Origin of the sequence: Acinetobacter sp. MYb10, assembly GCF_002980175.2 — a bacterium.
Lineage (GTDB): Bacteria > Pseudomonadota > Gammaproteobacteria > Pseudomonadales > Moraxellaceae > Acinetobacter > Acinetobacter guillouiae.
On the sequence record NZ_CP058272.1, the window covers coordinates 2,248,215 to 2,305,885 of the forward strand.

Sequence of the window (57,671 nt, forward strand, 5' to 3'; positions counted from 1 at the left end):
CAGGTAATTCAGCATCTTCAGTAAAAGCTTCACCTTTAAAAATATTAACCACTTCAATTTTCCCTATAATTTGCTGATTAAACTCGTCTAGTCGCTCAGCTGGAATCCATAACTCCTGACAAAAATCATCACCAACCGTATGTATTTCAAACTGAGCCAGATACTCATCATTCAGTTCAAACCGTGTGACATAGCCAATATAACCACTTGCTTGATCTTTGGTATTCCAATCTAAAGCAATTTTTCAGCATACTTCTGATTTAAAACAGGATAGAAAATAGGTTGCCAATACAATCTTGGTGGGAAATTTTTAAAGCCACTCTTTGCAATCAATTGATATTCAAAAAGCCCAATTGGTCGGTACAAATACATTGTTATTCCTTTAATTGTATTGAAAATAATCTATCTATAGACTAATCAGATGAAATGATCAATTTCTTAATGAAATAGTTGTTATTTATTCGCCATAAACATTTCACTTCGCTTTTCATGTGCATGAAATTTGCATAGTGTTTAATCATAAATAGTACGCACAAATGGAGGATGTTATGAATAAAGATCCACGTATAGAAAAAATAGAAAACCTCCTCGATAAATTGGGCAATATTGCAGTAGAAGCATTTCATTATATTGCGCTGTTTATCATTGGCTGTATGATCGCTTGGTCAGCGGTACATACAATTATTGAAATTTTAACCGTGAAACAATATGCCAGTATTGACGATATTTTATTGTTATTCATCTATTTGGAATTAGGTGCAATGGTAGGGATTTATTTTAAGACCAACCACATGCCTGTACGTTTCTTAATTTATATCGCAATCACCGCACTCACGCGATTACTAATTTCAGATATTCAGCATGACCATAAAGCAGATATGGATTTAGTGATTATTACGGGATCGGTTTTAATTTTAGCCATTGCAATTTTGATCGTGAGATATGCATCTTGGACATATCCTTCTGTCATTCGTGATAAACATACTGAAAAATCATTACCTCATGGCAAAAACACCACGACCAGAAGATGATGAACTAGCTTAGTCTCTTGTCTTGACTCATACGCTTGCCCTTCTCCCTAAGCAAAATCAAAGTAATACTATATTAAAGTGTAAGACAAAGTGGAGAAGGGACTTTTTTATTGTGTTGAAAATTTAATACATTGCTATTGATCATGATGCTGCTTTTAAATCACATTCAGCGCTCATTGGGCACTTGTAAATAACGACCATTCTGGAAAATCCAATGCATACCAACCTGTGGGTCAGGTAATCCATAACGTCGCCAATCACTAATTAAGGTATATTGTGAGCTTTCTATATGACCACCCTCACCATTTACATAACCATAACTGCTACCTGAATATTCCGTCCGTGTTGGAAACTGATGATTATAAATAATCGTCACACCATTTTGTGGTGGGTAACTTGGGTATGGGCCATTTGGATGCGGATAGGGGCGACTTGGATAGCTTGGGTATGTCGGATAAGGATGCTGGTATTGAGGTCGAACAGGAATCTCCTGTGACATTTGGCGGCCATATTGATCTGTATACTTATAGGTCGTTGTCGGATATTTCTTTTGAGGCCGCTCAACACTGCGATAATTCGCCCAATCTTTAGCATCTGCCCATGTCATTGTTGAAGTCACTGAAAGCATCAACATCAAGACACTTAAACTGAGTATCTGTTTCATTTCAACCTCCAAACTTGAACGTATACACAACAGCTTAATCCATCATTCAAGATAAATAATGGATGAATTACAGTCGAAATTTAATCTTCTTTATTGTTTATACATCAACTTGGGTAAATTCTGACATCAATCTGATAAAATATAATTTTAATCTGATGAGTGCTGTATTGTGGCTGAACTGAGCTTTGACCGTTTACATCAATTTTTTTGCAAAATCCCAAGTGTGCAAGAGGCATTTATTGATAGCTATGGTTCAGACGGCAAACAAGCATGGTGGTTTAAATTTCAAATCAATATTGACCACCCTTTAGCATGGCAAACTGTGCAAGAACTGGGTCACGTTCTAAATTATATTTCTAAAAATGAACGTCTTCCGACTCAGTTTTTACCTGTTTCTCCTCCTCCTTATATGAATGGTGAAGCGAAACAATTTTTAGCTTGGGTGATTCAATGTAACCATGCAGATTTTTCACCCGATGTGGTGTGTGACTGGTTAGAGGCACGTTTACCAAAACCTGTAGATGATGAAAGCAAATGGAAAATCAAAACTGATTTACATGAGTTAGATCATATTTCAAATAAAGATTTGGATGAGTTAGTGCCACCAAATCCAAAAAACTAAATAGAAAGCGACAGCTAAGCACACATTTCAATTCGTTAACCTCCCCCTTCGCAGCGACAAGCATAGCTTACTTTGAAGGGGGAGGTTTTAAAAATGCTTAACTGATCAACACTAAGGTTGAAGAACTGAGTTTATCTTTTTCGGTTCTTAGATTCAGTTTCAGTACGCTCAGCATCATTATTGATGCTTTCAATCAAGCCACCTAAATTATTGTTGAACTGGGTTCGCATTTGAATATATGTTTTTAGATTTCTCGCTTTGATCGGATCTTTAGTTGTGCCCTTGCCTGTTTGATACGCTTCTAGGGCTTTACTTTGCGTATCTTCTTCAGATGATCCATTTTCATAAGCCAAAACAGCCCAACGATAATCTTCTGGTTCATCTTCGATGCGTGCCAAATTATCCATTGCATTGACAGACCCTAGTTGAGCAGCTTGTTTAAAATATTTTTGCGCAAGTGCTTCATCATAGCCTTCATTTTCTTCGTTATAGTACCAAACACCGAGATAATTTATTGCATCAGGATCATTTTGAGCCGCAGCTTTTTTTAAATAAATTAGACCTTTATTAATATCTATTTGTTTTTCTTCATCTGACCATAAATAGTCAGATCCAAGTTCTGTTAATGCCACATGATTATTTAATTGTGTAGCTTTTAGATACAAATTCTGCTTATCTTTATCCGCATCTTTTTTTAATGCAAGCATCAAATACGCATCACTCGCACCTTGAGATGCTTGTTTTTGATAATGCGTTAAAACCTCATTTTCGAGCTGTTTAATATCCTTTTCTGACAAGTATGAGTCAGCAGCATAATCTTCAAGTAATTTTATTTTTGCTCCAATATCACCTTGATTCGAACGTTGCTGAAGCATTTGAAAATGAGCTAAATCACTATCTTTATGATCTTTTTCATAAGCAGCTTTCGTCTTGGCACCCAGTTTTTTTAGAATGTTTTCTGGACAATTCTGGATACTAGATCCCGCCCACAATAAATCCCCTTGCTGTACCGCTTTATATAACCATTGACACTGTTCATCACTATAATTCTCGGTCCCTTGGTCTAATGCAAGCACGAATGTACGTATAGCTTCAACATCACCATGTTCAGCAAGTTTTAAAATTTGTGGACGAATTTTTGTTAGTTTTTGTCTGATATCATTAGAAATACCAAAACTTTCAGCGATACCCGCTTCTAAATCCAATGATAAATATGCGTCAAAATTACCACGTTGAGCCGCTTCCAAACGCAGCTTTTTATATAAATGACTATTTTCAGGTAAAAAACGATAATCTGCTGAATTAGAATAATATTTTGAAAGTAGAAAATAAGCCTCTGCATCACCTTGCTCTGCAGCTTGTCTGAATAATTGAATGGCTTTGTCAATATTGATTGAGACAGTGGGACTACCTGTTTGCAATGTTTTTGCTTGAACTACTAAAGCATTTTCTGCAAAACTAAGTGGTGAAATAAACAGACTCAGTGTAAGTAATGATTTTAAAAATGATGTTTGTAATGTTTTCATTTAAAGCTCAGCTTTGTTATTAAAAAATCTACCAAGCTTTAAATTATGTACCGAAATCTCTTCATTTCGATACATATTTTTTTGAATAAATCAAAACGTCGACAAACCACTCCATTCCATAAAACGGTAAACCCCGTATTTAAGTTTTGATTCATCAGCATATTTACTGTAATCCACACTCATTTGTCGACCATTTAAGTTTGACCAAGCCGTATTAAAGTACTGTTCAGCATCGATAAAGACTTGTTGTTGTGGATTGCCAACCACGCGTAAATCAGTTTCCAAATTATAATTTTTTAAATTACGTGCGGTAAAGTTGGCAGAACCTAAAATCATTTCCGCAGATTGCGCATTATGCTTTACGATCATCTTACTATGGCACTGCTCACCTTGGGTATTACACCAACGTACATCAATCCCTGCGTCATTTAACTCTGAAGCCACTTGACGGTTTGGGATACCATTTTTTTGACGACCAAATGCATCTTTATTCGGATCAAGCAAAATACGTAATTTCACTCCACGTTGCTTGGCAGCAACTAAACTTTTAACAATTTGGCGCTCTGACAAATAGAACATGGCTAAATCAATTTGATCATTGGCTTTTGCTGATGCCAACATGTTTAAGACCGCATCATAAATTGCTTTTTCAGTCAGTACTTGAACCTGAGGATCATTTGGATTTTCAGGTAGTTTGCCAAATGCAACAAAAGGCGTATCACCTCCCGACATATGTGCGACGGTTTGCTCAGTATTTAAAATATCTGTCGCAGTTGCACCATCAACCATTAATGCAATATTGGAGTGACGTGAGCTTCCATCATGAGGATTGGCAGATGTGACGATGGTCTTCCAACCTTCTGCAGTATCAACCACGATGGTTTTACGATGATTGGCTTTAAAATTAAATAAATTTAAATAACTGCGGACTGTAATTTTTTCTTCGCCAAATGGATTATTCAGCCAGCCTTTATTTGGGTTATTGCCAATATCCTGACAGCATAAATACCATATCCCAGACCAAGTAGGATTAGATGCACGGAGTGGTGTTAAATTCGTTTCAATCACATCAATGCCGCCTAAACGTAATTGACGATATTGTTCAGGCTGAATTCCACCATAAACAGAATTGATTGGATCGGTAATAAACTTAATTTCTAAGCTTGGGTTTACAATTTTTTCATTAATCAAGGCTTGGGTTAATTGCTTGGTTAATTCTCGTTGCTGAACTTTAGAATCGCCGACTTCACTGTTAAATAGAAACATATCGATCACAATGGTGGTCTTGGCTTGCTTAATCAGCTGTAACACCTGATCAAAGATATGTTGATCAAGTTGCTGCTTCCCTTGCGCATCAATATAGGTTTCATCGGCAATAAATTTTACATTGGCGTGACGCAATGGTCCGGTAAAATTTAGCCCTTTAGGAAGCGGTTTATAAACATGATAAATCGCAGATGAGAGATATCCTAAGGCCAATATGCCGATAATAATGCCGAAATAGCGACGTTTTGACCAATTCAGTTTGTTTTGAATTTTATTGAAGATACGCATAAGAAAAGACCTAGACCAATTTAGGGTCTGTCAACATTTCATATATAACTTGCGTTGTCGGCTAAAATTGAGCAAACGAGGCATGAAATGAAGAGAATAGCGAGACTATTTTCAAGTTTCATAACGATGTTTGAGATAATTTTAACCACAACCCTGAGCAAAAAACAAAGCACTGCTTTGTTTGCAGCGCAAGGCGCAGCAGAAACGACTAGAGTGTTTTTGATGCTACATCGTTATGACCTACTCATTTAGATCACTAAATTTCATAGTTCATGCCTTGTACCTTCTAAAACACTCGTTGTCGCAAATACAGATGAAGTATTGGCAGACCCTTAGAGCCTAGGTCGAATTCCTTTATTTTTCAATAACGATTTGGTGAATGATTGCAAATAATTAGAACTTATAGTCCATACCTATGACAAAGTTACGTCCAATTTGCGGAATATTCGATAAGAAAGAAGTGTGTTCATAAATCTTCTCGTCCAACAGGTTGTTGGCTTTAAAGAATACTTTCGCTTCTTGTTTGTTGGCCAAAGGATACTGATAAGCAACGCCTAGGTTCACCATGTTATAACCTTTGGTTTCTTGTTCATAAGACGCAAATTTATCTTGATTAAACACATGTGAATATTCTGCTGAACCAGACCAACGCTCATCAAACTCAGCATTTACACGAGCACCTAAACGACCAGCAGGAACACGCGGTGCATTTTCATCTTCAATTTTACCGCGTACATAGTCGCCAAACAGACTGGTTTTATACACATCATTCCACTGATAAGCGACTTCACCTTCTGTCCCATAGAACTTGGCTTTATCTTGACTATATTTGATCAGACGGAAGTTTTCGTATTGATCCAAAGTTTTGGCATAAATGTAGTTATCAAACCAATTTTGATAGACATGTACATGATAGCTCAACTTGTCATTATCATAATGCAGGCCTAATTCCACATTATTTGACTTCTCTTTATTTAAATCTTGATTGCCCAACTCATAAGTGTTGGTCGCATAATGCTTTCCATCAGCATAAAGTTCTTGTGCTAAAGGCAATCGTTCTTGATGAGAACCCGTTAAAGAGAGCGTGTAATTTGGTGCAAATGCCCAATTCACAGCACCAGAATATGAGAATGCATTGCCATCAAAGTCTTTTTGATCTGAGTCGACATCCACTGTTTGATGATCAAAACGAGTCCCTAATTCCACATGAAAATCACCAAATTGGCGATGCTCTAAGCCAAATACACTATATTTTTGGGTTTTATTTGGTGCAAGAACCGCTTCTTCACCTGTGATATCTAATTTTTGCTGGCTGGCTTGGACACCCCACACGCCTTCCCAAGCAGCAATCGGATTGTGTAACAACTCAACACGACCTTCATAACCTTTGCTCTTGAAGGTTGTCATTGCTGTACTTCCTTCAATTTCATCATGTTGATAGTCGGTATAACTTGCTTGTGCACGAAGTTTTTTAAAGCCTGCAAAAGGTTCATTGAGCTCAGAACGGAAATCATAACGTTCTGTTTTCATATCAATCCATGGCCCAGCTTCAGCGTGATCATGGTCTTCTTCACCATGATCATGGTCATGACCCGCATGGTCGTCATCATCGTGCCCACCACAATGAAGTGATAAGCCATGTAAATGGCATGACTCATATTCATGGCTATGCCCAGGTAAACCGTATTGATCTTGGCGATTGCTATAAGACACGCCAGCAAAACCACGCTCGCCGATCCAAGATAAGCCAACATTTACATTTTCAGACTCTGAAAATGTATTGCCAACTCGACGCTCTTTCGTACTATGAGCATGATCACCATGCTCTTCTGTTACGATATAGTTCGGGGTAATGTAATCATTGGCGTCACGTTTTAAGCCTTCTACACGTAATGCAACATTTGAACCTAATCCAACAGTCACCCCAGCATGTGCCATTTTTTCGTCGTTGCCTGTGTTATAACGCAGACCAACATTGCCTTCATAACCATTTTCAGGCATTGCTGTCGGAATCTTACTGTCAACCACATTGACTAAACCACCCACAGACCCAGCCCCATATAATAATGTTGATGGTCCACGAATGACCTCAATTTTTTGTGCCAGCTGCGGATCTACAGTGACGGCATGATCGGGTGATAAGCTTGAAACATCCATTGTCTCTGTTGCATTCTGAGTCACTTTAACCCGTGCACCCTCTTGCCCACGAATTACAGGGCGACTAGAACCCGCCCCAAAGGTATTGGAATAGACCCCTAATTCATCTTTGAGTGCTTCACCTAAAGTCGTGCCAGCCTGTTGTAGTTTTTCACGTGAAACAGTTTCATCTGCAACACCAAAATCTTGACTTGAACGGACCAAGGGATGTCCAACAACGGTAATGGTTTCTAATTGTTGTGGATTTTTTTCAGTATTGGTTTGATTTTCCGCCCAAATAGAAGTTGAAATAACTGCAGAAATGGAAAGTGTTAGGGCACTTTTGGTAAAGGACATGCGATTGCTCTCAAAGCTCAATATTCTTGAATTATGTTATATTATAACATTTCAATATTTTTGCAATAAAAAACATTCGTTCTTTGGCTTTTTATATAGAATCAGATCAAAACCATTGCTTAACTTTTTAATATTCTAATGCCCTTTACACTTTCACATGCTGTTTTAGCGCCACCTTTGTCCAAACTTTCAGGAAATCGCTTGCCGATTGCAGCACTTGCGATTGGCACAATGACACCAGATTTGTATAGAGTGTTGGTTAAAACTGAAATTTATTTAAATCATCAATTTAAAGGAATTATCTATCCAGATTTATTGGTGGGATTACTGTTCTGCTTACTTTGGTATAGCTTATATCGCCCATTATTATTTAAGTTTTTAGGCATTCAAAAACCATTAAATATTGCTTCTATTTCAACTTTTTTTCAATTTCTAATTTGGATGGTATTGGCGATTATCTTAGGTACAGCAACCCATATTATTTGGGATGGTTTAACCCATTTAGATTTTCGAACTTTCGCTTTTAAAGAATTTTTAGCGCAACCCGTCAGTATGTTTGATCGTATTTACCCGATGCATAAAGTCCTACAAATCGGCTGTTCTGCTGCGGCTTTACCGTTTTTAATGTGGATGGGTTTGCATTACTTTTTTAAATATAGCGTCAGTCAAATACGCAATCCTAAAGTAAATTTTTTCTGTATAAGTTTATTTGTAACTGCGTTTTTTAGTGGTTGCTTGTATTATGTTTATATTGCCAAAAGTACAGGCTTCATTCCACAGGATACTGATTTATATGTACTGATTGGCTTTTTTATGAAAGCCTTTACCCAAGGTTCAATCCTTTGTTTCACTTTAGGTTGTCTTTTGTTTCATTATTTAAATTATAAAAAATATTTTCAATGATGCTCTATTTGCCGTTTCAGTCACTGAAACTTTCTCGAAATCAGCTTAAATTTATTCGGCAACATGTTAGTTTTTGCCCCAAGTCCTTGTGACTCACCGCTCAAAGAGGCATAATCTCACATTACATTTTTAGGCGATGCGCTGTTTACGTACTCGCTTCCTTAACCCATATAGTTGGATTTTTAACGCTATGATGCGAACTCATTATTGCGGTTCTTTAACCGAAGCTCAAATTGACCAGACTGTAACACTTTGCGGCTGGGTACATCGTCGCCGTGACCACGGTGGGGTGATTTTCCTTGATATGCGTGATCGTGATGGTCTCGTTCAAGTCGTCATCGATCCAGATACCCCAGAAGCATTTGCAACTGCAGATAAAGCACGTTCAGAATATGTATTAAAAATTGTAGGACGTGTACGTCGTCGCTATGAAGGCACCGAAAATGCCAATATGGTGAGTGGTCAAATCGAAGTTTTAGGTAAAGAAATCGAAGTTCTTGCTGCATCTGAAACTCCACCATTCCCATTGAATGATGAAAATGCCAATATTTCTGAAGAAATCCGTCTGAAATATCGTTTCCTCGATATTCGTCGTCCAGAAATGATTGATCGTTTACGTTTCCGCTCTAAAGTGACCACGTTAATTCGTAACTACTTAGATGAAAACGGCTTCTTGGATGTTGAAACACCAATTTTGACACGTGCAACACCTGAAGGTGCGCGTGACTATTTAGTGCCTAGCCGTGTTTCAAATGGTAGCTTTTATGCGCTTCCACAATCACCACAATTGTTTAAACAATTGTTGATGGTTGGTGGTGTAGACCGTTATTACCAAATCGCAAAATGTTTCCGTGACGAAGATTTACGTGCAGATCGTCAACCTGAATTTACTCAAATCGACATCGAAACATCGTTCTTAAACGATGATGATATTATGGATTTGATGGAAGGCATGACCGTTAAGATGTTCAATGAACTTCTTGGTGTGAAATTCGACAAATTCCAACGCATGACTTATGCAGATGCTATGCGAGATTATGCATCTGACAAACCAGACTTACGTATTCCTTTGAAACTTGTAGACGTTGCTGACATGATGCAGGACGTTGAGTTCAAAGTATTTGCAGGCCCAGCAAAAGATCCTAAAGGCCGTATTGTTGCACTTCGTGTACCAGGAGCTGGTTCACTGCCACGTAGCCAAATTGATGAATACACTAAATTCGTTGGAATTTATGGTGCGAAAGGCTTGGCTTATATTAAAGTCAATGAACTTGAAAAAGGTATCGAAGGTCTTCAATCCCCAATCGTTAAATTCATCGAACCAATCGTGCTTGATTTGTTAAAGCGTGTTGGTGCTGAAAACGGTGACATCGTATTCTTTGGTGCAGATAAAGCCAAAGTTGTAAATGATGCAATGGGTGCTTTACGTATCAAGATCGGTCATGACATGAACATGTCAACAACCGAGTGGGCACCACTTTGGGTGGTTGACTTCCCAATGTTCGAAGAAACTGATGATGGTAAATGGACGTCTGTTCACCACCCATTCACACTTCCAAAATCAAGTGTTGAAGAAGTGAAAAGTAATCCTGGTGCAGCACTTTCTGTTGCTTACGATATGGTATTGAATGGTACTGAAATCGGTGGTGGTTCATTGCGTATCTACACTTTAGAAATGCAAAAAGCCATTTTTGAAGCTTTAGGTATTGGCGAAGAAGAAGCTGAAGAAAAATTCAGTTTCTTATTAAATGCTTTAAAATTCGGTGCACCTCCTCATGGTGGTTTAGCATTCGGTCTAGACCGTTTAGTGATGTTGATGACAGGTTCATCGTCTATCCGTGACGTGATTGCTTTCCCGAAAACTAAAACTGCTGAGTGTCCATTAACTCAAGCACCAGCACCAGTTGAACCAAATCAATTGCGTGACTTGGGTATTCGTTTACGCGAAAAACCGAAAGCTGAAGAAGCTAAATAATTTTTAGCTGTTTCATCGAAAACCCTGCGCTATGCAGGGTTTTCTCTTTTTTCATATGCATTTTTTTAGATAGGTTCTAATTGAGATAAGTTCTCATAAATGGCATACTATCGCTGTTAACTTTTGAGGTGAAAACCTATGGCTATGCGACCTAATGTACTTCGTCATACAATTATTATCATTGTATTTTCAGTGGTTCAATGGGGATTTATGCGTTATATCCTAAGCCATCAGTTGTTTAATTTAGATACTTATCAACGTATTCTATATTTCAGCATGAGCAGTTTTATTGCTGGTTTCTTTATTATTTCAGCACTAATTTATTTGGTGTTGAAAGGCAATGCTGATCGCGACTAATAATAATTAAATGTATAAGCTACTTAAAACTTTCTCTCAATTACCTCTAGGGATGATACAAAGTATTGCTAGAGGTGTCGGGAATTTATTGTTTATCAGTAATTCTTCAGCAAAACGCACCACTGAATTGAATTTAACAGCAGCGTATCCCGAGCTTGATGAACAACAACGTAATCAACTGATTAAAGCCAGTTTAAAAAGTCAATGTATGACTTATGCAGAGTCAATTAAAATTTGGGGATCTTCTCCAGAATTCGCCTTAGCACAAATTAAACAGGTCTATAATGCTGAGATTTTTCTCAATGCCTTAAAGAACCCCAATGGCTGTATTGGTGTGGTACCCCATTTTGGGGCATGGGAGCTCATGAATGCGTGGATCAACCAACATACTCATCCCGTTATCATGTACAAGCCAAGCAGAAATAAAGACTTAGATCGGTTTATGTTAGAGTCACGCCAACGCTTAAATGCAACACTAGTACCCACTGATGATACTGGTGTACGTGCATTATTTAAACATTTAAAACAAGGTGGGTTTACAGCCATCCTTCCCGACCATATTCCTAAAGAGTCTGGGGGTATTTATTCTGACTTTTATGGGCAAAAAGCATTTTCTTCAACTTTGCTTTCAAAGCTTGCTGCAAAAACCCAATGTTCAGTTGTAGGTTTAACCTGTGTTCGCCGCCCTGATTTCTCAGGTTTTGATTTACATTTTACTGCACTATCTCAAGATATTAATTCTAAAGATTTACAGCTTTCTGTCGATACCTTGAACAAAGAAATGGAGCGAATGATTAATATCGCTCCTGAACAGTATTTATGGGGCTATAAACGATTTAGGAAGTTAGAAGGAGGCAGGAATTTGTATAAATAAGTTGAGCATTGAGCCATATTTACTCAATGCTTTGCACTTCCGTTAAGATCATTTTTCTTAGGTCTTCTCTGAACTTTTCAACATTATGCCTATCTTTAATATACTGGATTGCTTGTGTTCCAAGTGTATTACGCATCTCATCATCTGACATGAGTTTCTGAATCGCCTTAACAAATAGATCAATCTTATCAAATCCATCGCCTAAAACATCTCCGACATGAATACCAAATTTTTCAGTTAAATCCTCAGGATTTCGATTACTCACAAGTAGAGTACCAAAAGATAAAGCCTCTAAAAATGAAATCGGCAAAGCTTCATGAATAGAAGTGTTTACCAGTATTTTAGCATCTCTTAAATACTCTTCTTTTTTATCACCATCAACATGACCAGCAAAATGTAAATTTTCGATTGCATAATAATCCTTCATAATCTCAGAGTTTTTATCATCCTCTCTAAATGTTTGCCCTAATATATAGAACTCATATTGCGGCAATTTTTTTGCAATCTCACAAAAAAGCCATCCACGTTTAACAGATTCAATTCGTCCTAAAAAAATAATCATTTGTTTTTTTTGATAAGTCTCAAAATTAAACTCATGTGAAATATCAATTGGGTTCGGTAAATATTGAATTGAAACATCATCATTTAAAGCATATAAATCCTTTGCTTTTTGATTTAAAAAGTAACCTTGTGAAGCAAATTTTACCCGCCCTGCTTTATACCAATCATGTACAAGATCATAAATTTTTTGGTTATAATAATTAGTTTCTGGAAAAAGCTTTACTGTATTAATTTCGTCCCATTCATAATGTGGTCTTGGATCTTGAATCCATAGAATCATTTTTTTATTTTTATTCCGTTCATTTTCTAAAATATAGCTATATGTTAACTCAATACTTAAATAGATGTCGTAGTTTTGTTTTGCTAACCAATGTCTAGCAAACCATTTTCTTCTCGGTAAACGATAAACGTTACTATCATCTACTTGATATGATTCAGCAAAAAAATCTCGCTTACCTCGACCAAGTAATACGTCCACTTGAAAATCTTCATTAGGAATATATTTAGCAATATGTCTTCTCGCTAAAAATCCATAACCACCATAAGCTGTACCAACCGCCCCAAAAAACTCATCTATAATTAGACCGATTTTAATTTTTTTCTTTACTGAATGCATTTTATAACTTCACTCTATCTTTAAATTTCATTTTTAAACATTCTTGCTAAAATACAATTTTCATCAATTTTATCTATGTCAATTGCTCTCAATATCTCATTATATAAATGTACACAACTTGTTCTTGAACTTGTAACATCCTCTATATTTAATAGCGGATCAGTCAGTAAATTAATGCAATCATAATGAACAGGATAAAAGATATCGATCGGTTGTACTTGATTTAATAAGTTTAATTCTTTCACAAAATAAGTAATAGCATCTGGACCAATTACCCCCCATGGCATATCTGCAATGTTTTGTCCTATACCGAAAGTTTTCTTAAGTTTTAATCTTCTTTGTCTCGATTTTTTATACCATGGTGGTACAAAAAATGGATTATATGCAGCATTCAATAAAGATGTTAATAATTGACTTTCATGAGGTAATGCTAAAACCGCCCCATTTATTTTATTATTACTTTCAAAACCCAATAAATAATTTGATGGTGGAATTATTACAGGTTTTAAGCAATAGACATCACAATCAACATAAACACCTGAAACTTGTTTTAGTAATTCATATCGAAAAACATCGGAAAAAAGTGCATAACTTCCTGTCCGATTATGTTTAAAAATTTTATTTTTTGGAATTACTGCATTTGCATCAACACACTGAACCCCTTCAGGTAAGTCTAAAATCTCACCATATGTATGTAATAAAACCTTGTGCCCCCTCAACACAAATGATCTAAGACAAGAACTTGATATTTTTCCAAGTCTATCTCCGATCCATAAAGCATGAATTATTGGAAGTTCCATGGGTATCTCACTTATCAAATATATAAATAACTCTAAACTAAACGCCTTGCATTAGTCAAAATTCAAGCAATGTTTATAAAAGTTTTATTTCGTACAGAGTGCAAAAAATTGTACTTTCAAAAAGAACTATTATTTAAACAGTATTTTTACCTTTAAAGGGAGCCTATATACCTGCAATAAAAACCTTACCAACTCTCGATTAATTTTTTTTATAATATTCTGTTCTTTATTTTTACTACAATCTCTCCACATTAAACTAGATTTAAAAGTAATATTATCTGGGTACAAAAGATATTCTTGAATACATAACGCCGGATTAATTTGATAAATAGAAAATTCGCCTTTGCTTAAGTATTTTTTAAACATAATCTGATCTATATGATCAATTAAAACTTCATTTTGAATAAATCTTAAAAGGCTATGTGCCCCTTTATTTGATAAGATATATCCTGCCGTACCAAAATTAGCATTTAATAGTTTTGAAATTACTCTATTATCACTTAAAACATGTTTATCTATTAAAGACAAATAGTTGAATTTAGAGTTTTTTTCAACCTTAATAATATTCCAATTATCTTTTATCCACTCTTCGTTACAAATAAATTTTTCAACACCGTCCCCTAAATAAATATCATCTTCAAAAATGCCTATATATTCTATATTTTCATCAATTACTTTTTGCCAAAGTGTCACATGGCTTAATAAACACCCTATTTCACCATGACTTAAAGAACTACCAGAAATTTGAATAGATAAATTTATCGCAGTTTTTTCAACTTGATTCGGTTCAATAGCATCAAAAAAAGAAAAGGGAATGCCTCTCTCTTCAAATTGCTCGAGAATATGTGCTCTACGGTCTTCTGCTGATTTTAAACTAATAACAAAATTTTCCATAAATTACTCTATTTAAAACCTACCGACTTAAAAAACAAGATACTTTTTAGCTGATGCAATATACGATAGAGTTCTAAAAAAACTTTATCTATTCCCTTCTTTTTATTGTACTTTCTTCTCGTTAAACGCTCTTTATATAAATGACTGGCAAACTTAACACTATCTTTGCATGAGTACAATGTTACATCTTGAATACATAAAGCAGGTTTCATTTGATAAACAGAAAAAATATTCTCCGTGATCACAGATTCAAACATTAAGTGATCTAATGCAATTAACTTATCTAATGTCTGAATGTAGCCCAGCAATGTCTTTGCTCCATCTAAAGACAATATATAGCCAGCAGTGCCTAGATTTTTACTCTTTAGTTGAAAAATCGCTCTATTATTATGATCATTAAAAGCCTTAACTTTTTTACCTAATGCAATTCTATGTGTGAATTCCTCTAATTTAATAAGATGCCAGCTTGGATCTATCCATTGGTTATCAGTAAGAAATTCTTTTACATCCTCACCCAAATAAATATCGTCTTCAAATATCGCCATATATGGGGTATTGTCATCAACCATTTTCTTCCATAAATAGGCATGACTCATAAAGCAAGCAACTTCACCTTTTGTTAGAACTTGCTCATCAATGTTTAAATGCAGCGCTTGTGCGAAAATAGCAGCAGGTTCTGGAGTTAAAGCATCAAAAAAATCAAAATCTACATTTTTTTTACCAAACTCACTCAATATATGTTGTCTACGTTCAAGTGCTGTCGGTAGGCTAATAACGATTTTTTTCATAGGGATGTGACTATAAGCAATAGCTCTATTTTACTATTTTTTTGTCGTACTAGCATCCTCACTTACATAGTTTCCTAAGAAATATCGAGGAAACTACCTTCGAAATACATTTTCTTTGAAAAGTAATGACTGAGTGTTTTTCGTTCTTTTCCTGCGAGTTTTAACAATCTAGGCGCTTCGGCTGGAGGATAATTAATAGCAAAATCAATTAAAATTTTTTCTTTGACCCACTGATTTTTCACTTGATAAAACAAAGCATTTTCATCGCAATTAATTAAAGTGATACTTGGAAAAGATCTCCTTAATATTTTTTGGCAAGCAACATAGGCCACTAAATATTCTAGATTACCAATTCTTTGAAAAATATCTTTGCTGTTTTCTTGGGTATTTCGAATATTTTCTACATAGCGCTTGGGAGTTTGTTGAATTGCTACATATAATTCATCAAACCAATATTTAAAAAAAGTATTATTTTGAACAGTTGCCAACAACCAATTTTCCAATACTGGATAATCGATCTGCGTGGTATTTTTTTTACGATAATATGAAAAACATTCTGTCTGATTTTTTTGCATCAACTCAGAAATCCAGTCTAGATTTTCATAGACAATAATACTGGCATCTAACCAAATTCCACCATGCCGATATAACAGATCAAATCTAAGTAAATCAGCCTTTTGTTGAGGCGTCGCCCCCTTCAATAAAGAAAAATCAATATCACTATACTGGCTGACATTTTCAGGATTAAGTACATACACTTGATAAGATTGATTTTTTGCTTGAGTATTTTGAATACACTTTTCAACAAACTCAGGAAAATCACCTTCCCAATAGACCCATATCTTTTTAGGTAATTCAATGGGTGAAGAAACAGGATTAAAAATCAGTTGTCCTGCATAATTATCAATTTTTTGATTGGTATGTCTAATTTTGTAATAGTACATCATATGAAATTTAGCTAAATAAAATAATTTTTTAAAAATTTTCATATAAAAAATCCAATATTTTTTACAAAAAAACAGAACCAATAAAATTTAAACTATACAGCATTTAAAATATTCATTACGTCATTTACTAGAACATCTTTGTACACTTAAAAATAAAGGTGTTTAAATGCATACATCCGATCACGCCACATACGTTTTTGCTTCTTAAAACCATAAGAATCGTCACGATTTTCTTTCTCTTTACGAGATATTCCTTGTGTTGCAACTGTACCTAAAATATCGCTATCTAGACCTGCTGGGCGAACAAAAGCAGGCCAAACACCTAATCCTTTTCCATTCTTACTCAGCCAAGTTTGGAAAAAGATATCAACAGGCATGGTAATTGTTTGACCTTGTGCAATAAACGCTTCAGCACCTTTACGTGACCAGATTAAGCCCAAGCCACGAATAGGAAAATAATAAGCATGCCACAATGAATAGTCACCCAGCTGAGTAATGTCTTTGGCTAACTTTTTCTTCTTTGCCGCTAAATTTACCAAATACCAATCTAGCGCTTGATGGCGATCTAAATAAGCTAAAACTTGATCCATAGATTGTTTGAAATCAGCTGTAATTTTCATATCATCTTCTAAGACAACAAGATAATCCGCATCACTTGCTAAAAATTTCTGAGCGCAGCCATAATGACTGAGATAACAACCCAGTTCTGAATTAAGTAACCGTCTTCCTAAAGTTTGCTGCGTTAACGCATCATCATAATCCTGAAAAGATGACAATTCTTTGCCACGTCCATCATAAGCAGAAAAACGCTCAAACTCCCAGTTTACCGCCTGTAATTGTTCTGTTGCGCGAGCAAGCCGCTCATCACTACCATCTAAATTGATCAGATATGTTTTAACTTTCATGATTGGCTTCCTACGATAAAACTTTGGCTGAAATAACTGATTTAGGTAAATAGTCATATAATTTATCGATCATTTTACGACGTACCTGTGCAGCATTCTCAGAATTCAGTTGATCTAAACTTTGGATACAACCATATTTAATATTGTCTTGATTCAATGCGTCTACAAACGCAGGTAAGCTTTCAGCATTTTTCAAATAAGCCAAAGCCAAATCAGGCTTTAAAACAGCTTCATTTTTTTGAATCTTTAAATGATTCATCAAGGAGATTGGATTTAATTGTTCGACACTTCTAAACTTATACTTAATCTGTGTTTCTAATAGGTCTGGATGACACAATAAATATTCACTTAAAATTTTACGATCGAAACAGTGTGGATAATGATGGATTTCAAAAAACTCTTTAAATCCTAAAATATCAGCACCCAGCATTTGTGCAATCACATGACCAGGTTGAATCGGTTTATTAAAATTACGATTTAAAAATTGACGATATTTCAGCTTGGTCTTGTAACTAAAGCAACTTTTCCAGTGTCCATAGGTGACGATTTTATCGCTCTCAAGAAAATCTTCAATTTGAGCTGGTGAATTAAAAAAGAAGTCATCATTTAAGTAGATAAAATAATCTGAAAGCCCGTTGATATTCCACAACATGCTTTCAATTGAACGGGTATTAAATGTGGGTAAAAATTGCGTATAACCAGCAAAAATCTCACGATGATCAACGACACGAATTTTATTTGCATCACAAAGACCTTGGGCTACAAATTGATTTAAAAATTCAGGCTGCTGATTATCTGTAACAATGAAAATATGACGGCAAAAAGGTACATACTTCAATATAGATGCAATGTTGTAATAGATCTCATCATTACTGGCAAAACGTGTATCGCTCACAGCATCTGAGGCATCACCACCTGTGAGATATTGCTGACGTTTACGTTTTAACTCAACATCATTGCCATCGACCCAAGCAATCACGATATCAAGGTTTTGCATCTATATTGTTCTCAAATGTTCTAATCATCTAAATAAAATTATTGCCAAGCATCTTTAATCCAGTCTGAAGGCAACACATAGCGATACCATTTACCCCCACCACCCGTCACGGCATCAGGTGGATTAATTTCTCCATGGAAAATAATGATTTTGGCATCTTGTGGCTTGACTGGTGGCTTAAAATAAGCCAATGGTAGCTTTTGCAAGCAATGATATTTATAACTCTTACACCAATCTTTTGGCCAGTAGCTGAGTTTCTGCTGCTGATCGACATACCAAGACAAATATTCTTGTTCATTTCGAAATTTATGACTAATTTCTTTAAAGTTTTCACGAAAATAAGGCAAGATGTCAGGAAAAGTACCCAACTTAAAACGATAAACTGAACTATTCCCAGTCACACGCCAAGGACGTTTCCAGTCGTGAATAATGAGGAATTCACCAGGATAACTAAAGAAGTCATCAATGTTGTCTACAATGACCACATCAAGATCTAAAAATAATAAATTACCTTTTAAACCATATAAATCAGGTTCAAAAGTCGATAACTTATTCCATCCACGTTCAGGACTTCCTTCAGGCAATGCTAACGGCGGAATTGGAAAGCATTGAACCTCTGGATTAATACCTTCTGTACGGTCAGTCAAACACACCATTTGGAAATCAATTGTGGTATGTCGTTTGACCATGTTATATAGGCGATTGACATAATCAGCACCATATTTGCTGCCCCACTTCATACACAAAACGATATTCTGTTCTGATTCAACTAAATTCGACTGTAAATTTGATTCATTGACCTGCATGCATCAATCTTCCACCTGAGCAATCCCCATATCATACCATTACCATCGCCAAGTTACTGTATCCGATTGCATATGCTGAACAATTTGTTTCATGAGAATATGCTATGATGCGTTAACAATTTACATTGAGCATAATCGCTTTAATTGTTCGATATTTTATTGAGCAATCTTTGAATGAATGCTCTGTGAAATTGAATACAACTTTTGCAAGCACATTTTCTATATTAGGTTTTTATGAAAATAGCAGTCGCTGGAACAGGTTACGTTGGCTTATCCAATTCAATGATATTTGCGCAACATCATGAAGTTGTTGCAGTAGATATTTTAGAATCTAAGGTTAACTTGCTCAACAATAAAATATCGCCCATTCAAGATGCGGATATTTCATTATTTTTAAAAGAAAAATCATTAAATTTTACAGCCACTACAGATTACCAAGCAGCTTATCGCAATGCGGATTTTGTGATTATTGCAACACCAACGGATTACGACACCAAAACCAATTATTTTAATACGCAAAGTGTTGAAAGCGTGGTTCAGCAAGTCTTAGAGGTCAACCCCAATGCAGTGATGGTGATTAAATCAACTGTCCCTGTCGGCTTCACCAAGAGCTTAAAAGAAAAATTTCACACTGAAAATATTATCTTTTCTCCAGAATTTTTACGTGAAGGAAAGGCATTGCATGACAATTTGTACCCTTCCCGTATTATTGTTGGGGAAAAATCTGACCGGGCAAAACTGTTTGCTGACTTATTGATCGAAGGGGCCATCAAAAAGGACAGCCCTGTTTTATTTACCGACGCAACTGAAGCTGAAGCAATTAAGTTATTTGCCAATACCTATCTCGCTATGCGCGTTGCCTATTTCAATGAACTGGATACCTATGCGCAAATTTTTGGTTTAGATACTCATCAAATTATTGATGGTGTTTGTCTAGATCAACGTATTGGTAATCACTATAACAATCCGTCATTTGGTTATGGTGGCTATTGCCTACCGAAAGACACCAAACAACTTTTAGCCAACTATAATCACGTTCCAAGTAATTTGATTCAAGCCATTGTTGACTCAAACAGTACGCGTAAAGACTTCATCGCAGACTCGGTAATTGCACGTAACCCCAATAAAGTTGGTATTTATCGCCTAGTGATGAAAAGTGGTTCAGATAATTTTAGAGCGTCGGCAATCCAAGGTGTGATGAAACGCATCAAAGCCAAGGGAATTGAAGTGATTGTCTATGAACCAACTTTACAAGAAGATGAGTTCTTTAAGTCCAAAGTCGTCAATGATTTAGAACAATTTAAACAGCAAAGTGACGTGATTATTGCCAATCGGGTCTCTAATGACTTAAGTGATGTATTAGATAAAGTCTATACACGAGATATTTTCGGAGCAGATGAATGAAAGTCCTCGTCACAGGTGCAGCAGGTTTTATTGGCTTCAATGTTGCAAAAAAACTTTTAGAACGTGGTGATGATGTTGTCGGCTTTGACAATATGAATGATTACTATGACCCCACCTTAAAACAAGCCCGATTAGCAGTTCTCAAAGATACGGCGGCACAAACCCAGCAAACATTCACTTTTATTCATGCCAATCTTGCTGATAAAGCAATCGTTGATCAATGTTTTCAAGATCATCAATTTGATCGGGTGATTCATTTGGCTGCACAAGCTGGTGTCCGTTACTCATTAGAAAATCCATTGAGTTATGTCGAAAGTAATTTAATTGGCTTTACCAATATTATTGAAGCATGCCGTTATGCCAAAACGCCACATTTAACCTATGCCAGTACCAGTAGTGTTTATGGCGCGAATACCACCATGCCATTTAGTGAAAAACATGGTGTTAACCATCCTGTGCAGTTCTATGCGGCAACCAAACGTGCCAATGAACTCATGGCGCACAGTTATAGCCATCTCTTCAATTTACCGACAACTGGCTTACGCTTTTTTACTGTCTATGGTCCTTGGGGCCGTCCAGACATGGCTTTGTTTAAGTTCACCAAGAACATTATTGAAGACCAACCTATTCCTGTGTTCAATCACGGCAACCATACCCGCGACTTCACTTTTATTTCAGATATTGTGGAAGGTGTGATTCGTTCAAGTGATCAAATTGCGCAACCTGATCCAAACTGGGACAGCAAAAATCCTGACCCATCGACCAGTCATGCGCCTTTCCGTATTTTCAATATCGGCAATAACAATCCAGTAAAATTGATTGAATATATTCATGCCATTGAAAAAGCTTTAGGCAAAGAAGCAATTTTAGAATTACTTCCATTACAACCGGGCGATGTGCCAGATACTTTTGCGGATAGTAGTGCTTTAGAACAGATGGTGGGGTACAAACCGTCGGTATCTGTTGACGATGGTGTTAAGCAATTCGTAGATTGGTATCGAGATTTTTATCAAGTTTAATCAATAGTATTGTTCAGTTTAAAGCTTAATTTTAGCATTTGAATTTTTCTTTCAATTCTTTCAATACTCAAATTTAAGCACAAAAAAAGGATTCCACTAGGAATCCTTTTTTAGCATTCAACCACTTATTTTACATAAGTCAGCCAATGTGCATATTTTGGATCTTTACCTTGAACAGCATCAAAGAATGCTTTTTGAATCTTCTCAGTAATCGGACCACGAGCGCCTGAACCAATTTCACGATCATCATATTCACGGATCGGCGTCACTTCAGCAGCAGTCCCAGTAAAGAATGCTTCATCACCAATATAGAATTCATCACGGGTAATACGACGTTCAACAACTTCAATACCCATATCTTTCGCAATGGTGATAATCGTTTGACGCGTAATCCCATCCAATGCACCGCCAGCAATATCTGGTGTATGTAATACACCATCTTTGACTAAGAATACATTTTCACCTGAACCTTGGCATACATACCCTTGAGGGTCCATAAGCATTGCTTCATCATAACCAGAATGTGCCACTTCTTGGTGTGCAAGAATAGACAAAGTATAGTTACCTGAAGCCTTGGCTTTACACATGGTCACGTTAGGGTGATGATGGGTAAATGATGAGGTTTTAACACGAATACCTTTCGCCATTGCTTCATCGCCAAGGTAAGCACCCCAGCTCCATGCAGCAACTGTCGCATGAATGGTATTATCAGTTGCAGCGATACCTAATTTTTCCGAACCAATGAAAATAATTGGGCGTAAATAGCATGACGCCAATTTATTTTCACGGACAACATCAATTTGAGCTTGTTCAAGAGTTGCTTGATCAAATGGAACTTTCATTTGATAAATTTTTGCAGAATTTAACAAACGTTTTGTATGGTCTTGGAGACGGAAAATCGCAGTACCGTTAGGTGTTTCATAAGCACGGACACCCTCAAAAACACCCATACTATAATGTAATGTATGAGTTAAGACGTGAATTTTAGCTTCACGCCAATCAACCATTTGTCCATCTTGCCAAATAAAACCATCACGATCAGCCAAATTCATGGCGCACACTCCAAATTTTTACACAATTATTCACTTTCCAAAGCGAAATTCGCTGTTGGATCAATTAATCTTTGCCATAACTTGCAAACGACCTCTCGGGTATCGTGCCAATCCGCAGCACTCACTTGCATATTATGATTTGCAAGTGCCAAACGGTGGCTCTCGGCGCGTTCACTGAGATAAGCTTGAATCAATGCGGATACATCGTCGCTGGATAAGCAACCTGCCTTTGCGGCATCTTCAAGGATTCGTACGTTGTCGGAATAATGGGCGAGATCAGGATTCGTCCCACTCCAGGCTAATACGACATACTGTGCCATAAATTCGATGTCAACGATACCACCTGCATCCTGTTTTAGATGAAAAATTCCATCTTTTTTCTGATCTTTTGAGGAACCCAAATGATCTTTCATCTTCTGGCGCATGTTCAAGACTTCTTTGCGAACCGTTTCTTCTTCTCTCGGTAATGTGAGAACCCTGCAACGCAATTCTTCAAATTTTGCTCTTAGGCTTTGCTCACCTGCAATTGAGCGTGCGCGAACAATTGCTTGATGTTCCCACAACCAGGCACTTTTGAGTTGGTACTGTTCAAATGCTTTTAAACTGGTGACCAATAAGCCTGCTTCACCAGAGGGGCGCAAACGGGTATCAATTTCATAGACTCGGCCATCTAAAGTTTGTGTGGTCATCAGAGACATAAATTTTTGCGCAACACGCATGGCAAATTCAAAGCCACTAATGGCCTTTTGACCATCAGTATCTGCTTGCTCATCCATATAATGAATAAAAACCAGATCAAGGTCTGAACCATAGCCCAGTTCAATGCCGCCTACTTTGCCATAACCAATCACAGCATAGGCCATGTGGTCTAATGAACAACGTAAGCCTTCTGCATCGACAGGATAACCATGACGCTTAGCAACCGTCTGATAAGCCAAATTTAATGTCGCGATCACAGAAACTTCTGCAATATCCGTTAAAGCATCCGAAACTTTCATCAATGGGCTTTCTGCCAGTACATCACTTGCGGCAACGGTCAGCACATTGGATTTTTTAAATAAGCGCAATACTCGCATTTGATCTTCAACTTGATCGATTTCAATACGTAGTAATTGCTGGCGTAGTGAGTCTTCCAAATAATCTCGTCGAGGCAGTTCAAAATCCATGGATAAAAACTCATCCAGCAGAACTGGATAATGTGTCAATTCCTCACAAATCCATGGACTGACTGTCGCCATTTTGACCAAACGTTGCAGCGCCCCTTTGCTTTCAATCAGCATCACCAAATACACAGTACGGCGCATTACAGATTCGACCAGCGGCATCAATCGCATTAAAGCCACTTGTGGACTATTCGACTGTAAAACTGCCTCAACCAAATGCGGCCAAAATTCTTTTAAACGCTGTACAGCTTTAGCAGGCAGTTTCTTAATTGCATGACCATACCAAAACTCATGAATCAGATTTTGTGCATTACTGTCTAAGATCTCATTGAGTTGGCTTTCCAGCTGACTAAAACTTTCAATCGGAGAATCTAGCCCTTTTTCTTTAATCAAATGCTCAAATTGAAAAGTCACTTTGCTGCGCTTTTGGTTGAGAAAATCAATAAAAGCATCCCAATCATCAAAACCCAAGGTATCAATTATTCGCTGACGAAGTTCAGGCTCGGTTGGTAAAGATTGTGTTTGCTGGTCATTCAAAGCTTGAATAGCATGCTCTACACGGCGTAAGAATAGATAGGCATCTTCAAGATCCTCTACGGATTGATGATCGAGTAAGCCTGCCTCACCCAAATGTTTTAGGCTAACAAGGCATTGGCGGTCTTGTAATTCTAATTTTGCTCCGCCATAAATCAGCTGAAAAACCTGCACAATAAATTCAACTTCACGAATACCACCAGCGCCCAGCTTAATATCATCTGCAATGTTACGCCGAGCCACCTCTCGTTCAATCATGGCTTTCATTTCACGCATGGCTTCAAAAGCAGTGTAATCTACATATTTACGAAAAACGAATGGGCGGGTCATATCCAATAAACTATCACCGTCTTGCCCACCCGTGATAATACGCGCCTTAATCCATGCATAACGTTCCCACTCACGCCCATGCTGACTTAAATATTTTTCTAAAGCCACATGACTTATTGCCAGTGCTGAACCATCTCCCCAAGGACGTAAACGCATATCCACACGGAATACAAAACCATCTGCAGTAATATGATCCAATAAATAGATCAGTTTTTGCCCCCACAAGATGCAAAATTGCTGTACATCAATACACTTACGACCATTACTTTCACCTTGTTCATCAAAGGCAAAAATCAGGTCAATATCACTAGATAAGTTCAGCTCTTGTGCCCCAAGCTTGCCCATCCCAATGACGATCAAATCTTGAAGCTTGCCGTTATACCCCATCGGTTCGCCATGTTTTGCCAGCAAAGGAATTCGGGCAAAATCTTTTGCTGCAACGATACAGGCATCTGCAAAATCAGACAGTTCTCGTGTTAACTTCACCACATTGGTCAGTTGGTTGGCATCTTGCCAAATCCAACGAAACATTAAGCGTGCACGAAGAATACGTAAGACTTTCATCCATGTATTTTCATCTAGAATATTGACTAAATGATCGTAAACGAGTTGTTGAATTTGTGCTGTACTGAGCGATTGTTGAAATTGATCAATTGCATAATCATGTTCTAAAGTGGCTTGATGTAGACTTAATACTTGTTCTGCATACTGACTTGCATGTAATGTTTTTTGCAATTGCTCAATGTTCATTGAAAAGCCTGTACTTATGTTTTATCAGCTTATTTATAGCAGTTTGCTTTACATTTAGGGAGGTTTTTGTACTTTTCTTAAAAAACAAAGCTCAAAAAACCACCACTCACAATCAATCTAAATTGTTCAATTATAAAATTATGAAATTTTTATTTTATCTTGCTTGATTTCAGGACAAACCAAAGTTTGATGGGTGTTTTTTGCAGCAGGTAAAGCAACAATAAAAGTCGTTCCCTCACCTGTTTTAGAGCTTACAGAGATTTTTCCATGATTGAGATCCACAAACCGTTTACACAGAACCAGCCCTAAACCTGTTCCTCGTTCTCCAATGGTGCCTTTTATACTGGCTTTGATCTGTGGTTCAAACAGTTGCTCAATTTGCGGCTGCGTCATTCCCAAACCAGTATCATGAATAATAATTTCTATATTTTTCCCTACGGGGTGCGCAACAATGGAAACTTTTCCAGAACCATCAGTACGGGTAAATTTTAAGGCATTTGAAACCAGATTTTGAATCACTGAGGTCACCATATTCATATCTGCAAAAACGCTTAAATCCTCAGCAACATTTTCAATCAGTTGTATATTTTTATTTACAGCCAAAGGCTTAAGCACATCGTAAACGATCTTTGTGGTCTGTTTTAATTTAAAATTAATCGGATGATAAACAAAGCGCCCACCTTCTGCCATCGCCCAATTGAGCAAGTTTTCAAGTAAGGAATAGGTAGACTGCAAGGTATCATGTAGATAGTCTGCAATATCTTGTATACCTTCATCACTCAATGTTTCTCGTTCATTTGCTAAAACATCCGAGAAGCCAATTAACCCATGAAACGGCGCACGTAAATCATGTGCAATGACTTGGAAAAACTTGGTCTTACTAAAATTTAAAGCGCGTTCTTGTTCATATAACTCATAATAATCTTGAGATTCAGATTTACGCGCTAAAATCGTCACCAAACCTGAGCTAAGTTCTTCTAATAAAGCCTGCTGTTTGCTTGTAAATCTTGTATCTTTATCATCATAAAAATAAACATGTGCAATAGAGTCATCATCTTCTAACTTAAAGTCATAGCACAATAAACGTTGGTGTTTTATCCCAATTTCAGCCATATATTGTGAGAATTTTTCATAATTTTTATGGGTTTCTGAAACGATGAGCTGATTGCCAAAATACGGCGATAAACTCAGTTTATGTGGAACTGACGCGGCTTTGAAATCACCGCCTTCATTTGCAACCCAAATATAAGGCTCGTTATGAAAAGTAAAAAAGGCATTTTCTACATTGAGAACGGCTCGCGCTACACGTAAGTAACGTTCAATTTTATTATTTGAGGTATAGACCCCTAAAATCAGCGATAGTCGACAAGCACTGAGCTGTTCGGTCTGATGAGCTTCTAAGAATTCTAATTTCATGTTTACCTCATTTGCACTTTCAGTTAACACGTTAGTTATTTAAATCGCCCACTTTTAAATATCAATTGCTTCCAAATACATCAAAACTTAAGACAGATTGCAAAACACAGCTTTGGAAGAGCACTTACAAATGTTCACATAAAACAATATAACAGCAATACAATCAAATAAAAACAATGGGGTGAAAATTTCGATAAATTTCACATTTTTTTCAACATGAGCAATCAGTTAGAGCCTTATATATTTTTATGATTTGAATAGAAAAAACGAAGTGTTTTATAAAGACCAATACTTTAAAACATGGTGATCAAACTCATAAATCAGATATCAACCTATTGGCGTCTATAGCCAAGCTTAGGGATGTAGAAGCCGCTGTAAAATACACAATAGTAAAATTCGGCATCAACCAGAGCAAGGATATACCTTAAATGAGTGAGAAAATACATTATTATTAATTCATTAAAAAGAGCATTTCAAATAAATAAACCACACCATACAAGATCATTAAAATCAGAGATAGCAGCGTTAAATTTAAAATGAATTTGAGTATTTTATACGTCTTGAAATGCTTTTCACGGAATTGTATTGAATACTGTCTAAATGGCGCAAAAAATTTAAAAATCGCACTATACACCCCTCTTTTATCTTCAGGCGTGTTTGGAACAACGGTACCTTTGACAAGGATACGATAAGCACTGTTAAAAATTCGTCCGAATATGTTCATCGGACGATCAACATCACACATCAGAATTAAACGCGCTGAATTTGCTGTGTTATATGCAAAATGTGGATAGGTTTCATCAAAGACAAAATCTTTACCATCAAACCAAGTACTGGTTTGCCCATCAATATTAATTTGGCAATTTTCAGAGTTAGGTGTCAGCAAACCGAGATGATACCTAAAACTACTACCGATAGGATCTGCGTGTAAGCTCAGTTCAGAACCTGCTGGTAACAGTGAAAACATGGCACCTCGAATAGCAGGGACTTGATTAAGTAATGCCAATGTCTTGGGGCATAATCTTTGCGCGGAAACATGGGTTGTTCCGTACCATTTTAAGTAAAATTTACTCCAACCCCGTTTGTAAAAAGTGCGAAAACCAACATCATAATAACCGTCTGCTCCAGGTGTCTTGATCACTTCAAACACACCCGATGACTCTAATGCTATTGCCTCATCTCTAATAATTGTCCAATTGGCTCTAAGTACTTCAATATTCTCTAAAAAATCAGCATCTAATATTGGCTTTTTTGCAAAGCTGCGTGTCGTCATATACAGAACACAATTAAATGGTGCAAATATAGGCCAACTTTTTCTTAAATATTGTGAGAGTGACTCATAACGTGCTTTTCCTCGCCAACGGTATACATAAGTCATGGCTGCTATCGAATACACGATTAAACCAATGATGATCATAATACTTAGATTCATTATAATTTTACTCCGATTATGATTTCTGTATCCTCGTGGTGTGTCCTTGATTTTCCTTAAATAAAACCAATCTTCTTTACTGGATAAGCCGCACTGAGATCATTTAGTTATTTTTCAAAATAGCGGGAAAAATAAAATATTTTCAAATTATTTAAAATACTTTTAACTATAACTAATTAATCTTCCTATAGGCAAGAAATATGTACACCTTTGGTTAAGTTTTAAATGATTGAAATTAAAAATTTTAACTATCATTCTTAAGTGATCAGGCGCTATTTATCGCATACTGATATTTGTTATAAAAATGCGTCATTAAAGAGGGATCGAAGGAACACTAGAAATTACGTAATTTTAATTAAACATCGAAACCATCATTTAAATACCAATCTATTAATTGATCCATAGTGATCAGAATCAGTTTTTTCTTTTTAAGCACTCGCGTTCTTATTTCATTTCTTAGTTTTTGATAGCACTAATTTCAGGCAATAAAAAAGCCCTCAAGTCTAAATATGCTTGAAGGCTTTCCATAATATATGGTCCCGAGGGTCGGACTCGAACCGACACGTCATCGCTGACAGTGGATTTTGAGTCCACCGCGTCTACCAATTTCACCACCTCGGGAGAGGTTGTGTGCGTATAATAGCGCGTTTCATTTTCTTGTCAACGACAAGTTTTCACATTTGTTTAATTTTAAGGCATATCTGGTTTTTTTGGATTATAAAACATCAATTTCAGCCATTAATTTGAAAAACGACTATACTAGCGGCAGTTTTTAAATCCCAAATGTCAGTTTTTCTTCCTCATGATGCAACTCTCCGATTTTAATTTCGAACTTCCCGACGAACTCATTGCGCGCTACCCACTTGAAACACGTAGCGCTTCTCGCCTTTTATATCTCAATGCAGATGGTTCATACCAAGATCTTCACTTCACCGATGTTTTTGATTTATTCAATGAAGGTGATTTATTGGTACTCAATGATACCAAAGTGATGAAAGCACGTTTAAAAGGTAAACGCGCCTCTGGTGGTGCTATTGAAGTTTTGGTTGAACGTATTTTTGATCAGACCATTGCACATTGTCATATCAAAGCCAGTAATTCGCCTAAAGCAGGTGCTGAGTTATTTATTGGCAAAGATGAAGTTAAAGTGACGGTAACAGGGCGTCATGAAAACTTATTTGTGGTGGAATTTTCTCAGCCTATTTTGCAAGTTTTAGATTTATACGGACAATTGCCTATTCCGCCTTACTTTAACCGTGAAGCAGAAGCCATTGACACAGAACGCTATCAAACCGTGTTTAACGATCCAACCAAATTAGCAAGCGTAGCAGCACCGACAGCAAGTTTGCACTTTGACCAAGCCCTATTAGAAAAATTAGAGCAAAAAGGCGTAAATAAAGCGTTTGTAACCTTGCATGTGGGTGCTGGAACATTTTTACCAGTACGCACAGATCAGATCGAAAATCACATCATGCACAGTGAATGGTGTGATGTGCCTGAAGCAACCGCAAAATTGATTCAAGAAACCAAAGCACGTGGCAACAAAGTGATTGCCGTTGGAACGACAGCAACACGCGCCTTAGAAAGTGCAGCACAAGCGTCTGGTGGAAAAATTGCCGCATGGACAGGCGATACGCAAATCTTTATTTATCCAGGGTATCAATTCTGTGTGGTTGATCGCTTGATCACCAACTTTCATTTACCAGAATCTACCTTGTTAATGTTGGTATCTGCATTATCCAACCGTGACAATATTATGAACGCATATCAACATGCTGTTGCAAGCAAATATCGTTTCTTTAGTTATGGTGATGCAATGTTGATTGAAAACGCAAATGGCTAAGGTCTAACGAAGCGCAATCTCTTTAAAAATTATTGCTTAGTCAGCATACCAATATGCAAAGTGTGGTTTAAACACCACACTTTGCATTCAAAATCATTTTTTCGTTACAATCAGGCATCTAAGCACTTGACACAATAATGAATAAAGATGAATGATTTACTCACAAAAATTCAAAATGCCTTTAGTCAACAACACGCAAATAATGGCAAGACTCAGCACAATATCCATGCGATCAATCAGTTACTCTCATCAAATCAAGATTTTGAACAGATCATTGCAAGCTTAAAGAATTGGCAAGATGATCCGAGTCTGTCTATTCAAAATTATACGTTTTGGCTTTTTATCGCGATCGCAATTGGCTTATTTGTACTGGCTATTTTTACCCACCCGATACTCTTACTGGTTGCGGGTGCGAGTGTGGCTTTTGCTTTCTATAAACGCACTTCAACAAAAGCCCTCAATCAACTGGTTGAAGATGCTCATCAAAAGAACCTAGAAGCAAAATATCAAATCCGCTTCTATCCCAATGCCTTCGATGAAAATATTGAGTCTCCCTATAATTTCCCGTTATTTGGTTTAGGGGATCATGAAAATACCATTAGTCATTGCATTTATGGCGCTTGGCAGGTCAACGGTATCAACTATCCATATATGCTGTTTAATTATCATTATGTGGATGAAGTCGAAACTCGTGATTCAGAAGGCAAGAAAAAGACTGAATATCGTCATTATGATTTATGGGGGATCATCCTAGAAAACTTCCCTGCTCAAGGTATCAGTATTTCATCTAAACAAAATCGAGCCTGCCGTCTTGGGGTAAAATGGTCGAGTGGGGATATTCGTTTCGACAATCAGTACCAATTAAGTGGTACAAATGAAATGCAACTTGCCAAATTTTTTACACCAAATCATGTATTAATGCTTGATCAAGCCATGGCTTATTTTAAAGGTGATTTTTATGTTCAAGACCAGCGCCATTCTTTGTGCTGGCTGTTTAAAACAGATATTACCAAAGCGCAAATGCAAGTCGATAAAGTTCAAACTGTCTATGATTTGGCTGCACAACTTGAAAGTATGAACATGCCTGATTATGAACAGCTTAAAGATTCACTGATCACGATTCTACAAGAAGTCCAGCCTCATTATGCGACAAATAAAGTTGAAAAATAAACAATTTACTTTGTCGATACAATAATTTATCGCATACTTATCAATCTGGAATTCGAACTTTAATAGACTTCAATCATGATTATTTGCCATGCCTATAGAAACCGTTGAGCGATTGCTTCACCTACGCACAAGAAAAAATAAACATGTGATGCGCAATATCGCTCGGCTTTGGGAAATTGGACAACAGGCTCAATCTGCACAAGATATTTTAGATGGCTTACATCCGTGGGGAGAATGTAGAGAATTATTTTTTCATAACCTCATCCCCAGACTGCTGTTTATGATTGGGGTACTGACTGCAATTTTTGGTTGGCTGATTCATTCCTATATTCCCTACCCACTGAGTCTATTAGCAGCCTTGTTATGCTGTTTTGGTGCTTATTTAATTTATGAGCAAAGCGATCCAATTGATGAGGTCATCAATTTTTTAGAACAGCGCATGATGTTTCTCCGCTACGAATTAGATTTTAATAAAACCCCAAGCCATATCTCCACAACAAGCAATAGCTTTTTGATCATGAGCAAGTTAAAACAAAGTTTTCCATTGTTTTCGCAAGGCAATGTGTTGAATGAGATTGAACAATTTGCATCCACCAAATGGTTTGATGGTGAACAAGAACATCATGTGATGTTGTTTCAGTATCATTATGTCGATGAGTTTTCACTGCCCAATACTCAGGGTGAAAAACAGAAAATTAAGGAAACCCATAAAAACCAATGGGGCGCTTTTATTTTTCAATTACCCGCTCTTGGCTTTGCCGCCAGTAATAAACACCATGAATTTATTCCGCCCTATACCCAAATATGGAAAACTGCGGATATTCTGGTCAATCAAAATTTATATATTTTTGGCTATGATCAACATCAACTTGCCCGTACCATTAGTCCAAGTATCACCTTAAAATTAAGTGATTTTTTTCAACACTATTCAGGTGATATTGTTTATCATTTTGAAGAAAATATGCTGTGCTATATGGGAGATCAAGATCTCTTTCGCATTCGTCGTAAAAAACAAAAGCTTCAGGATATTTCAGCACTTCGTGGACATTTAAGAACATTAACCATGCCTGAATATGAAAAATTTAAACAGTGCATGCTAAACTTGATTTCATAAATCAAAAGGAATAATCAAAATGGGTTTAATCATATTTATTGGGATTTTTATTGTTCTGATCGTTTGGGGTATTCTGGTCAGAAATAACATTGTGCGTTATTTCAATGCGACACAACGAGCATGGGCTGAAGTTGCCAATTTTGAACGCCAAAAAGTAAAAACACTGGAAACTTTAGAGCAAACTTTGGCGCAATATACACAGTTTGAAAAATCAACTTTGGAAAAAGTGACCGAGTTACGTCAGCAAATTTTAAATCTAAATCTAAACAATACTGATGTTTCTCAATTACAACATGTTGAAAAACTCAATCAAGATTTAATGAAAAGTTTAAATGTGGTGGTTGAAAATTATCCTGAACTCAAAGCGGATACTTTGTATGCAAAAATGATGGATGATATTCAAGAACAAAATGAAAATGTCGGTGCAGCAATCACCATATTTAACCGTAATGTTGAAGAATTTAATAACACCATCGAAATTTTTCCAAACAATATGATCAATACCATTACTTTGGCAAAGAAAACAATTCGTCCATTTTCAGACAATGTGGTCACTCAGAATTTTGATTACAAGCCTAATTTCAACTAAGCTTCACTCAATATTGTTGGAAAAACCCATCCTTCCCAAAGAAATATTGGGAAGGTTCTTTAATCAAACATCACTTGAATAAATACGTAAAAAACAAATAATGACAATGGATTTATCAACAAGCTTGGTAAAAAACAATGGTCAACAATCCAGTCCTTGCATGCGATTAAACTAAAATTTCAAATCGCCTGTAGGATTTAAATCGGGTATAAATTACCAGCAAATAACACCAACAGCATTACTTAGAATTACCAACCCTATGTTGAAACTCTTTTCCCCCTCCCTCTTTCACCTTCTTTTCAAAAATTGGAATATATTTGAGATTATTTGGCTTTTTAGTTTTATTTTCATCGGCTGTATCATTACCTTAGTTCAACACGATACATCGTTTAATCTCGTGGTATTACTCAGCGGAATTCTCTGTGTAGTATTAGCAGCAAAAGGCAATATTCTTAACTATAGTTTTGGTTTGTTTAATAGCTGCGCTTATGCATGGATTTGCTATAACAACGGGCTTTATGGCGAAATGGGACTGAATCTCTTATTCTTTGTCCCAACCGCTTTGATCGGCATGCTACTTTGGCAGAAACATACCAAAGAAAAACAATTACAACAGGCCTATACCCTTCGGCAGGCTTATTTGATTTTGATCATCCTGAGCAATATAGGTTGTATTGCGATACTCGGTTATCTGCTTGCCCAAATTCCCACTCAAAATACGCCTTATATAGATGCAACCACCAATATCCTTGCAATCACAGCAACGATTTTAATGCTGCTGCGTTTTAAAGAGCAATGGTGGTTCTATATTGCTTTAAATATCTTCAGTATTTTAATGTGGGCGATCCGAACCCTTGATGGTAGTGGTGATGGTGCAATGATGTTATTGATGTGGTCAGCCTTTCTGATCAATGCCATCTATGGCTACTATAACTGGAACAAACTTGCACAAAACCACTCAAACCCATCCTATTGAATTTAAAAACTATGAAAAAAATCGGACTGACACTCGGTAAATATGCACCCTTACATGCAGGTCATATGCATGTATTTGAAACAGCATTACAAGAAGTGGATGAGCTGTATGTATTGATCTATCAAAGTTCAATTACAACTATTCCCTTAAACATTCGTGCCCAATGGATCCGAGATTTATTTCCTCAAATTCATGTAATTGAAGCATGGGATGGGCCTGAGGGATATTCCAATGATCGGGCGTTTGAAATAGAACAAGAAAATTACATCATTCAAAAGCTCAATGGCGTGAAAATTTCGCATTTTTATAGTAGTGAATTTTATGGTGAGCATGTCAGCACAGCGCTCAATGCAATTGATCGTAGAGTGGATGAGTCACGTCTACAGGTGCCGATCTCCGCTACAATGATTCGAGCAAATGCCTTTCAAAATCGGAAATTTATCCCCAACTGTGTCTATGCAGATTTGATTAGCAAAGTCGTCTTTGTCGGTGCAATGTCTACAGGCAAGTCGACTCTGGTTGAAGCGCTTGCGAAAAAGTATGCAACAACTTTTGCCCCAGAATATGGGCGTGAATATTGGGAAACTCACCAAGTTGATCGTCGTATCGGTTTTGAAGATTTCAATATTATTGCAGATCGTCATATCGCCTATGAAGATCAGGTCACTTTAGATGCAAACCGTTATTTATTTGTAGATACCAACGCGATAACCACAGCGATGTTTTGTATGGATTATCATGGACGATTACCTGAGCACCTCAAACAACTTGCACTCGAAAATGCACAGCGCTATGACTTATTTTTCTTGTGTGAAGATGATATTGCTTATGACGACACTTGGGATCGTAGCGGCCCCCAAAAAAGAGCTATTTTTCATCAGCAAATTATTGCGGATCTCAAACAACGTCGGATTCCATACATCGCTTTAACAGGAAGTTTAGAACAACGGATTGCCAAGGTTGAACAAGTGCTAAATCAGTTTGATAAATTCAACAATTTTTTTGGATCAGCTTTAAAGCCATGATCAGGAATCGATTATGGCGATTGAGTATATTTGACTCGAAACATATCGCCTAAATCACCATGTGGAAATTTGAATAAAAATTCAGCCATAATCCTGTTTATTTTCAATATAAAAAATGACATTTCGATCATTTTCTGATATTTTCAAACCGCTAAAAAATGACTATTTTTAGAACAAAACGATCAACTAAAAATGATCAACTTAATAAAAAGACAATCTAAAGATTGGAGTAAATCAAATGTTAAAAAAATTATTCATGATGTTATGTCTGTGTTTTCTCTGGCAAGCCCCTGCTCAAGCGAAAGGCCTGTTAGTTTTTAATACAGGCGATGAAATGTTTAAAGTTGGCCCATTTCCACAAGAAGTGTTAAGTCAATATGAAGATCTTAAAAGTTTAAATGCAGGATATAAATGTAGTCACTTTGGAATCTTATGGGCAGATGTCAAAACATGGGACTGCACCTTGGTCGGCATGACCGATGCAGAACCAGATACGTTTTATGAATTACCTGATGATGTCATTTCAACCTTAAGTAAAAATCCTGAATACCAAGAAAATAAAATGCAACGTAATTTTTGGAATCATTATGGAATATTCATCATGATTCTGGGAGTTATCGCCTTGATCATTATCGGTCGTAAGGCAAAAGACTAATTTTCTATCTTGTCCAAATCTAAGCTCAAAAGCGAACCATTATTCGCTTTTGAGCTACATAAAAATAACACCTTGATATTCAAACAATAATTATTCAACGATAAAAAATGATTCTCACATCAATCTATTGATATTCAAGCCGCTAAATCAATAATTTTAAATTTAACATTATGAAAAACAACATGACTGGTATTCGACCATAAAATCAGGGAAAATAGCCCCCTTTTGCAATTATCAATCAGCGAACTGTTTTTTCGCCAGATTTAGGTTATTTATGAAGTTTGAAAAATTAGGTCAGTCGGGGCGTGCTCGTCGTGGTCGTTTAACTTTAGAACATGGTGTGATTGAAACACCTGTGTTCATGCCTGTGGGAACTTATGGCACAGTTAAAGGCATGTTGCCGCGCGATATCGAAGACATCAAAGCACAAATTATTTTAGGCAATACCTTCCATCTTTATTTACGTCCTGGACTAGATGTTATCCGTGAACACGGCGGTTTGCATGAGTTTATGAAATGGGGCAAACCGATTCTTACTGATTCAGGCGGCTTCCAAGTATTCAGCCTGGGTGCTATGCGTAAAATCAAAGAGGAAGGGGTTACTTTCCGCTCACCTATCGATGGTTCAAAAGTCTTTTTATCTCCTGAAATTTCAATGGATATTCAACATACATTGAACTCAGATATTGTGATGATTTTTGATGAATGTACGCCATACCCAGCAACCCATGAAGAAGCACAGAAATCGCTTCAACTGTCATTACGTTGGGCGAAGCGTTGTAAAACACAACATCACGATGTTTTAAAAAATAGAAACGCATTGTTTGGAATCATTCAAGGCGGCATGTATGAAGACCTTCGTGAAGAGTCTTTAAACGGTCTTAAAGAAATTGATTTTGATGGCTTTGCGATTGGTGGTTTATCTGTGGGTGAACCCAAAGAAGAAATGATCAAAGTTTTGGATTATCTGCCTGCAAAAATGCCAGAAGATAAACCACGTTATTTGATGGGTGTGGGTAAACCAGAAGATATCGTTGAAGCAATTCGTCGTGGTGTCGATATGTTCGACTGTGTCATGCCAACCCGAAATGCACGTAATGGTCATTATTTTGTTACCGATGGTCTGGTTCGAATTCGTAACAGCCAATATCGTCATGATCAAAGTCCACTGGATCCACATTGCGACTGTTATACCTGTACCAACTTCACCCGTGCTTATTTATTCCATTTAGAAAAATGTGGTGAAATGCTCGGTTCAATGTTGGGCACGATCCACAATTTACGTTATTACCAACGTTTTACCCAAGATATTCGTGATGCTTTAGATCAGGGAACTTTTGACGAATACGTGACTGATTTCTATCAACGTCGCGGTTTAGAAGTTCCTCCTTGTCCTGCTGACTAATGCCCCAATATAAAGTTGAATTGAAGATTAATTCAACAGTATTTGCGCTGAAACCCAAGACAAGGTAAATTGCTGAACAAGTCAATTTAAAAGCCATGAAAATGGCAGATAATTTTTAACATTAGGAAATTAGAATGAGCTTATTTATTTCTTCTGCTCACGCTGCAGCAGCGCCTGCACAAGGCCCAGGCATGATGGCAAACATATTGATGATTGTAGTATTTGTTGCAATCTTTTATTTTCTCATCTGGCGTCCTCAAGCAAAACGTGCAAAAGAACACCGTACTTTAATCGAAAGCTTAGGTGTTGGCAGTGAAATTGTATTTGCAGGCGGCTTAATGGGTCGTATCCTAAAAATTGATGGCGACTTTGCAGTGGTTGAATTAAGCAAAGGAAATGAAGTCAAAGTTCAACGTGCAAGTGTTATTTCAGTACTCCCTGAAGGTACATTAAATAACCTTTAATCATAAAACGGTCGTGCACTTAGCACGACTTTTTCATTTTAAGAAGAAAGCGAATGCGTTACCCTGCATGGAAATATATATTGATTCTAGTGGTACTAGTGATCAGTACATTATATGCGCTGCCGAGTTTGTATCCTGACGAACCTGCTGTTCAAATTTCTGGTGCCAAGGCTGGTACCACAATTGATCAGTCTGTCATACAAAAAGCAGAGCAAATTTTAAAAAGTGAAAATATTAGCAGTCATGATAATACCTTCACCAACAATGCTGCCCTTCTGCGTTTAAATACGTCTGAAGCACAGTTAAAAGCAAAAGATGTCCTCAGCAAAGGTTTGGGTGAGAACTATACCGTTGCATTAAACCTTGCACCAACCACACCTGAGTGGTTGCAAAAAATTGGCGCTAAGCCAATGAAGCTTGGTTTGGACTTACGTGGTGGTGTTCATTTCTTACTTGAAGTAGATATGGACAAAGCTATTGCACAACGTATGGAAACCTCAGCAACAGACTTACGTCGTGAGTTCCGTGACAATAAGATTAAATTTAATAGTCTTTCATTGAACAACAATACCATTACGATTCAGTTTGCAAATAATGATGACCGTGCAGCGGTAATGGACTTTTTACGTCGTGATGGGAATAAGTTCAATCAACAAGCTTTAGCAACGGATACAGGTTCTACGCTTAAGTTGACCTATAACGATGCGACCAAGCAAGACATTCAATCTTACGCACTCAACCAAAACTTAACGACTTTACGTAACCGTATTAATGAGTTGGGTGTGGCTGAAGCATTGGTACAAAGCCAAGGCAGCAACCGTATTGTGGTTGAATTGCCTGGTGTACAAGATACTGCCGAAGCTAAACGTGTCTTGGGGCGTACTGCAAACCTTGAATTCCGTTTAGTATCTGATTTAAATGATCAATATATTGACCGTTTCACAGGTAAATATAATGGTCAACCTTTACCGCCAGGTACTGAAGTTTTTGCTTACGAATCTTTGGACAGTGGTCGTGAACTATTATTAAATCGCAGCCGTATCCTTACCGGTGAACGTGTACAAAATGCATCAAGTGGTTTTAGCCAAGATAGTGGTGGCGCTGAAGTAAATATTACTTTAGATACTGCTGGTGGTAAGTTGATGTCAGATGCAACCCGTACTGCTGTTGGCAAACGTATGGCGGTTTTGTTTATTGAAAATAAACAAAAAATCACCTCTGTTGCTGATCCAGTTACAGGTGCGATGACAGAAGTACGCACACCATATACTGAATCTGTGGTGATCAATGCTGCAAATATTCAAGCTGTTTTAGGTTCATCTTTCCGTATTACCGGTTTAGATTCTCCTCAAGAAGCGGCTGAACTTGCATTGATGCTACGTGCAGGTGCTTTAGCTGCACCAATGTACTTTGTAGAAGAACGTGTTGTTGGTCCAAGTTTGGGGCAAGAGAACATCGACAAAGGCGTATTATCAACTCAAGTTGGTTTCCTGCTTGTTGCAATCTGGATGATCGTGTTCTTCCGTCTATTTGGTTTAATTGCGGATGTAGCATTGGTGATTAACTTGGCAATGCTTCTCACCATCATGTCTTGGATCGGGGCTTCACTGACCTTGCCAGGTATTGCAGGTATCGTAATCACCATTGGTATGGCGGTCGATGCCAACGTACTGATCTGTGAGCGAATACGAGAAGAAATGCGCTGGGGGGCCTCGCCCAAACAGGCCATTATTGCCGGTTATGATCGAGCCTATAACACCATTCTCGACTCAAACTTAACCACATTCTTGGTTGCATTTATTCTGTTTGCTATTGGTACAGGTCCGATCAAAGGCTTCGCTGTAACGCTGATGATTGGTATTATTTGCTCAATGTTTACTGCAATTACAGTAACACGTGCAATTGTCCAATTGGTATATGGCAGAAAACGTAACTTGAATAAGTTGAGCATATAGGAGATCGAAGATGACTGATGTGACTCAACCGAAAAAGAAATATGGTCGTCCAGATGATGAGCATGTAATTAATTTCATGAAGATTGCCAAACCAGCGGCAATCATCTCAATCCTTTTGACCATTGCAAGTATCTTCTTTATTGCAACCAAAGGCTTAAATCTTGGTTTAGATTTTACTGGTGGTGTTTCTGCAGAATTGAACTATCAATATGCGGCAAAACCAGCAGACGTGATTTCTAATTTGGATAAAGCTGGCTTTAAAGATGCAGTTGTACAAACATTAGGTTCAAACAAAGACTTAATTGTACGTATGCCTGCGCAAGACCTTAAAGTTGAAGACTTAAGCAATACCATTACCAAAGCGGTTCAACTGCCAAATAACACTGCTGTTGTTCATAAGGTTGACTCTGTCGGTGGTCAAGTCGGTAATGAGCTATATTTACGCTCTGCAGGTGCTGTAGCGCTTGCAATGCTACTTATGCTGATCTACGTGACCATTCGCTTCGAGTTTAAACTTGCAGTTGGTGCAGTGCTTTCATTACTGCACGATGTGATCGTAACGATTGGTATTTTTGCAATGATGCAATGGCCATTTGACCTTACTGTTTTAGCGGCTATTCTTGCCTTAATCGGCTTCTCGTTAAACGATAACATTGTTGTATCGGATCGTATCCGTGAAAACTTCCGTAAGATTCGTGGCGCGACACCGTTAGAAATTGTGAATATTGCCTTAACTGAAACCTTAAAACGTACTATTCATACCTCGATGACATTATTGCTGGTTGTACTTGCAATGATGTTCTTGGGTGGTGATGGCTTACACTGGTTCTCAGTTGCTATGTTTATTGGTGTATTTGTAGGTACGTATTCTTCAATCTATATCGGTACTGCATTTGCATTGTGGCGTGGTCTTAATCGTCAAGACTTTATCGTACAAGTTAAACCTGAATTTGAAGATGAAGAGCATATTCCTCATTAAGTTTCAGTTTTAATTAAAAAAGCTCATCTTTGGATGGGCTTTTTTATGTTTAAAAATTTAACGCCACAACGTAAAGAAATCGTTCTATTCATAAAATCTTACTCTGCCCCACAATTCAACATCTGTTGATTTACATCATATAGCGATATCAATACAAAATAGGTATACGAGGTAAATTGTGACTACTGAGCATAATATTTTGCAGTTGGATAATACTTGGTCTTTTCCTTCCATTTTCCATTGACCAGATTACGATCTGTAACCTCAACTTGATCACCTTTTGGTGAGGTTGCATCCTCAATAAACTCTCGAACCAGCAATAAACCTTTTCTAGGTATAACTTGATACTCAGAACGAATATGGTAGCAACAGCCACTTTTATTAAAGGTGATGATGCGTTTGCGCTTTTTGTCTAGCTCAAACATGCCTAAATTTTCTTGAGTGAGTGCAGACAGTTCCTGACTCAAAACAAATTTATTCTTGCTTTGATTAAACACATAAATGTCATACACAGGACCGCCATAAGAACCATAGTTACCATTTCTAATCGCGAGGTCTTCTGTTCCATCGAAGTTAAAATCATCAAAAATCAAAGGGCTTTGTTCGTCATAAAGCTGTATAACATTAACACTCGGTTTAAACTTTTCATCCAAATACATAGTCAGGTCATCAGAGTGAAATGCTTGAAATACCGCTTTACTGCCCTTTTTAAATAGCTTTACTTCGGCCTTAGCTCCACATTCATCTTTTTCACATGCAATATCAATTACGGCATCATAGTGTTTCGAGCCATCTTGAATTTGAAAAACTTGTGCATGCGTTATAGATAAGGAAAATACCAAATAGATACCTAAGCTTTTACAGATTATTTTAAATGGTTGATTCATCATTTTTTATTCAGTCAATTTTATCAAAATCATAGCATTAAAATTGCTTAAATAAAAAACCGCCCGAAGGCAGTTAGGCTCCCTCCTTTATCAAAGGAGGGTTGGGGTGGATTTAATCCGATAGCGGCTTAGTGCCCACCACCATTGATTGCTTTTGTCATCTCTTCAACAACTTTCTTGGCATCACCAAAGATCATCATGGTTTTGTCATTGTAGAATAAGTCATTGTCTAAACCTGCATAACCTGTTGCCATAGAGCGCTTGATCACCATAATGGTACGTGCTTTATGTGCTTCAAGAATCGGCATACCATAAATCGGTGAAGTAGGATCATCTTTAGCCGCAGGGTTAACAACGTCATTCGCACCAATTACCAGTACAACATCAGTCGCTGGGAAATCAGAGTTGATCTCGTCCATTTCCAAGATGTCTTCATATGCAACATCAGCTTCCGCCAACAATACATTCATATGACCAGGCATACGACCCGCAACTGGATGGATTGCAAAACGAACCGTTACACCTTGCTCTTTTAAGATTTCACACAATTCTTTCACTGCATTTTGTGCACGACCTTGCGCCATACCATAACCCGGTACAATCACAACGCTGTCCGCATTCGACATCAAGAAGCCCGCATCATCCGCAGAACCAGAACGGTAATTACGTTGAACTTGCTCACCTTTATCAACTGATGCTACAGCCGTACCACCCATTGCACCACCAAACAATACATTGATGATTGAACGGTTCATTGCTTTACACATGATATAAGACAGAATCGCACCTGATGAACCCACCAATGAACCAGCAACAATCAGCATGTTGTTTTCAAGTGTGAAACCAATACCTGCCGCAGCCCAACCAGAGAATGAATTCAGTAGTGAAACCACTACTGGCATATCACCACCACCGACTGGTGCAATCCAAACCCAACCAAATGCCAATGCCAGTGCAGTCATTGCCCAGAATGCTTGCATATTGCCTGTGGTAAAGAAGTACACACCACACGCCAGCATAGCCAGGAAAATGATCGCTTGAACAGGTTTAACCCAAGCACCTGAAATGGTTTTTGCCCATTTCTTTGCAGCTAACTTACCATAAGCAAATACAGACGCAGTAAAGGTAATCGCACCAACGAAACAACCGACGAATAATTCAAATAAATGAACTTTACTCATATGCGCATGCTGTACACCAGCAGCGGTTAAAGCAGATTCGTTTTGTGCAAACAAAGTAGTCAGTTGGTTATTATGTAAAATTGCAGCAATCGCAATCAGTACCGCAGCCAAACCAACAAGTGAGTGCATCAATGCCACTGTTTCTGGCATTTGTGTCATTGGAACTGTACGTGCACGCGCAATACCGACAATTGCACCCAACACCATTGCACCACCAATCATCCATACAACAGGATGATCTGCGACAAAGAATGTGGTGATTACCGCAATCGCCATGGCAATCATGCCGTAACGGTTACCAGCAATCGCAGTTTTAGGACCTGAAAGACCACGTAAAGTTAAGATGAAAAGGACAGCACCTACAAGGTAGAACCAATCTGCATATTCTCGAATGATTTCCATAGATTAGCCCTCTTTTTTCTTTTGTTTTGGCTTAAACATTTCAAGCATACGTGCAGTCACTGCGAAGCCACCAAAAATGTTAATACTTGCCAAGAACACTGCAATTGCACCAAGTACACTAACAACATTCACGGACTGGAATTGTACACTTGCGTCTACAACACCAGGAATTCCAACAGTTTGTATCATTGCACCTACAACGATAATTGAGGACAATGCATTGGTTACAGCCATTAATGGCGTATGCAATGCAGGGGTTACACCCCAAACCACGTAGTAACCAACAAAGATGGCTAAGACGAAAATAGTAATAGTTTCAACCATGATGACTCTCCTTAACCACGCTTCAGCAGTACTTGACCGCCATGAGTTACTAGAAGTGCTTTTTGAATTTCGTCTTGTTGATTGATGGCAAAGTTTTTCTCTTGATCAAACAAAGTTTCTACGAAATTGAAAACATTACGTGCATACAGTGCCGAAGCTTCTGTCGATACTGTAGAAGGAATATTTGGAATACCTAAAATCGTCACGCCATTGTCAGTGACAACATTTTCACCATTTTTAGAACCTTCAACGTTGCCGCCTGATTCAACTGCCATATCTAGGATGATTGAACCTGGTTTCATTTTGGCAACAGTTTCAGCTTTGATTAAGCGAGGCGCATCACGACCTGGCAACAACGCAGTAGTAATCACGATGTCTGCATTTGACACGGCTTTATCTACGATGATGGCTTGGTCTTGAATATATTGCTCGCCTGGCATCCAGCCATAACCATTTTTAGCGGCATCGGCAGCTTTTTGTTTTTCTTCATCAGACATCGGTACATCTAACCACTTACCACCAAGCGATTCGACTTGGTCACGTGCAGTTGGACGTAAATCTGTTGCTTCAACAACTGCGCCTAAGCGTTTTGCAGTTGCAATGGCTTGAAGACCTGCGACACCCACACCCATAATCACGATACGAGCGGGTTTCACAGTACCTGCAGCGGTCATCAGCATTGGGAACATACGTTGATATTCCGCAGCGGCCAATAACACCGACTTATAACCTGCTAGGTTGGCTTGAGAAGACAACACATCCATATTTTGCGCACGAGACAGTGTTCGTGGCAAAAGCTCTAACGCAAATGCAGACACTTGTTGTGACGCAAATTGGTCAAGTTCAGTATTACGGTATGGGTCAAACATAGCTACCACAGCTGTTCCTGCGGCAAGCTTTTGAATTTCCTCACCTTGTGGTGCACGGACTTTCAAAATAATTTGACTACCTGTATAGGCATCATCTGTAATTTTAGCGCCGACTTGTTCATAAGCACTGTCAATATAAGCCGCTTTTTTACCAGCGCCTCGTTCAATGACAATACTATGACCAGCACTAATCAACTTTTTTACTGTCTCTGGCGTAGCGGCTACGCGGTTTTCACCGACGACAGATTCTTTTGGGATTCCAATCTGCATGAGCGTTCCTCAAGCTAATTTTTCTTCAAGTAAACATCGTAAATAACCCGATGTTTCCCCCAGATGCGTTGTTATGAATTTTTGGATTCTAATTGAACTTTTTTAAAATACCACCCAATATTTATTTAATAAATACCCATATTTTGAACTGATGATTCATAAATATAATTGTGCGACATACCCTATATTCAATTTATTGTATTTTTCTCGTATTATCCTGCTCAGTTTTTTTGACATATCCTGTCTCCAATTTTTAAAAATGATGTTTTTTTAAGCTTATTTGGATATTTTAAGCTGCTTACCCTACCCTACTGATTGGCATTTACAGCAGTATGATTCACTTTTAAGCATTCCAGCTTGCTGTTTAAATACTCCATAAAACAATAGATTTAGCACAAAAACTAACATCCCTATTGACCTTTCTGACAAATTACATGGTTTTTTTATCAGCTTATATTGGCCTTTTCTATCATTTTTTCCGTCAAAAATGTAAGTCGGTTTTTATTACATTTTTTAATTTCATTAATAAAAAAAAGTACTTGGAATAACCATTAGAATTACCCTAGAACTGAGTCTAAAGCAATTACAAAAAATTTTAGTTTTTTTTTATTTGCCATTTTGTCAGTTAATAATACTCGAACAGCTTGAACCAACCATTACGATGTTGCACCTTTTTTGTGCAAAAAATAGCATATTGAATTTGAGCAGTTTATAAACAAGGATTTCAAGGTTGATTTTTATACAATTTTTATTTCAATCTATTTAAATGCTACTTAAATCCACACAAAAAGAAGTAAGCAAGTGTGTTTTATATTCCTTTTATTGCGCCAATTCATTCTTTTTTTGTATTTCCACTGATTGAAAACAACATTTATACTGCTTGTTCAAATTTACATGTCGTATAGCGACATCGTCAATGCAGTCAAATTCATGAAACTTTCTTTATCCAATACCCAACTCGGTTCGATTTTCGCACTTGGTGCGGCTTTCTTATTTAGTACCAAAGCTATTTTTATTAAACAGGCTTACGCATTATCGCCATTAGTCGACAGCACCGTGCTTATGGCATTGAGAATGGCAAGTGCCCTGCCTTTTTTCCTTTTACTGTGTTGGTTCAATCGCCATCATAATAAAAATATGACAGGAAAAGATTGGGCCTTATTGGTTGCTGCAGGTTTGATGGGCTATTACCTTTCAAGTTGGCTCGACTTCGCTGGTCTGATGTATATCAGTGCATCGTTGGAACGTATTATTTTATTTCTCTATCCAACACTGACAGTCATTGCCACAAGCTTTATTTATAAGCAAAAACTCAACTTTAGAACCATACTAGCGATTGCATTAAGCTATGGTGGTACAGTGATTGTGATGCTACAAGAGCAAAGCACAGTACCGCATGAAGGAAATTTCTGGCTAGGCGTGAGTTTAGTCTTTGCCAGTGCGGTTTGTTTTGCGACGTACTTACTCATGACCCCACGTTTAATTCAAAAATTTGGTTCATGGAATTACACTGGTTTGGCATTAAGCATTGCATGTTTTGGTACGCTAACCCATTTTATCATTGCAACACCCCAGCCAATTCAACTGCTTACTCAACTTCCGATACAAGTCATTTGGTATGGTATCGCCTTAGGCTTATTGGTGACGGTTTTACCGACGATTTTGGTCGCGCAAAGTATTTCTCGTTTAGGTGCTGCACAAGCAGCTATGATTGGTTCGATTGGCCCGATCCTAACCATTATTTTGGCTGTGGCTTTGCTCGGTGAGCATATGAATGCGATACAATGGTTTGGTTGTTTACTGAATATCATCGGTGTCATGATGATTACTTTGTCTAAAAAGAAACTTGCACACTAAATTGTGCAGAAACTTGGAAGGAATATGCATTTTAAAATTGTATCGCCGAGTGCCTGTGTAGATGTTGAAAATATCCAGTTGGCACAGTCGCATTTGGAACAGTTAGGTCATACAGTCAGTTTGGGTGAACATGTATTTTCACAACATCGCTATTTGGCAGGTACAGTTGAACAACGTATTCAAGATTTAAAACAAGCATGTTTAGATCCAAACATTGATGCAATTTGGTGTGGTCGTGGTGGTACTGGCGCTGCAATGTTATTGCCATTTTTAGATGAGTGGATTTTAAATAAACCCATTATTGGCTATTCAGATACCACCGTGTTATTAAACTATATTGCGATGCATCATGGGCAATCTTTACATGCGCCTGTATTTCAGGAAATTGCCGTTAAAAATTTAGACAATAGCCCCCTGTCATATGATGCTTTAAAAACCATCAGCCTGTTATCCGCGGATATAAACCAACACGGTCATTATCCCTTATCCAGCGCAAATGGTTTTGCTCAAGATCAGCACATTGAAGAAGTTAAAATCTTAGGCGGAAATCTTACTGTACTGTGTACTTTACAAGGCACACCTTCTGCCTTAAAACTGAATCAGCCGAGTGTTTTACTGATTGAAGATGTAGGCGAACCCTATTATCGAATTGAACGTTCATTGACTCAGCTCCTACAAAGTATTGATACTTCAAACTTAAAGGCTTTGGTCTTGGGTGATTTTTATCAATGCCCACAAAAAAATGTCCCGCAAAGTATTGTTGAGATTGTGAAAGAACATCTCGATCCACTGCACATCCCACTTTACCAATGTGACTGGTTTGGTCATGGTGAAGTCAACCGTCCATTTTGGTTAGGGAAAACGGGCAAGATTGTAGATTCACAACTCATTATTTAACGGCTAGGTTATTTAATGACTGGGTTATTTTAGTACAGGGCTATTTCAGCTCATTGAATATAAAAATAGCCAATACCTTGCTTAAGATAGACCTATGCGGAATCCTAGTCAGTGCTTACTGGGATTTCCTAAGAGTATCAAAGCAAAGATAAACAACCTATATACTTTTAATCCTGAGCAATACTTCACTTGCATCGTGCTTCTTCTGATCACTTTTCTATATGACGGTTTTCTTGTTTAACAGCCCCTTGATTATTCATTCATAAATACGATCATTTGCTTCGGTTTTTTCTTGATATTTTCACTTGACCTTAAGTTAACTTGAGCTTTGATACTAACGGAAATTTCCAGTCAATCAAAAGAGTCATCCATGAATTCCAGATCAGAATCCGCGCAGATCAAATCGTTCCAAATGATTAACCCAAATACACTTTATAATCCAACAGCATTTGCGTATAGTCATGTGGCTGAAGTACGCCATTATTTGCGTATTTTGCATATATCTGGACAAGGTGGTGAAAACCAACAAGGACAATTATCCCAAGATTTTGCACAACAAGTTCATCAAGCTTTTGTCAATCTGCAACATGCCCTACAAGCGGCTGATGCATCATTATTGGATATTGCTGTTTTAAGAGTGCTTGTGGTCGATCACAGTACCAAAAAACATCAGTTTTTAATTCAGGAAATGCAACAACTTTGGAAAGATCAACCTTTCCCTGCGTGTACACTGATTCCTGTCCCGTGTCTTGCTTTACAAGGAATGCTCATTGAAATTGAAGCAACTGCCTATTGTATGTAACTCCAAGAACTAGGATATTTTTATGAATGCTCAACTCGATATTAGCCAAAATAAAGCATTACTTTGGCTGATGGCGATTGCCTGCGGTTTATGCGCAGGAGCAAACTATTATAGTCAGCCGCTGATTCACTCGATTCAACTCTATTTCAACATGCCAGAATCACAAGTGGCACTTACAGTGACCTTTGCCCAAGTATCTTATGCGCTTGGTCTTTTATTCATTGTGCCCATGGGTGACATTGTCAATAAAATCAAATTTATTCCTTGGTTAATGTTTTGTGCTGCGATTGGTTTATTGATGTGTGCTTTTGCTGTCAATTTACCCATGCTTTGGGTTGGCACAATTATTACAGGTCTATTTTCAGTTGCGGCTCAGGTTTTAATCCCTCTTGCAACGATGGCAGTGAAACCTGAAAAAACTGGTGAAGTTGTTGGCTTTTTAATGAGTGGGCTTTTAGTCGGGTTATTGCTTTCCACCAGCCTTGCAGGTTTGTTGTCTAACCTGTTTAACTGGAAACTGATTTACTTTGTCAGTGCGGTATTGATGTTAATACTTGCTTATTTATTGAAAAAACGTCTGCCGCATGTACCTGTGTTTAAAATGAGTTATGGCAAAATTTTCTACTCGATGGGTGTGCTATTAAAAGAAGAACGTCGTTTAGTCTATCGTGCAATTATTGGTGGCTTTGCATTTGCAGCCATGAGTATTTTATTTTCAACGATTGCTGTTTTACTGACTTCTGAACCGTTTAAATTACCTGATGTTTTGGTTGGTGTTGCAACGATCATTGGAGTATTTGGTGCTTTAGCCACTGCAAAAATTGGTAAAATTGCAGACCGTGGACATACCAGTATCCTGACATGGATTGGGGTAGCGTTGATGATCGTCAGTTGGGCGCTGCTTTATTTCGGTGGAAAGTACCTCACCAGTTATATTTTAGGGTATGGCCTGATTAGCTTTGGACTCGCTGTGGTTCATACCAGCAATCAAAATATCATTTTCCGTTTACGCCCAGATGCGAAATCTCGGATTAACTCTATCTATATGACAGCCTATTTCACAGGTGGTGCATGTGGTTCTGCTTTAGGGGTTTATGCATGGCATCATGGAGGTTGGACCATGACTTGTCTTGTCGGTGTATGTTTGGTTATGGGTTCTGCACTATTTTCTCTGCTAGATCGTCTATATCTCAATAGAGCACAGACCATTTAAAGCATTCTAAAATCAAAATCCTTCAAAATCCTTCAAAATTTGAGGGATTTTGATTTTTCAAGAGACTGATTATTTTAATAAAAATACGGATACCCAAATCATTCTATTTGAATAATATTCACTGTAACTATTGTGTGAAAAAACCGGTCATAATATATTCACATCAATAGTCTGCGATAAAATTCCAAAAAAATGCGATGTACACAATTTCAATTTAAATGAATATGCGGGTTACTATCTTAAAGCTATATGAATAAACAGTTGAGGAGCAGTAATTATACGGAAGATAAATCTCAGAGCTTTAAAGAAATTCGTACAGGACAATCTATGTTTTTGGAAAAAACATTCAAATATCCATGATTATTCAAGTTTAAAATTGATACACTTTGGTCAAAATGATATCCCTGTTTGTCTTTGCTAAAGCGTGATTGACGATACTCAAGCAAGGTTTTACTCAGCTCACACAACAGCCAACACTCATCCTGATAGATCAATCAAGAGTTTATCCCTTATGAAAAAAATACGATTAGCATGCTTACCGATTAGTTTTTTATGTAGTTTTTCAAGCTTGGTCTTCGCTGCACCAATAGGAAATGAAAACTTATTAAGCCAAGCTTTTATAAACTGTGACAACAGTGCCCAAGGTATTATTGAACAGGCAACTTGTCTAAAAGATGAGGCTGAACGTCAAGATGTACGATTGAATAGTACCTATAAAAAATTACAATCACATTTGAATGCTACCCAGAAAACAAAACTGGTTGCATCACAACGCATTTGGCTACAATCACGTCAAAGTGATGCTGAACTTGAAACAACGCTGTATGGTCAATCACAGCCAGACAACTTGCAAACTGAACTTAATGATATACAGCGTATCGCAGGCCGTACTGCACAATTGCAACGCTACCTGAATTTACTTCAATAATGCGAATTAAAGCATAAAGATATTCAAGAACACATACCGAGATCGAGATAAAACTAAAGGTCAAATATATGAAAAAATTTAAAACTACTACATTGTTGTTCATCTCTCTTCTTCCTTTTGCAGCTTTTGCCGATGATGAAATGCCTCGTCCCCTTCCAGATGATTCTTATATTCATGCCAAATTAAGCAGCAGTTATGGCCAATGTATCAAGCAAAGTGGTGCAGTAACATTTGAAATGCAAAGCTGTATGGACCAAGAATATGCTCAACATAAGAACCGCGTTCAACAGGCCTTTGCCAAAATCATCAGTCGTCCAGACAGTGTGAAAAAAGACCGGCAGATGGATGAGATTGCAGCATGGTGGGAAAACACCGACAAGTATTGTAATTGGGATCCGAAAACCGAAGGGCAAGGACAAATGTTAGATGCACAGTCTTGCCGTCTGAACCGTATTGCTAATCTTGCGGATAAAATCAGCCACTATTGAGTCTTAAAAATTAAAACTTAGCATCCCATCGTATTCAATAAAGTACTATTGATTGGCATATTGTGATCCGTGAAACTAGGCTTATCTATCCCCGACGGTTGCATGCTTATCTTCACATACTCACTTGGACTTTCTGAGAGTCTGTCAATCTTGTTGAGTAAGTAATTGATGCCCGAATGTAGCTAAAAAGTATTTTTATAAATTATTGTCATTCACAATCAATACAATAGCGTATCTGCTATTTTGAGGTTGTACTTTTGGATAAATTTGCCTTCTTAAAGAATATTCAGGAATGGTCTGATCAGTATCCATGGCTAGAGATGCTAACATCATTATCCATTCTAATTTTTTTCGCCTTTGTCGCAAATTATATTGCAAAACAAGTCGTTGTTCGTGGGATACGTAAACTTATTTCAAAAATGAAGTTTGCACACAGTGAAATTTTTTCCCAGCATAGTGTTATCCGCAGAGTGGCGAATATTGTTCCTGCCATTGTTATTTTAAATGGTATTACCACAGTTCCACATTTGTCCTTAAAAGCGGTTGGCCTGATACAAATGGCTGCACAGGCGTTTATCTTCCTGACTATTGCACTGGCCATCAGCGAACTTTTAAATGTCTTTAATCTGCTTTATCAACGTAATCCAAAATCACTGAATAAGCCCATCAAAGGCTATCTTCAACTGATCAAACTGATTTTGTTTATCGTTTGTGGTCTGCTGATCTTGGGTACCTTCTTAAAGAAAGATGTTTTTACCCTGCTTGCTGGTTTTGGTGCGATGGCAGCAGTATTGTTACTGGTTTTTCAAAATACGATTCTGTCCTTGGTGGCATCGGTGCAAATCTCTTCCTACGATATGGTTCGTATCGGTGACTGGATTGAAATGCCAACATTAAATGCAGATGGTGATGTTATTGATATGTCCTTACATACCATTACCGTACAGAATTTTGATAAAACCTTTACCACAATTCCCACCAATAAGTTGGTCACTGACACCTTTAAAAACTGGCGTGGGATGAAATTGTTGGGGGCGAGACGCATCAAGCGCTCAATCTTTATTGATCAAACCAGCATTCATTTTATTACCCATGAAGAACAACAGAAATTAAAAGCTTTCCTGTTACTGGATCAATATCTGGATAATAAACAATCTGAATTGGACAGCTTTAATCAACAATTTGAAGATCAGTCAGTCTATAACCAGCGCCGCCTAACCAATATTGGAACATTTCGGGCTTATGTCGAGTTCTACTTAAAACAACACGCTGGTATTGCTAAAAACCAATCCCTAATTATCCGTCAGTTACAACCAACGAGTGAGGGATTACCGCTGGAAATCTATGCATTTGCCAATACAACGGTATGGAATGATTATGAGGCAATCCAGTCTGATATATTTGACCATCTGATGGCAATTCTTCCTGAATTTGGACTAAAGATTTATCAGGCTCCTTCTGGTTCAGATTTACGCTCATTGTCAAAACATGCTGAAAGCAGCTCTGAACTTCTGTCCTGAGTTGTTCATTTACATTAAAAAGCCCATGCGTTAACCATGGGCTTGCTTGCAATAAAAGAAGAAGGTTTGTAGCGCCCTCTATAATCAATTCAAAGCATAAACTGACTACTGTAATCCTTACCAAATATCTTGAACATAATTCTATTTTTATTTCACCGCTGTCAAATTATAAAAAGTCTATCGGTTCTATTTCAGCGAGATAGTCATTATCCAAAACTTTTAACGTTTTATTTTTAAACTGAATGATGTTTAAGTCTGATAAATCTTTTAAAATCCGATTTAGCTGTCTGGTCGAAATTCCTAACATAGCAGCAATAGAATCACGTTTTTCCAAGTGAATCATACTCCCCTCCATTTCCGCCCTAATTGCTAAATATTTACGTACTTTTATAAATGCTGGAAGCGTTGCATTTGTTAGCAGTTGAGTTGAAGCATATAATTTTTGACTGAGATGAGAGCAGATAAAACGTAGAAAAGCTGGATCGTTAAACGCATATTGCTCAATTTTGCTTAAGGATATCTCGAGAATATCCGCTTTTGAAATCGCAGTCACCGTACTTACTGTACCTATATCTCTATCTAAAAAAAGCTCTAAATCACCAATCACGGAAAAAGCCCTTTCAATAGAGAATACTGCACAACTCCCATCTTTTTGGTAATGTTCTACTTGTAATTTTCCATTCACAAGTAAATAGAGGCTACTTAGCGAGCTTCCTTGTGCAAGCAGAAACTCACCTGCTTCTATTTGTTTTAATAAGAAATTTTCTAATAATATTGGAGAAAAATAACGCGATAAAGAAAACTCATCGATATAATTCTGTATTAATTCATCATTACTAATAGTCCTCATCTTTTACTGCTCTTCATTCAAAACTATCTATATTTTCAGAGTCTTTATCAATATTTGAAACCTATACTGAGCCTAGATAATAGGTAATAAACAGTGACATAAACCCAAGCTATCCTCTTGAGACAAGGTATTTTACGATCAATATAAAAAAAGGTCATCTGTCCTTTTTTTAATTTATCTTGAAGCATAAGCTGTAGACCACTCCAATAGCCAAAGTTGTGTCACGATGAGCCCCTTACTGATCCATATACAATGACTTCGGATGATGAATTTGCAATGCGGCGATCAACGCATACGCCTAAATTGAAGATGTTAGCGAAAAGTCATCTGGACATTATGTTATTGATTGCTTCTATTTAATACATAAGCCTGTAGCTGCTCTCGTAGTAACTAGAATCAAAACAGATTACTTTAAAAAGCATTTATTGAGCTTATTAAAAGTAAAAATCTATAATTTTGATAGGAATAAGAAACTGAAATGAATACTGACATTATTAAAGGTCGTCTACTCTTTTTGAAAGAGGCTGAAAACCTGAAAAATATAATGCGTTCCTCTCATACCTCTAAAGGCAGAATTGAAAGTACAGCCGAGCATACATGGAGGCTTGCCCTGTTAGCTCTTGTATTTGAAGATGAATTAAAATATCTAGACTTTTCAAAGGTTTTAAAGATGTGTCTTGTTCATGATTTAGGCGAGACAATCAATGGTGATGTTCCAGCGACTGAAAAGAAGAACCATCCAGATAAAGACGTTCAAGAACGTAACGATCTATTATTACTTACTCAATCCCTAGATGCTCCCCTAAGAAACGCCATACTTGAATTATGGGAAGAATATGAAGCAGGTCAAACGCAAGAAGCTGTTGCAGTAAAGGCTTTGGATAAGCTAGAAACAATTTTACAGCATAATCAAGGAATTAATCCTGATGACTTTGATTATGAGTTTAATCTTAGCTATGGTGAAAAATATACAGATAAACATCCATTATTTAAAAGTATCCGTGCCCTCATGGATACAGAAACAATGCAAAAAATTAATAACAGTAAATAGAGATAAAAAGCCCATGCTCTAGCCATGGGCTTGGTTGCTATAAAACAGATTTTTAACTAAAACATATCTCTTTTATTGCATTTCAAGGAACTTTTAAATTACTAGCACGCTCCCCAAACTCTGCCCAAATATTGGCAAGCACTTAAAAATTAATTTTTATACAAATCATATATATATTTCAAATTTCTGTGAAATATCTGATTAAAACCTGCTTAATAGGTAATGGATTGCCTTAATGTCTTAATTAACAGCTCATATAAATGATCGACCGCTTTTGAATTAAGCGAGGCTCTACTTCTATATACAGATGCTTCCATGGGTGCTAATGGGCCTAGTCCGTGCTCTGCTCCTAAAATTTCTAAATGCTGAGGCGCGCTACATTGTGTGAAAACTGCGACGGCTAAACCACTTTCAACTGCTGCAATTTGCCCGATTAAACTAGAACTATTATAAACTACACGATAGCGACGACCTTGCAATGCAAGCGAATTGATCGCACTTTTTTTGGCTAAACTGGTACTTTCATAAACAGCAATAGGTATCGGATCTTCACGCCATAATTCAAATTGGGGAGAACCTACCCACACCATTGGCTCATGAAACAATAAAGTGCCTTGACGGGGGTTATCACTTGAAATCAATGCTAAATCAATCTCGCCATTTTCTATACGTGGGATCAATGAAGTCGATTGTTCACAAATAAATTCTATTTCAACGCCGCTATAACGTGGTGCAAAACGCTTAAGCACTGGCGTTAAATATTTAGCAGCATAATCATCGGGTACGCCAAGTCTAATCCGACCGGTTAACTCTTCTCCATTAAAAGCCATTTGTGTTTCATGATGTAGATCAAGTATCCGTCTTGCATAACCTAAAAGAAGTTGCCCTTCAGAAGTAAGTTGAATTTGTCTATGCGTTCGAATTAAAAGTTGGCATTTTAAAGCGCCTTCCAATTTTTTTAACTGCATACTGACAGCGGACTGTGAACGGTATAGCTCAGGTGCTGCATTTGAAAGAGAACCTGTATCAACAACTGCGACAAAACATTTTAACCAATCAATCTGTAGATTTTGTAGATTCATGATCAGCCCCAAATTATTCGATTTTCGAATAGTATATGTAAGAATTATGCGCTTTTCATTCTAACTTTCTAAGTCCATAATTTATTAAGAAAAGAAGGAATTTCCCCCTAATTTTCATCAGCGATCATTAGGTATATAGCTCACTAGAAAATTTAAAAAGATAAGGAAATTATTTTGTCGAATGTTGACCCAGATGTTTACAGTTTAAGTTATTCCCAAGTTTGGTCAGGCTTTAAAAGCCTTCTTCCAATTTCATCTTTCGTGGTGATTTTTGGGGCTGCTTTCGGCTTAGCTGCAACGCAAACAGGACTAGACAATAGCTCTATCATATTAATGAGTAGCTTTGTTTTTGCAGGAGCATCTCAATTTGCGACTTTAGAACTATGGGGCGCGCAAATATCATTGATTCCCTTAATAGTCACAGTTTTCTTTATCAATGCTCGGCATCTTTTAATGGGCGCATCTCTTTATCCTTGGTTACGCCACCTGCCTCCCATCAAACGATACAGTATCTTGCTGGTTATTTCTGATGCCAATTGGGCACTCTCACTACAAGCATTTAATCGTGGTGAATCAGGGATGGGCTTATTGTTTGGAGGAGGCATTGCGCTTTGGCTCGCGTGGGTTTTAGGCACAGGACTGGGGTTCTATTTTGGTAATGTTATTCATCATCCTGCATTGCTGGGATTAGATATGGTCATGGCTTGTTTTCTACTGGCGATGGTTGTCGGGGGACAAAAAAACCTCAGAATACTCATCATCTGGACAATCGCAGCCTGTAGCTCATTATTGGCTTATTGGTACTTACCAGAAAATAGTCATGTTGTTGTGGGTGCCTTATTTGGCGGAATTGTCGGAATTTTCTGGAAAGAGAAACAGCTATGAACCTAGAGATTAGCACCACTTATCCATTAATTATTATTTTTATTATGGCCATTGTGACATTAGCCACTCGCTGGGGTGGTGTTTTAATTATGTCTTATGTACCTATTAGCGATCGTGTGCAACGATTCATTAATGCAATGTCAGGATCGGTACTGGTTGCACTTTTGGCCCCTATTGCGGTTGAAGGTGATCATGGCGCTCGTTTGGCGTTACTGACAACATTGATCGTTATGCTACTGCTTAAAAAACCACTGTTGGCGATTGCAGCAGGAATATTGGCAGCAGCTTTATTCCGTCAGTATTTTGTATGAAATGATAGGGAGCTCAAAGAAGCTGCCTTTGGCTATATTAAACCTAAACAAAATTGAGCAATGACTACACATTGCGCATAAACGACATAAGGGTAATTCAGTGAAACTACAATGTATTGTGATTCATTTTTTTAAATAAAAGAATCAACCAATTAATAAATTCACTTAGTCTGCGGGGTTGATTGTTTCGCGATTCATATAAAACCGACAAAGACATCGGCGCACAGGTAAACGCTGTTAATACTTCAATAAGGTCACCATTTGCCAATTGTTGTCTAACACCAATTCTCGGAATTTGAATGATCCCTAATCCATTTAAACCTGCAGCTAAATAGGCATCCGTTGTGCCGACACTGATTAGACTGGGAATTGGTACAAGGTATGTTTGATTATTTTGATTGTATTCAAAAGCATTTTGCGACTGGGTGTCAGCATGAGAATAATCAACAATATAATGATTTTTAAGATCCTCTAATGATGTTGGTCTACCGTAATGTTCCGCATAACTGGGACTAATACAATTAACCATTTCCATAATACCCAAATGGCGTCCTATTAAATTACTGCTTTCAAGCTGACCACCACGGATTACGCAATCTACTCGTTCCTTGATAGGATCAATACGATAATCAACGCCAAGCAGCTTAATCTGTGTTTTTGGATATTGTTGAAACCATGCAGGTAGATGAGGAGCCACCACGCTAGAAAAAAACCGACTAGGCATATCGATGTTAATCACACCACTGAGTTCTTCACTTTGTTGTTGAAATTGATTATCTAAGCCTTCTAACTCATCCAATAATCTTAAGCATTCGACATAATAACGCTGACCTGCTTCTGAAAGAGAAACTTGTCTTGTATTCCGATAAAGTAAACGAGTTTTTAAATGATCTTCAAGCTTAGTGATTGACATAGAGATTGCTGACTTAGGAATCTTGAGCTGTTCTGAAGCACGGGTAAAGCTACCATTTTGTACAACAGCGATAAAACGTTTCATCGTCTCAATCTTATCCATACATCACCTCTAATTGTTCATTATTTGTGAACAGTCTTATCCGATTAATCATATTTATCAAGTCAATTAATTCCTGTACTTTAATTTTATCAACAGTTAATCAGCATAATATGAGGTCACTACATGAATAAAATCGCATTCATCACTGGAGGGAGTCGTGGAATAGGTCGAGATGCAGCGCTTAAACTCGCTGAGCAAAATATTGACATCATTTTGACTTATCATCGCAATGAAAAAGCCGCTCTAGACGT

The 57,671-nt window shown here is 37.4% G+C and carries 54 protein-coding genes, 1 tRNA gene and 1 pseudogene (1 of these 56 only partly in view); 31 read left to right on the forward strand and 25 right to left on the reverse strand.

Annotated elements, in window-relative coordinates:
- Positions 1-231 precede the first annotated feature (231 nt).
- Positions 232-372 carry a hypothetical protein gene (locus CQZ96_RS21695; protein WP_228722800.1) on the reverse strand — a complete coding sequence of 47 codons (141 nt, stop codon included), beginning with the start codon at positions 370-372 and terminating at the stop codon, positions 232-234.
- A gap of 176 nt (positions 373-548) precedes the next feature.
- Between CQZ96_RS21695 and CQZ96_RS10460 the strand changes: the two are divergent.
- Positions 549-1,044: pseudogene (locus tag CQZ96_RS10460) on the forward strand (phosphate-starvation-inducible protein PsiE).
- Between the two features lie 153 nt (positions 1,045-1,197).
- Here the strand turns inward: CQZ96_RS10460 and CQZ96_RS10465 are convergent.
- Positions 1,198-1,695, reverse strand: a complete 498-nt coding sequence (locus CQZ96_RS10465; protein WP_105713319.1) for an RcnB family protein — start codon at positions 1,693-1,695, stop codon at positions 1,198-1,200.
- A 169-nt stretch (positions 1,696-1,864) separates the two neighbouring features.
- On the opposite strand from CQZ96_RS10465, the gene CQZ96_RS10470 reads away from it, so the two are divergent.
- On the forward strand, positions 1,865-2,317 hold the full coding sequence (locus CQZ96_RS10470; protein ID WP_004723101.1) for a hypothetical protein: 453 nt from the start codon (positions 1,865-1,867) through the stop codon (positions 2,315-2,317).
- A gap of 131 nt (positions 2,318-2,448) precedes the next feature.
- On the opposite strand, the gene CQZ96_RS10475 is transcribed toward CQZ96_RS10470, so the two are convergent.
- Positions 2,449-3,843: a tetratricopeptide repeat protein gene (locus CQZ96_RS10475; protein WP_105713320.1), complete on the reverse strand. Its 1,395-nt coding sequence runs from the start codon at positions 3,841-3,843 to the stop codon at positions 2,449-2,451.
- Between the two features lie 90 nt (positions 3,844-3,933).
- The gene (locus tag CQZ96_RS10480; RefSeq protein ID WP_105713321.1) at positions 3,934-5,397 is read right to left on the reverse strand and encodes a phospholipase D family protein; all 1,464 of its coding nucleotides are present in this window, start codon (positions 5,395-5,397) and stop codon (positions 3,934-3,936) included.
- A 126-nt stretch (positions 5,398-5,523) separates the two neighbouring features.
- Here CQZ96_RS10480 and CQZ96_RS21810 point away from each other — a divergent pair, with 126 nt between their 5' ends.
- Positions 5,524-5,649 (forward strand): hypothetical protein, encoded by a 126-nt coding sequence (locus CQZ96_RS21810; RefSeq protein ID WP_267313595.1) that lies wholly within the window; start codon positions 5,524-5,526, stop codon positions 5,647-5,649.
- Positions 5,650-5,790: 141 nt separating this feature from the next.
- Here the strand turns inward: CQZ96_RS21810 and znuD are convergent, their stop codons facing one another.
- Positions 5,791-7,890: a zinc piracy TonB-dependent receptor ZnuD gene (gene znuD, locus CQZ96_RS10485; RefSeq protein WP_105713322.1), complete on the reverse strand. Its 2,100-nt coding sequence runs from the start codon at positions 7,888-7,890 to the stop codon at positions 5,791-5,793.
- A 138-nt stretch (positions 7,891-8,028) separates the two neighbouring features.
- Between znuD and CQZ96_RS10490 the strand changes: the two genes are divergently transcribed.
- The 4 genes from CQZ96_RS10490 (at position 8,029) to CQZ96_RS10505 (ending at position 11,999) form a co-directional block, all read left to right on the forward strand.
- Positions 8,029-8,793, forward strand: a complete 765-nt coding sequence (locus tag CQZ96_RS10490) for a DUF4184 family protein (protein WP_105713323.1) — start codon at positions 8,029-8,031, stop codon at positions 8,791-8,793.
- A gap of 190 nt (positions 8,794-8,983) precedes the next feature.
- On the forward strand, positions 8,984-10,768 hold the full coding sequence (aspS, locus tag CQZ96_RS10495; RefSeq protein ID WP_004723113.1) for an aspartate--tRNA ligase: 1,785 nt from the start codon (positions 8,984-8,986) through the stop codon (positions 10,766-10,768).
- 138 nt (positions 10,769-10,906) lie between these two features.
- Positions 10,907-11,125, forward strand: a complete 219-nt coding sequence (locus tag CQZ96_RS10500) for a hypothetical protein (RefSeq protein WP_004723114.1) — start codon at positions 10,907-10,909, stop codon at positions 11,123-11,125.
- Positions 11,126-11,135: 10 nt separating this feature from the next.
- A complete protein-coding gene (locus CQZ96_RS10505; RefSeq protein WP_105713324.1) occupies positions 11,136-11,999 on the forward strand; it encodes a lysophospholipid acyltransferase family protein in 864 nt (287 codons plus the stop codon).
- A 19-nt stretch (positions 12,000-12,018) separates the two neighbouring features.
- Here the strand turns inward: CQZ96_RS10505 and CQZ96_RS10510 are convergent, their stop codons facing one another.
- The 8 genes from CQZ96_RS10510 to CQZ96_RS10545 form a co-directional block, all read right to left on the reverse strand.
- On the reverse strand, positions 12,019-13,176 hold the full coding sequence (locus CQZ96_RS10510; RefSeq protein WP_105713325.1) for a glycosyltransferase family 4 protein: 1,158 nt from the start codon (positions 13,174-13,176) through the stop codon (positions 12,019-12,021).
- Positions 13,177-13,196: 20 nt separating this feature from the next.
- On the reverse strand, positions 13,197-13,976 hold the full coding sequence (locus CQZ96_RS10515) for a glycosyltransferase (protein ID WP_105713326.1): 780 nt from the start codon (positions 13,974-13,976) through the stop codon (positions 13,197-13,199).
- 129 nt (positions 13,977-14,105) lie between these two features.
- Positions 14,106-14,870 carry a glycosyltransferase family 25 protein gene (locus CQZ96_RS10520; protein ID WP_105713327.1) on the reverse strand — a complete coding sequence of 255 codons (765 nt, stop codon included), beginning with the start codon at positions 14,868-14,870 and terminating at the stop codon, positions 14,106-14,108.
- Between the two features lie 8 nt (positions 14,871-14,878).
- Positions 14,879-15,658 carry a glycosyltransferase family 25 protein gene (locus CQZ96_RS10525; protein WP_105713328.1) on the reverse strand — a complete coding sequence of 260 codons (780 nt, stop codon included), beginning with the start codon at positions 15,656-15,658 and terminating at the stop codon, positions 14,879-14,881.
- 74 nt (positions 15,659-15,732) lie between these two features.
- Entirely contained in the window at positions 15,733-16,647 is a 915-nt protein-coding gene (locus tag CQZ96_RS10530; protein WP_105713329.1) for a glycosyltransferase family 32 protein, read from the reverse strand.
- Positions 16,648-16,751: 104 nt separating this feature from the next.
- Positions 16,752-17,510: a glycosyltransferase family 25 protein gene (locus tag CQZ96_RS10535; RefSeq protein WP_105713330.1), complete on the reverse strand. Its 759-nt coding sequence runs from the start codon at positions 17,508-17,510 to the stop codon at positions 16,752-16,754.
- 10 nt (positions 17,511-17,520) lie between these two features.
- Positions 17,521-18,507, reverse strand: a complete 987-nt coding sequence (locus tag CQZ96_RS10540) for a Stealth CR1 domain-containing protein (protein WP_105713331.1) — start codon at positions 18,505-18,507, stop codon at positions 17,521-17,523.
- A gap of 38 nt (positions 18,508-18,545) precedes the next feature.
- Positions 18,546-19,313 carry a hypothetical protein gene (locus tag CQZ96_RS10545; RefSeq protein ID WP_004723130.1) on the reverse strand — a complete coding sequence of 256 codons (768 nt, stop codon included), beginning with the start codon at positions 19,311-19,313 and terminating at the stop codon, positions 18,546-18,548.
- A gap of 234 nt (positions 19,314-19,547) precedes the next feature.
- Here CQZ96_RS10545 and CQZ96_RS10550 point away from each other — a divergent pair, with 234 nt between their 5' ends.
- Together CQZ96_RS10550 and CQZ96_RS10555 are read left to right on the forward strand one after the other, a co-directional pair.
- Entirely contained in the window at positions 19,548-20,717 is a 1,170-nt protein-coding gene (locus CQZ96_RS10550) for a nucleotide sugar dehydrogenase (protein WP_004723131.1), read from the forward strand.
- Complete coding sequence (locus tag CQZ96_RS10555) at positions 20,714-21,736, forward strand: NAD-dependent epimerase (protein ID WP_105713332.1); 1,023 nt, start codon at positions 20,714-20,716, stop codon at positions 21,734-21,736. Before CQZ96_RS10550 ends, CQZ96_RS10555 begins: the two co-directional genes overlap by 4 nt.
- A 125-nt stretch (positions 21,737-21,861) precedes the next feature.
- Here the strand turns inward: CQZ96_RS10555 and CQZ96_RS10560 are convergent, their stop codons facing one another.
- The 5 genes from CQZ96_RS10560 to CQZ96_RS10580 all read right to left on the reverse strand — a co-directional run bounded on the left by CQZ96_RS10560 (position 21,862) and on the right by CQZ96_RS10580 (position 29,034).
- On the reverse strand, positions 21,862-22,788 hold the full coding sequence (locus CQZ96_RS10560; RefSeq protein ID WP_004723137.1) for a branched-chain amino acid transaminase: 927 nt from the start codon (positions 22,786-22,788) through the stop codon (positions 21,862-21,864).
- Between the two features lie 26 nt (positions 22,789-22,814).
- The gene (glnE, locus tag CQZ96_RS10565; protein ID WP_105713333.1) at positions 22,815-25,565 is read right to left on the reverse strand and encodes a bifunctional [glutamate--ammonia ligase]-adenylyl-L-tyrosine phosphorylase/[glutamate--ammonia-ligase] adenylyltransferase; all 2,751 of its coding nucleotides are present in this window, start codon (positions 25,563-25,565) and stop codon (positions 22,815-22,817) included.
- Positions 25,566-25,703: 138 nt separating this feature from the next.
- Positions 25,704-26,981, reverse strand: coding sequence for a sensor histidine kinase (locus tag CQZ96_RS10570; RefSeq protein WP_105713334.1), 1,278 nt, complete (start codon positions 26,979-26,981; stop codon positions 25,704-25,706).
- 451 nt (positions 26,982-27,432) lie between these two features.
- Positions 27,433-28,413, reverse strand: coding sequence for an aspartyl/asparaginyl beta-hydroxylase domain-containing protein (locus tag CQZ96_RS10575; RefSeq protein ID WP_105713335.1), 981 nt, complete (start codon positions 28,411-28,413; stop codon positions 27,433-27,435).
- A 534-nt stretch (positions 28,414-28,947) separates the two neighbouring features.
- Positions 28,948-29,034 (reverse strand) — tRNA-Leu (locus CQZ96_RS10580).
- Positions 29,035-29,218: 184 nt separating this feature from the next.
- Between CQZ96_RS10580 and queA the strand changes: the two genes are divergently transcribed.
- The 11 genes from queA to secF all read left to right on the forward strand — a co-directional run bounded on the left by queA (position 29,219) and on the right by secF (position 40,588).
- Positions 29,219-30,256, forward strand: a complete 1,038-nt coding sequence (queA, locus tag CQZ96_RS10585; protein WP_105713406.1) for a tRNA preQ1(34) S-adenosylmethionine ribosyltransferase-isomerase QueA — start codon at positions 29,219-29,221, stop codon at positions 30,254-30,256.
- A gap of 147 nt (positions 30,257-30,403) precedes the next feature.
- Complete coding sequence (locus CQZ96_RS10590) at positions 30,404-31,426, forward strand: hypothetical protein (protein ID WP_105713336.1); 1,023 nt, start codon at positions 30,404-30,406, stop codon at positions 31,424-31,426.
- 88 nt (positions 31,427-31,514) lie between these two features.
- Positions 31,515-32,540, forward strand: a complete 1,026-nt coding sequence (locus CQZ96_RS10595) for a hypothetical protein (RefSeq protein ID WP_105713337.1) — start codon at positions 31,515-31,517, stop codon at positions 32,538-32,540.
- A gap of 19 nt (positions 32,541-32,559) precedes the next feature.
- Positions 32,560-33,129, forward strand: a complete 570-nt coding sequence (locus CQZ96_RS10600; protein ID WP_004723147.1) for a LemA family protein — start codon at positions 32,560-32,562, stop codon at positions 33,127-33,129.
- A 397-nt stretch (positions 33,130-33,526) separates the two neighbouring features.
- A complete protein-coding gene (gene pnuC / locus CQZ96_RS10605; protein ID WP_267313596.1) occupies positions 33,527-34,105 on the forward strand; it encodes a nicotinamide riboside transporter PnuC in 579 nt (192 codons plus the stop codon).
- An 11-nt stretch (positions 34,106-34,116) separates the two neighbouring features.
- The gene (locus CQZ96_RS10610) at positions 34,117-35,130 is read left to right on the forward strand and encodes an AAA family ATPase (RefSeq protein WP_105713339.1); all 1,014 of its coding nucleotides are present in this window, start codon (positions 34,117-34,119) and stop codon (positions 35,128-35,130) included.
- A 238-nt stretch (positions 35,131-35,368) separates the two neighbouring features.
- Positions 35,369-35,785: a hypothetical protein gene (locus tag CQZ96_RS10615; RefSeq protein WP_056514982.1), complete on the forward strand. Its 417-nt coding sequence runs from the start codon at positions 35,369-35,371 to the stop codon at positions 35,783-35,785.
- A 274-nt stretch (positions 35,786-36,059) separates the two neighbouring features.
- Positions 36,060-37,190 carry a tRNA guanosine(34) transglycosylase Tgt gene (tgt, locus tag CQZ96_RS10620; RefSeq protein ID WP_004723155.1) on the forward strand — a complete coding sequence of 377 codons (1,131 nt, stop codon included), beginning with the start codon at positions 36,060-36,062 and terminating at the stop codon, positions 37,188-37,190.
- Positions 37,191-37,324: 134 nt separating this feature from the next.
- Positions 37,325-37,654 carry a preprotein translocase subunit YajC gene (gene yajC, locus CQZ96_RS10625; protein ID WP_004723156.1) on the forward strand — a complete coding sequence of 110 codons (330 nt, stop codon included), beginning with the start codon at positions 37,325-37,327 and terminating at the stop codon, positions 37,652-37,654.
- A gap of 53 nt (positions 37,655-37,707) precedes the next feature.
- Positions 37,708-39,609, forward strand: a complete 1,902-nt coding sequence (gene secD, locus CQZ96_RS10630) for a protein translocase subunit SecD (protein WP_004723158.1) — start codon at positions 37,708-37,710, stop codon at positions 39,607-39,609.
- Between the two features lie 10 nt (positions 39,610-39,619).
- Positions 39,620-40,588 (forward strand): protein translocase subunit SecF, encoded by a 969-nt coding sequence (secF, locus tag CQZ96_RS10635; RefSeq protein ID WP_004723159.1) that lies wholly within the window; start codon positions 39,620-39,622, stop codon positions 40,586-40,588.
- A gap of 182 nt (positions 40,589-40,770) precedes the next feature.
- On the opposite strand, the gene CQZ96_RS10640 is transcribed toward secF, so the two are convergent.
- The 4 genes from CQZ96_RS10640 to CQZ96_RS10655 all read right to left on the reverse strand — a co-directional run bounded on the left by CQZ96_RS10640 (position 40,771) and on the right by CQZ96_RS10655 (position 44,521).
- Complete coding sequence (locus CQZ96_RS10640) at positions 40,771-41,478, reverse strand: XAC2610-related protein (protein WP_105713340.1); 708 nt, start codon at positions 41,476-41,478, stop codon at positions 40,771-40,773.
- A gap of 125 nt (positions 41,479-41,603) precedes the next feature.
- Positions 41,604-43,058, reverse strand: coding sequence for an NAD(P)(+) transhydrogenase (Re/Si-specific) subunit beta (locus CQZ96_RS10645; RefSeq protein WP_105713341.1), 1,455 nt, complete (start codon positions 43,056-43,058; stop codon positions 41,604-41,606).
- Between the two features lie 3 nt (positions 43,059-43,061).
- Positions 43,062-43,382, reverse strand: a complete 321-nt coding sequence (locus tag CQZ96_RS10650; protein ID WP_004723166.1) for a proton-translocating transhydrogenase family protein — start codon at positions 43,380-43,382, stop codon at positions 43,062-43,064.
- An 11-nt stretch (positions 43,383-43,393) separates the two neighbouring features.
- Positions 43,394-44,521 carry a Re/Si-specific NAD(P)(+) transhydrogenase subunit alpha gene (locus CQZ96_RS10655; protein ID WP_004723168.1) on the reverse strand — a complete coding sequence of 376 codons (1,128 nt, stop codon included), beginning with the start codon at positions 44,519-44,521 and terminating at the stop codon, positions 43,394-43,396.
- A 930-nt stretch (positions 44,522-45,451) separates the two neighbouring features.
- Here CQZ96_RS10655 and CQZ96_RS10660 point away from each other — a divergent pair.
- The 7 genes from CQZ96_RS10660 to CQZ96_RS10690 all read left to right on the forward strand — a co-directional run bounded on the left by CQZ96_RS10660 (position 45,452) and on the right by CQZ96_RS10690 (position 52,226).
- The gene (locus tag CQZ96_RS10660) at positions 45,452-46,378 is read left to right on the forward strand and encodes a DMT family transporter (protein ID WP_171287900.1); all 927 of its coding nucleotides are present in this window, start codon (positions 45,452-45,454) and stop codon (positions 46,376-46,378) included.
- 24 nt (positions 46,379-46,402) lie between these two features.
- The gene (locus tag CQZ96_RS10665) at positions 46,403-47,275 is read left to right on the forward strand and encodes an LD-carboxypeptidase (protein ID WP_105713343.1); all 873 of its coding nucleotides are present in this window, start codon (positions 46,403-46,405) and stop codon (positions 47,273-47,275) included.
- 370 nt (positions 47,276-47,645) lie between these two features.
- Positions 47,646-48,077, forward strand: a complete 432-nt coding sequence (locus tag CQZ96_RS10670) for a RidA family protein (protein ID WP_004723174.1) — start codon at positions 47,646-47,648, stop codon at positions 48,075-48,077.
- Positions 48,078-48,099: 22 nt separating this feature from the next.
- The gene (locus CQZ96_RS10675; protein ID WP_004723176.1) at positions 48,100-49,290 is read left to right on the forward strand and encodes an MFS transporter; all 1,191 of its coding nucleotides are present in this window, start codon (positions 48,100-48,102) and stop codon (positions 49,288-49,290) included.
- Between the two features lie 511 nt (positions 49,291-49,801).
- Positions 49,802-50,218 (forward strand): lysozyme inhibitor LprI family protein, encoded by a 417-nt coding sequence (locus CQZ96_RS10680; protein WP_105713345.1) that lies wholly within the window; start codon positions 49,802-49,804, stop codon positions 50,216-50,218.
- Positions 50,219-50,286: 68 nt separating this feature from the next.
- The gene (locus CQZ96_RS10685) at positions 50,287-50,706 is read left to right on the forward strand and encodes a hypothetical protein (protein WP_105713346.1); all 420 of its coding nucleotides are present in this window, start codon (positions 50,287-50,289) and stop codon (positions 50,704-50,706) included.
- Between the two features lie 257 nt (positions 50,707-50,963).
- Complete coding sequence (locus CQZ96_RS10690) at positions 50,964-52,226, forward strand: mechanosensitive ion channel family protein (protein WP_105713347.1); 1,263 nt, start codon at positions 50,964-50,966, stop codon at positions 52,224-52,226.
- Between the two features lie 166 nt (positions 52,227-52,392).
- Here CQZ96_RS10690 and CQZ96_RS10695 read toward each other — a convergent pair whose 3' ends face one another.
- The gene (locus CQZ96_RS10695; RefSeq protein ID WP_105713348.1) at positions 52,393-53,076 is read right to left on the reverse strand and encodes a Crp/Fnr family transcriptional regulator; all 684 of its coding nucleotides are present in this window, start codon (positions 53,074-53,076) and stop codon (positions 52,393-52,395) included.
- 478 nt (positions 53,077-53,554) lie between these two features.
- On the opposite strand from CQZ96_RS10695, the gene CQZ96_RS10700 reads away from it, so the two are divergent.
- On the forward strand, positions 53,555-54,127 hold the full coding sequence (locus CQZ96_RS10700) for an HD domain-containing protein (protein ID WP_004723181.1): 573 nt from the start codon (positions 53,555-53,557) through the stop codon (positions 54,125-54,127).
- 212 nt (positions 54,128-54,339) lie between these two features.
- Here the strand turns inward: CQZ96_RS10700 and CQZ96_RS10705 are convergent, their stop codons facing one another.
- Positions 54,340-55,209 carry a LysR family transcriptional regulator gene (locus CQZ96_RS10705; RefSeq protein WP_105713349.1) on the reverse strand — a complete coding sequence of 290 codons (870 nt, stop codon included), beginning with the start codon at positions 55,207-55,209 and terminating at the stop codon, positions 54,340-54,342.
- Positions 55,210-55,383: 174 nt separating this feature from the next.
- Between CQZ96_RS10705 and CQZ96_RS10710 the strand changes: the two genes are divergently transcribed.
- Both CQZ96_RS10710 and CQZ96_RS10715 read left to right on the forward strand, forming a co-directional pair.
- Entirely contained in the window at positions 55,384-56,094 is a 711-nt protein-coding gene (locus CQZ96_RS10710; RefSeq protein WP_105713350.1) for an AzlC family ABC transporter permease, read from the forward strand.
- Positions 56,091-56,405, forward strand: coding sequence for an AzlD family protein (locus CQZ96_RS10715; RefSeq protein ID WP_004723188.1), 315 nt, complete (start codon positions 56,091-56,093; stop codon positions 56,403-56,405). Before CQZ96_RS10710 ends, CQZ96_RS10715 begins: the two co-directional genes overlap by 4 nt.
- A 106-nt stretch (positions 56,406-56,511) precedes the next feature.
- Here the strand turns inward: CQZ96_RS10715 and CQZ96_RS10720 are convergent, their stop codons facing one another.
- On the reverse strand, positions 56,512-57,420 hold the full coding sequence (locus tag CQZ96_RS10720) for a LysR family transcriptional regulator (protein WP_105713351.1): 909 nt from the start codon (positions 57,418-57,420) through the stop codon (positions 56,512-56,514).
- Positions 57,421-57,543: 123 nt separating this feature from the next.
- Between CQZ96_RS10720 and CQZ96_RS10725 the strand changes: the two genes are divergently transcribed.
- Positions 57,544-57,671 carry the start of an SDR family NAD(P)-dependent oxidoreductase gene (locus CQZ96_RS10725; RefSeq protein WP_004723192.1) on the forward strand. Its footprint extends 628 nt past the window's final position, so only the first 128 of its 756 coding nucleotides appear in the window; the start codon lies at positions 57,544-57,546; the stop codon falls past the right edge of the window.

What these genes read in the sequence shown, in the direction of transcription:
- CQZ96_RS10505 (WP_105713324.1), top strand. Translation starts at nt 11,136, where the DNA reads ATGTATAAGCTACTTAAAACTTTCTCTCAATTACCTCTAGGGATGATA.
- queA (WP_105713406.1), top strand. Translation starts at nt 29,219, where the DNA reads ATGCAACTCTCCGATTTTAATTTCGAACTTCCCGACGAACTCATTGCG.
- CQZ96_RS10530 (WP_105713329.1), bottom strand. Translation starts at nt 16,647, where the DNA reads ATGAAAATTTTTAAAAAATTATTTTATTTAGCTAAATTTCATATGATG.
- CQZ96_RS21810 (WP_267313595.1), top strand. Translation starts at nt 5,524, where the DNA reads ATGTTTGAGATAATTTTAACCACAACCCTGAGCAAAAAACAAAGCACT.
- znuD (WP_105713322.1), bottom strand. Translation starts at nt 7,890, where the DNA reads ATGTCCTTTACCAAAAGTGCCCTAACACTTTCCATTTCTGCAGTTATT.
- CQZ96_RS10545 (WP_004723130.1), bottom strand. Translation starts at nt 19,313, where the DNA reads ATGCAGGTCAATGAATCAAATTTACAGTCGAATTTAGTTGAATCAGAA.
- CQZ96_RS10590 (WP_105713336.1), top strand. Translation starts at nt 30,404, where the DNA reads ATGAATGATTTACTCACAAAAATTCAAAATGCCTTTAGTCAACAACAC.
- CQZ96_RS10535 (WP_105713330.1), bottom strand. Translation starts at nt 17,510, where the DNA reads ATGAAAGTTAAAACATATCTGATCAATTTAGATGGTAGTGATGAGCGG.
- CQZ96_RS10685 (WP_105713346.1), top strand. Translation starts at nt 50,287, where the DNA reads ATGAAAAAATTTAAAACTACTACATTGTTGTTCATCTCTCTTCTTCCT.
- CQZ96_RS10660 (WP_171287900.1), top strand. Translation starts at nt 45,452, where the DNA reads ATGAAACTTTCTTTATCCAATACCCAACTCGGTTCGATTTTCGCACTT.
- CQZ96_RS10540 (WP_105713331.1), bottom strand. Translation starts at nt 18,507, where the DNA reads ATGCAAAACCTTGATATCGTGATTGCTTGGGTCGATGGCAATGATGTT.
- aspS (WP_004723113.1), top strand. Translation starts at nt 8,984, where the DNA reads ATGATGCGAACTCATTATTGCGGTTCTTTAACCGAAGCTCAAATTGAC.
- yajC (WP_004723156.1), top strand. Translation starts at nt 37,325, where the DNA reads ATGAGCTTATTTATTTCTTCTGCTCACGCTGCAGCAGCGCCTGCACAA.
- CQZ96_RS10515 (WP_105713326.1), bottom strand. Translation starts at nt 13,976, where the DNA reads ATGGAACTTCCAATAATTCATGCTTTATGGATCGGAGATAGACTTGGA.
- CQZ96_RS10465 (WP_105713319.1), bottom strand. Translation starts at nt 1,695, where the DNA reads ATGAAACAGATACTCAGTTTAAGTGTCTTGATGTTGATGCTTTCAGTG.
- glnE (WP_105713333.1), bottom strand. Translation starts at nt 25,565, where the DNA reads ATGAACATTGAGCAATTGCAAAAAACATTACATGCAAGTCAGTATGCA.
- CQZ96_RS10480 (WP_105713321.1), bottom strand. Translation starts at nt 5,397, where the DNA reads ATGCGTATCTTCAATAAAATTCAAAACAAACTGAATTGGTCAAAACGT.
- CQZ96_RS10675 (WP_004723176.1), top strand. Translation starts at nt 48,100, where the DNA reads ATGAATGCTCAACTCGATATTAGCCAAAATAAAGCATTACTTTGGCTG.
- CQZ96_RS10560 (WP_004723137.1), bottom strand. Translation starts at nt 22,788, where the DNA reads ATGAATTTGGCTGATCGTGATGGTTTTATTTGGCAAGATGGACAAATG.
- CQZ96_RS10670 (WP_004723174.1), top strand. Translation starts at nt 47,646, where the DNA reads ATGAATTCCAGATCAGAATCCGCGCAGATCAAATCGTTCCAAATGATT.
- CQZ96_RS21695 (WP_228722800.1), bottom strand. Translation starts at nt 372, where the DNA reads ATGTATTTGTACCGACCAATTGGGCTTTTTGAATATCAATTGATTGCA.
- CQZ96_RS10595 (WP_105713337.1), top strand. Translation starts at nt 31,515, where the DNA reads ATGCCTATAGAAACCGTTGAGCGATTGCTTCACCTACGCACAAGAAAA.
- CQZ96_RS10720 (WP_105713351.1), bottom strand. Translation starts at nt 57,420, where the DNA reads ATGGATAAGATTGAGACGATGAAACGTTTTATCGCTGTTGTACAAAAT.
- tgt (WP_004723155.1), top strand. Translation starts at nt 36,060, where the DNA reads ATGAAGTTTGAAAAATTAGGTCAGTCGGGGCGTGCTCGTCGTGGTCGT.
- CQZ96_RS10680 (WP_105713345.1), top strand. Translation starts at nt 49,802, where the DNA reads ATGAAAAAAATACGATTAGCATGCTTACCGATTAGTTTTTTATGTAGT.
- CQZ96_RS10665 (WP_105713343.1), top strand. Translation starts at nt 46,403, where the DNA reads ATGCATTTTAAAATTGTATCGCCGAGTGCCTGTGTAGATGTTGAAAAT.
- secF (WP_004723159.1), top strand. Translation starts at nt 39,620, where the DNA reads ATGACTGATGTGACTCAACCGAAAAAGAAATATGGTCGTCCAGATGAT.
- CQZ96_RS10615 (WP_056514982.1), top strand. Translation starts at nt 35,369, where the DNA reads ATGTTAAAAAAATTATTCATGATGTTATGTCTGTGTTTTCTCTGGCAA.
- CQZ96_RS10550 (WP_004723131.1), top strand. Translation starts at nt 19,548, where the DNA reads ATGAAAATAGCAGTCGCTGGAACAGGTTACGTTGGCTTATCCAATTCA.
- CQZ96_RS10610 (WP_105713339.1), top strand. Translation starts at nt 34,117, where the DNA reads ATGAAAAAAATCGGACTGACACTCGGTAAATATGCACCCTTACATGCA.
- CQZ96_RS10510 (WP_105713325.1), bottom strand. Translation starts at nt 13,176, where the DNA reads ATGCATTCAGTAAAGAAAAAAATTAAAATCGGTCTAATTATAGATGAG.
- CQZ96_RS10525 (WP_105713328.1), bottom strand. Translation starts at nt 15,658, where the DNA reads ATGAAAAAAATCGTTATTAGCCTACCGACAGCACTTGAACGTAGACAA.
- CQZ96_RS10695 (WP_105713348.1), bottom strand. Translation starts at nt 53,076, where the DNA reads ATGAGGACTATTAGTAATGATGAATTAATACAGAATTATATCGATGAG.
- CQZ96_RS10520 (WP_105713327.1), bottom strand. Translation starts at nt 14,870, where the DNA reads ATGGAAAATTTTGTTATTAGTTTAAAATCAGCAGAAGACCGTAGAGCA.
- CQZ96_RS10715 (WP_004723188.1), top strand. Translation starts at nt 56,091, where the DNA reads ATGAACCTAGAGATTAGCACCACTTATCCATTAATTATTATTTTTATT.
- CQZ96_RS10655 (WP_004723168.1), bottom strand. Translation starts at nt 44,521, where the DNA reads ATGCAGATTGGAATCCCAAAAGAATCTGTCGTCGGTGAAAACCGCGTA.
- CQZ96_RS10645 (WP_105713341.1), bottom strand. Translation starts at nt 43,058, where the DNA reads ATGGAAATCATTCGAGAATATGCAGATTGGTTCTACCTTGTAGGTGCT.
- CQZ96_RS10650 (WP_004723166.1), bottom strand. Translation starts at nt 43,382, where the DNA reads ATGGTTGAAACTATTACTATTTTCGTCTTAGCCATCTTTGTTGGTTAC.
- CQZ96_RS10490 (WP_105713323.1), top strand. Translation starts at nt 8,029, where the DNA reads ATGCCCTTTACACTTTCACATGCTGTTTTAGCGCCACCTTTGTCCAAA.
- CQZ96_RS10705 (WP_105713349.1), bottom strand. Translation starts at nt 55,209, where the DNA reads ATGAATCTACAAAATCTACAGATTGATTGGTTAAAATGTTTTGTCGCA.
- CQZ96_RS10555 (WP_105713332.1), top strand. Translation starts at nt 20,714, where the DNA reads ATGAAAGTCCTCGTCACAGGTGCAGCAGGTTTTATTGGCTTCAATGTT.
- secD (WP_004723158.1), top strand. Translation starts at nt 37,708, where the DNA reads ATGCGTTACCCTGCATGGAAATATATATTGATTCTAGTGGTACTAGTG.
- CQZ96_RS10500 (WP_004723114.1), top strand. Translation starts at nt 10,907, where the DNA reads ATGGCTATGCGACCTAATGTACTTCGTCATACAATTATTATCATTGTA.
- CQZ96_RS10475 (WP_105713320.1), bottom strand. Translation starts at nt 3,843, where the DNA reads ATGAAAACATTACAAACATCATTTTTAAAATCATTACTTACACTGAGT.
- CQZ96_RS10575 (WP_105713335.1), bottom strand. Translation starts at nt 28,413, where the DNA reads ATGAATCTAAGTATTATGATCATCATTGGTTTAATCGTGTATTCGATA.
- CQZ96_RS10570 (WP_105713334.1), bottom strand. Translation starts at nt 26,981, where the DNA reads ATGAAATTAGAATTCTTAGAAGCTCATCAGACCGAACAGCTCAGTGCT.
- CQZ96_RS10700 (WP_004723181.1), top strand. Translation starts at nt 53,555, where the DNA reads ATGAATACTGACATTATTAAAGGTCGTCTACTCTTTTTGAAAGAGGCT.
- CQZ96_RS10600 (WP_004723147.1), top strand. Translation starts at nt 32,560, where the DNA reads ATGGGTTTAATCATATTTATTGGGATTTTTATTGTTCTGATCGTTTGG.
- CQZ96_RS10640 (WP_105713340.1), bottom strand. Translation starts at nt 41,478, where the DNA reads ATGATGAATCAACCATTTAAAATAATCTGTAAAAGCTTAGGTATCTAT.